This is a genomic window from Staphylococcus sp. EG-SA-10, from assembly GCF_017151945.1.
Classification (GTDB): domain Bacteria; phylum Bacillota; class Bacilli; order Staphylococcales; family Staphylococcaceae; genus Staphylococcus; species Staphylococcus aureus.
Window position 1 is genome coordinate 1 of the sequence record NZ_JACVZJ010000019.1, and the last position, 41,245, is coordinate 41,245.

The window sequence follows — 41,245 nt, forward strand, 5'->3', positions numbered from 1 at the left end:
CCTTTTTCATATTCTTGAAACATATATAGCAGTACATCTATGTCTACTTTAGGTTTTATTGACATAAATAAAGCTCCCTTCAAAGTTTTCATTTTTTCAATGTCTACTTTGAAGGGAGCATTTCAATATGCTTAAGTCCGAACTCATTGTTTATACTTATAAATTTTACGGGTTTAATATAATACTTATTTACCTGTAATATATGATAATTCTTCAGCGGCAGATGCGTTGATAGTTCTATGAGAAATGATACCTAATCCTTTAACATTGGATTCTGAAATAACGATAGAACCATCACTGTTAACTTTTTCAACAAATGCTACATGACCGTAATGTTGATCTGCACCAAATTGTCCAGCCTCAAATACAACAGCAGCATGACGTTTTGGTGTATGACTTACTTGATAATCACGGTATTGAGCTCGATTATTCCAATTATGTGCATCACCTAAATCACCTGAGATAGATGTACCAAATTGTTTCATACGGTTATATACGTACCAAGTACATTGGCCATGTGGATATGGCATACTATCAGATACCTCGCGGAAAGGTTTGAATTCATCTGATGAATCATCATAATCCTTGATAGAACGTTCATATTTATCTAAATCTGGCATGCGTTCATCGTCAAACTGAGTTAATTGATAGTGTTTAATAATACTGTTTAATTTCTTAGCATAGTTTGGATCTGTAGCATATGTTTTAGATAAGTGTGATGTTGCATCTTTATAAGAATCGGCTTCCGATTTCCATGTTGGTTTATAAATTGTTCGATTGCCATCAATACCATTTTTAATAAGGTCAGAGTAATCTTTTAGTGATTCTTTCGTGCTTGGATATTTTCGGAATCCAGCATTAATACTATACAATTGATTACCATCAGCTTCTAATGTGTTAAAAGGAACAGAATTCCCTTCAAAAGCACCTTTGATACCGAATAAATTATGGTTTGGTGACTTAGCTAAAGCACTACGACCTGAGTCAGATTCTAAGATTGCTTGGGCAATCATGACAGACGCATAAATATCGTTATCTTGACCAATGCGATGTGCATCTTTAGCAATTGATTTTACAAATTGACGTGTATCTTTTGAGTCAACAACGTTAAATTGTCCACTATCATCATTGTTAGATATACTAGGATCTGTTTCGAATAATGATGTTGCACGTGTATCCTTTTGATTAACATCGTTATTGAATGATTGAGCAGGTTTAGATTTATGTTTCAATTCATCTTGTGTTGGTAACTGTGGATTCTTTGTATTAGATTTTTCATTTTTGTCTTTTTTAGATTGAGATGCGTAATCTTTTTGTGTTTTCTTTGCATCTTCACTGTATTGATCCAAAATAGAGTCTAAAGCCGAATCTGACATTGATTGATTATCTTTCGATGAAGATTTTTGATTTGCTTTATCGTCACTTGCTGGTTGACTATTTGATTGATTTGGTTGTGTTGGCTTTGGCGAATTTGGTTGCTTGTTAGATGTACTTGGTTTTGAATTGTTTGATTTAGGTGCTTTTTGATTGTCTGCTTTATCTTGTTTAGATGATTGCGTATCAGTGTCATTTTTGATGCTATTGTCACTGTTTTTATTCGAATCATTTGTTGACTTTTCACCATTACGAGGTTGTTCGTAATCAGAAATATCCGAATTTAAATTGAATAAGTTTTGGATTAAAGTTGTTAATGAGTAATTATCATCGTATTTATTTTTGGTTAGCAATTGGTTTATATTGGTTTGTGGTAAATTCTTATAAATAAAATCAATGATATTGTTAGAGTCTGAAGTGCTGTCGTCTATAGTTTTAAATTTTTTGTCGTTATTGTCTTGGTTACTTGTATTATTGTTGTCTGCTTTATCAATATCTTTACTTGTAGTATCCTTAGAAGTTTCATCGTCATTAGATTTTTTTGAATCATGAGATGTTGTCTTAGCTGTAGTATCTTTTTGAGGTGTATCAGCATAAGCGGTAGGTGAAACTAAAGTAGGTAATACGAGCGTAGTTGATAGCAAATAAATTAAAATTTTATTTTTAGGCATATTTCGTATTCTCCCTTGAAAAATATAATAATTAAGTGTGATAATAAACTATGATTTGTTATAATTTATCGTATGCTGAAAATAGTTGATAGGTATCAATCGACTAAATATCTTCCAGTAAATTGATTATACTAATTCACAACGCAAAAATAAATTAATTTACAAAAAATATATAAAAAATATGAATAATTCCTACATAGGAGTGTGACAATGAAGAACGCATTTAAATTATTTAAAATGGATCTGAAGAAAGTAGCTAAGACGCCAGCTGTGTGGATTATCTTAGCAGGCTTAGCTATTTTACCATCGTTCTACGCTTGGTTTAACTTATGGGCAATGTGGGATCCATATGGCAACACGGGACACATCAAGGTCGCAGTCGTTAATGAAGATAAAGGCGACACAATCAGAGGGAAAAAAGTTAATGTCGGTAATACGATGGTTAATACACTCAAGAAAAATAAAAGCTTTGATTGGCAGTTTGTAAGTAGAGAGAAAGCTGATCATGAGATAAAAATGGGTAAATATTTTGCAGGTATTTACATCCCATCTAAGTTTACACATGAAATTACTGGAACACTACGTAAGCAGCCTCAAAAAGCAGATGTAGAATTTAAGGTGAATCAGAAGATTAACGCTGTTGCGTCTAAGCTAACAGATACTGGTTCGTCAGTTGTCGTTGAAAAAGCGAATGAACAATTTAATAAAACAGTAACTCGAGCATTATTAGAAGAAGCTAACAAAGCAGGTTTAACTATTGAAGAAAATGTGCCGACAATTAACAAGATAAAAAATGCGGTATATTCAGCAGATAAAGCTTTACCTAAGATTAATGACTTTGCGAATAAAATTGTATATTTGAATAACCACCAAGCGGATTTAGATAAATATGCGAATGATTTTAGAAAACTAGGAAATTATAAAGGTGATATTTTAGATGCTCAGAAAAAATTAAACGAAGTCAATGGTGCTATTCCGCAACTTAATGAAAAGGCTAAGTTGATATTAGCTTTAAATAATTATATGCCGAAAATTGAAAAAGCGTTAAATTTTGCAGCTGATGACGTGCCAGCGCAGTTCCCTAAAATTAATCAAGGACTTAACATTGCGAGTCAAGGTATTGATCAAGCTAATGGACAGTTAAATGATGCCAAAGGCTTCGTCACACAAGTTAGAAGTAGAGTCGGTGATTATCAAGATGCAATTCGACGCGCGCAAGATTTAAATCGAAGAAATCAGCAACAGATTCCTCAAAATAGCGCGGCGAACAACGAAACATCAAATAGTGCACCTGCAGCTGGTAATGGTGTAGCACCAACGCCACCAAGTGCACCAAGTGGCGATACCGCACCAAATAATAATGTTACGCAAAATACCGCACCAAATAGTAATAATGCGCCTGTATCGACTACACCACAAAGTACAAGCGGGAAAAAAGATGGGCAAAGTTTTGCAGATATAACAACAACACAAGTCAGCACAGCTAACGAGAACACACAAAACATTACAGATAAAGATGTTAAATCAATGGAAGCGGCATTAACGGGCTCTTTATTATCATTATCAAATAATTTAGATACCCAAGCGAAAGCCGCACAAAAAGATAGTCAGGCATTACGTAATATTTCGTATGGCATTTTAGCATCGGACAAGCCTTCTGATTTTAGAGAGTCTTTAGATAATGTTAAGTCCGGTTTAGAATACACAACTCAATATAATCAACAATTTATCGATACATTAAAAGAGATTGAGAAGAATGAAAATGTTGATTTATCAAAAGAAATTGATAAGGTAAAGGCAGCTAATAATAGAATTAATGAATCACTAAGGTTAGTTAATCAATTAAGCAATGCATTAAAGAATGGTAGTTCAGGAACTGCTGAAGCTACTAAATTACTAGATCAACTGTCAAAACTAGATTCATCATTATCATCATTTAGAGATTATGTTAAAAAAGATATTAACAGCTCTTTAGTATCAATATCACAACGTATTATGGATGAATTGAATAAAGGGCAAACGGCATTGTCTAATGTTCAGTCTAAGCTAAATACAATTGATCAAGTCATTAACAGTGGACAAGCTATTTTAAAAAATGGTAAAACACGTATCGATCGTTTACAAACAGTATTACCAAGTATTGAACAACAATACATTAGTGCTGTTAAAAATGCTCAAGCAAACTTCCCTAAAGTGAAAAGTGATGTAGCGAAAGCAGCTAACTTTGTACGTAACGATTTACCACAGTTGGAGCAACGTTTAACCAATGCGACAGCAAGTGTGAATAAAAATTTACCAACGTTATTAAATGGTTATGATCAAGCGGTAGGATTACTAAATAAAAATCAGCCACAAGCGAAAAAGGCTTTATCAGATTTAGCTGATTTTTCTCAAAATAAATTGCCTGATGTTGAAAAAGATTTGAAAAAAGCGAATAAAATTTTCAAGAAATTAGACAAAGATGATGCAGTCGATAAATTAATCGACACGCTTAAGAATGATTTGAAAAAGCAAGCGGGTATTATTGCAAATCCTATTAATAAGAAGACTGTTGATGTTTTCCCAGTTAAGGATTATGGTTCAGGTATGACACCATTCTATACTGCACTGTCAGTATGGGTAGGTGCACTCTTGATGGTAAGTTTATTAACGGTTGATAATAAACATAAGAGTCTAGAGTCAGTGTTAACGACACGACAAGTGTTCTTAGGTAAGGCAGGATTCTTTATAATGCTTGGTATGTTGCAAGCACTCATTGTATCGGTTGGAGATTTGTTAATCCTAAAAGCAGGGGTTGAGTCACCTGTATTATTCGTACTTATAACGATTTTCTGTTCGATTATTTTCAACTCAATCGTATACACGTGCGTTTCATTACTTGGTAACCCAGGTAAAGCCATTGCAATCGTATTGCTTGTATTACAAATTGCAGGTGGTGGAGGAACATTCCCAATTCAAACTACGCCACAATTTTTCCAAAACATTTCGCCATACTTACCATTTACGTATGCAATTGATTCATTACGTGAAACAGTAGGCGGTATTGTTCCGGAAATCTTAATTACAAAATTAATTATATTAACGTTATTTGGCATAGGATTCTTCGTTGTAGGTTTAATTTTAAAACCTGTAACAGATCCATTGATGAAGCGCGTATCTGAAAAAGTTGACCAAAGTAACGTTACAGAATAAAAATTAAATCCACACATTAGGGTTATAGCTCCTTAATGTGTGGATTTTTATGTTTTTAGACAGAAGAGATAGTAATTTCTGTCTTTTATGGGACGGGTGTTATCATTGCTATTATCCAGGATGACTTACTATAGCACTAATATTACCGACAAAGTGAATATCTTCGTCTTCCGTAGTTAAAATAAAGCTAGAACCTTTTTGGATGTCATAGTGCTTATCGTTTACTGCTAAAGTGCCAGTACCATCGATAATTGTAACTAAGCAATAAGCATGTGGTTTATTGAATTTTAAATCTCCATGAATATCCCATTTATATACTGCAAAATACTGATTATCTACAAATTGAGTTACAGTGTGTGTGTCGATGTGAGTTGTTATAGGAGTAGTATTTGGTTCATGATTGCCTAATTCAATCACATCTTTACTTTGCTCTAAGTGCAAATCACGCAATTGACCATTTTGATCTCGTCTATCATAGTCATAAATACGGTATGTCGTATCGGATGATTGTTGTGTCTCTAAAATTAAAATACCCGAACCAATGGCATGGACAGTGCCAGCAGGAACATAATAAAAATCACCGGGCTTAACAGGTATACGTTTGAAAAGACTGTCAAATTCATGATTATCAATCATGTCGATTAACGTCTGTTTATTATGTGCATGTACGCCATATATAATTTCAGCACCTGGGGCTGCATCTAAAATATACCAACATTCTGTTTTACCTAGTTCGCCTTCGTGTTTTAAAGCGTAATCATCATCCGGATGAACTTGAACAGATAATTTATCATTGGCATCTAATACTTTAGTTAGCAGAGGGAAACTATCTCGTGAATCATTATCGAATAATTCACGATGTTGTGACCAAAGTTGATCTAGGGTCATATCCTTGTATGGACCATTGATAATTGTATTAGGACCATTTGGATGTGCAGAAATTGCCCAGCATTCACCAGTTGTTTTATTAGGGATATCATAGTTAAATGCTTTTAATGCATGACCGCCCCAAATTCTGTCTTTAAAAACGGGTTGTAAAAATAATGCCATAGTTAAAACTCCTCTATATTTTCATTAATAAGTTGTAAATTTCTGTAGTACTGTTTGCATTAATTAGTGATTGGCGTGTCTCATCATTCATTAACGCTTTAGATAAGCGCTGAAGTATTTTTAAATGTGTATCCTGACTGTTGTTTGGTACGGCAATTAAGAATATCAATTGAGGTAGACTACCATCTAGGCTCTCCCATTTAACTCCATGATTATTTTTCATAACAGCTACAATCGGTTGTTTTACAACATCAGACTTTGCATGTGGAATGGCCACGTTCATGCCAATAGCTGTCGTAGACTCCATTTCACGTTCTAGGATTGCATTTTTTAAATGCGATGTGTGCTCAACATAACGGCAAATTTTAAGTTTATGAATCAACATATCAATTGCTTCGTTTCGAGACATGTCGTGATCAGTAATTACCATAGTTTGTTGATCAAAAACATGAGAAGGTTTATTGAGATGTGAATGTTTCGCGGTGTTATCTACATTGTCAACCTCTGTATCATGTTGTGTTATATCTGTATCATGAAGTTGCGTGTGTTGCGCTGGTGCATCTACTGCTATAACTGGTGTATTGCGTTTTAATAATAGTACAGTAATCATTGTGACAAGACTACCTACTATCACTGCAAAGGTAAACCATAATATATGATCAATACCACCTAATACAGCCACAATTGGACCTCCATGTGCGACTCTATCGCCGACACCACCAATGGCTGCAATGACTGATGCAATCATTGCACCAATGATGTTTGCAGGTATAATGCGCAATGGATCTTGCGCTGCGAAAGGAATAGCACCTTCAGTAATACCAAATAGTCCCATAGTGAAGGAAGCCTTACCCATTTCTCTTTCGGAATGATTGAATTTATACTTTTGAACAAACGTTGCTAAACCTAAACCGATTGGTGGTGTACATACAGCAACTGCGACCATACCCATAACGGCGTAATTACCTTCAGCAATAAGTGCTGAGCCAAATAAAAATGCTACTTTGTTTACTGGACCGCCCATATCGAAGGCGATCATCGCACCTATAATCATCGCAAGTATAATAATATTAGCACCTTGCATACTTTTTAACCAGGTTGTTAATGCCTCAAAAATATTAGAAATTGGTGCACCGATTAAAAATATAAATATCAATCCTACAACGACCGATGAAATAATGGGAATAATAATGATAGGCATAATTGGTGCCATTGCTTTTGGAACTTTAATATCTTTAATCCACTTTGCGATATAACCTGCTAAGAAACCAGCAACAATACCACCTAAAAATCCTGCGCCTGCATCACTGCCATAAAAACTACCGTCAGCAGCGATAGCGCCGCCAATCATACCAGGAACGAGACCGGGCTTGTCAGCGATACTAACAGCGATATATCCAGCTAGTATTGGGACCATAAATTTAAAGGCTAAACTACCAATGTTTTCAATGGATTTCCAAAATGAATCATCTGGGATGACTAATCCTTTTGATGTCGTTTCACCGCCTAGAGTCAGCGCGATGGCGATAAGGAGTCCACCAACTACGATAAAAGGAACCATAAACGATACACCGTTCATTAAATGTTGATACACCATTTGAATACCACTTTTAGACTTATCGCGATCTTTCGAATGATAATTTGTTTCAGATTGATAAATAGGCGCATCTTGATTAATGATACGTTGAATTAGATCTCTCGGATTATGAATCCCTTCGCGAACATTTTCATTAATCAACCGTTTACCAACAAATCGGGACAGATCAACTTGTTTATCAGCTGCAATTATGACACCGTCAGCTTCTTCGATGTCTTGCGTAGTTAAAACATTTTCAGCACCAACACCGCCCTGTGTCTCTACTTTAATATCCACACCCATTTCTTTTGCTACCTGCTCAAGTTTTTCTTGAGCCATATATGTATGTGCAATGCCATTTGGGCATGAGGTAATAGCTACAATTTTCATAAAATCATCTCCTTTTCTATATTGTAAGCGCATTCTCGATACTAAAAAAAAGAATAATTACCGTTACTAGTGGCAATTATTCTTGTAAGTATTCAAATAACTGTTGCTTTAAACTATGATCATCTAAACTACATAAATGGTTCACTGAATCATCATCCAAGTTAGCAATTAATTGCATCATTTGTTTTGTAAAAGCTTTGTCTTTATGCGAAATCGCTAAGAAAAAGACAAGTTTGACATCGTGTTGTCGCCAAGGAAAAACATCTTTTGTACGAAAAATAAGCACATGTGATTGTAAAACTTTTTCAGGATCTCCATGAGGAATCGCCATAAAATTACCTATGTATGTAGAAGATGATTTCTCACGCTCTAAAGCTGATTCGATATATCCTTCTACAATCGCATGATGTGCTTGTAATATTTTTTGAGCTTCTTCAAAAATTTGCACAGTATGTCGTGGTTTTTGTTCAGTATTTACGACAAGGAAATTGACAGTGTCCATATGATGATGTGCTTGAACCGGATTTTGCTTTTGCTTCACAACGTGTCTGATTTTGTGACGGTCATCTTCAGAAAATAATGGTGCAACCTTGATAATCGTTAGGTGCTTAGGAAGTATGTTTAGCGTTTGTTTTGGAATATCATGGGTCGTTATTAATAAATCTACATTGTCAAAGTGATAGTGTGTTATATTTTCTAGTTTAATCGTATTTATCACTGACAACTCTTCGGATAAGTTATTTATTTTAGTTTCTAAAAAATTCGACACACCTAGACCATAATAACAAGCGATGACTACATTTAATTGTGTTTTGGTACGACGCTCGATGGCAGCTTGAAAATGAATGGTTAAAAAGGCAATTTCATCTTCGCTCATCTCTATATCAGTATCAATTGCTAATTTATCAATCGCTTCAAAAAGTGTGTTAAACACAAAGGGATAGAGTTTTTTAATCTCTATAACTAAAGGATTGTTTAAATAAATGTTTTGAGTGATACGTAAATATGCTTTACTAAAATGATTATATAAATTTTGTTGTAAAATCGAATCTTCATTGAAAGGTACATGAATATGTTGCTGCATCAATTCGATTAAGCGATCAATATAACTTTGTATAAATATACGTTCTATGCCAATATCGAGTTTATTAAAATGATAACCAATAAAGAATGAAAACATATTGATTACTTTTTCGTTCAAGTCATAACCTAATCTTTCGTTGATTTGCTTAATGCAAGATTGAGATATCAATTTTGCATCGTGGTTTAACGTGTCTAGCTCACTTAAAGATTGCTTACGTTTAATGATTAAAATGAGATGAATTAAAAGCTGTTGTATTTGAATATCAGTTGTTTCAATACTATGTTGTTGAAGTGTCTCTTGTATAATATGCGAAATCATCCTTTGGTGTGAATCAGGTAATTCATTTAAAATTAGGTCTTCAACATGTACATGCCCTGATGATAATTGATTTAAATGGATGATGGCATTAGTGATATCATTATCTGTTCCATCGACCACAATACCTTGTTTTTTCTTGATTGTTAAAGCGATATTAAATTTTTGACACCATTGTTGAATTCGAACGAAATAGTCGTTGAGCACAGTTTTAGATAATAGATAATCTTGCTCTAGTTGTTGCAATGTCTGCGATTTATTGTGCATTAGCAGTTGATACGCCATAGATAATAATAGTTTTTCTTTATATGATTGAATATGCGTGTAACGTTCAGTTATCGTTTCTAAGGTATACTGCGATGTATTTAATTGATATCCTTTAGATTTAATACTTACGATGATATCATCCATAAAATTGCTATTGATAACATGGATATCATTGCGAACTGTGCGGTTTGAAACATTGACATGTTCAGCAATTTCATTAGAACTAATGTGCTTTGATGGATTTTTAATAAAAAACTGGAGTAGTTTTAAGTGTCTATCAAGCATTTAACATGTACCTCCTTTCTAAATTTTCCGTGTAAGCGTTTTTAAAGGTGTATTAATATTATTAAACATGAGAGCTTATACATACGTCAATGACATTAAAGCGAACTTTTATATGAATTTAACAGAGTGCGAATTATGCAAATAAAGAACAGCAGTAAGATATTTCAAATAGAAAAATATCATACTGCTGTTTTTCTGGATTTATGTACCTGATACTTGTGGACGTATCAGGTAAATGATTAATTTTTAGGTGATTGTGCTTGAGGTGTTTGTTTAGAAGGCGTATTGGTATTATTTGATTTATTAGCAGGTGGTGTGTTCTGTTGTTGATTATTTTGGTTGTTTGTTGACGATTGACTGCCACCACCGTGAGTATTATTTTTATTTGAATTTGAGTCTTTTGGCTGAGCTGGTTGCGTATTCGAAGGTGCTGTTGAATGGTTGTTAGGAACATTTGACGGTAAAGATGGTTGATTGTCATTAGTAACGTTATTGCCATTATTTTGATTTTTATCTGCTTTGTCTGCACTATCATCTTGTTGATCATTTTCTTCGGTGTCTGTCTTTTTATGCGTAGCTTTATTTTCTTGTTCTTGGTTATTACTTGATGATGTAGAATGATTTATTGCAGCATAAATTGCGAACCCAAGTGCTCCGATTAATACGATAATTACGATGGTAATAAGAAGTTTTTTCAAATATAACGCCTCCATGTTAATGAAAAGTAGTCGATACGTGAAGCTAAATAATTTATTTCAATATTGCCATAATCATTTTAAAAAATAAATATTAGAAAATTAGACGATATTAATATTTTCATTGTTTTTTGTGTACTTCAATTAGTATAACAAAACTGTTATGTATTTATAAATATAATCATTAGTATTTTTATGGCTGGAAAAGTTATAATAAAAGTGTAAGGAATAAAATATTTGTATGGAAAAGAGAGATAATTATGAATAAAACCAGTAAAGTTTGTGTAGCAGCAACATTAGCATTGGGCACACTGATTGGAGTAACAGTTGTTGAAAATTCGGCGCCAACAAGTAATCAGGCACAGGCAGCAATAACCCCATATTATACTTACAATGGTTATATTGGTAATAATGCTAATTTTATTCTGGATAAGAATTTTATTAACGCGATTAAGTATGATAACGTGAAATTCAATGGTATTAAATTAGCTAAAACGAATACGATAAAAAAAGTAGAGAAATATGATCAAACTTTTAAAGGTGTTTCTGCAAAAGGAAACGAAGCAAGTCAATTGCAATTTGTAGTTAAAAATAATATTTCATTAAAAGATATCCAAAAAGCTTATGGCAAGGACTTGAAAAAAGAAAATGGTAAAACAAAGGAAGCTGATAGCGGTATTTTTTACTATCAAAATGCTAAAAAGACATTAGGCATCTGGTTTGTCGTTGATCATAATAGAGTTGTCGAAGTAACAGTTGGACATACACCATACAAAACAAGTAAATAAAACAATAGCATATTAAGGCTAGAGTGTGAGGAGTGATACCGCATTCTAGTCTTTTTTATTAAATAATAACGATTATTGCATCTTACATAGTTGTTTGAAATTGATAAAAATGTTTATTTGATCATGCTTATTTAAATAGTTATCTCACATATTTCAAGCATTGATTAAGTATATAGAGCACTATTTTGTATTTGTTAATATTTTCACAAAAATAAAGCCTTGATAAATTTTAAAATATAATTAAGCTAAATTTTTAAAATTTTATTTAGCTACAGATAACATTTTTAAAAAAGAAAAGAATCAATAAATAAAATCAACGAACAAAAAGTATCGAAATAAATAGAAATAATCATTTACTTTTCTGAAAAATTAAATTAATATTTTATTTATAAGCTGTTTTTAAGATTTCAGGAGGAATGAAATGTGAGGAAATTTTCAAGATATGCATTTACAAGTATGGCAGCAGTAACCTTGTTGAGCACTTTATCACCAGCAGCATTAGCGATTGATTCAAACAATAAACCAGCTAATTCTGATATTAAATTTGAGGTGACTCAAAAGAGTGATGCGGTCAAAGCATTAAAAGAATTGCCTAAATCCGAAAATGTAAAAAATATTTATCAAGATTACGCTGTTACTGATGTAAAAACTGATAAAAAAGGATTTACGCATTACACATTGCAACCGAGTGTTGATGGTGTTCATGCACCTGACAAAGAAGTGAAAGTACACGCAGACAAATCAGGAAAAGTCGTTTTAATCAATGGGGATACTGATGCGAAGAAAGTAAAGCCAACGAATAAAGTGACATTAAGTAAAGATGACGCAGCCGACAAAGCATTTAAAGCAGTTAAGATTGATAAGAATAAAGCGAAAAATCTTAAAGATAAAGTCATTAAAGAAAACAAAGTTGAAATCGATGGTGACAGTAATAAATACGTTTATAATGTTGAGTTAATTACAGTGACACCAGAAATTTCACATTGGAAAGTTAAAATTGATGCTCAAACTGGCGAAATTTTAGAAAAAATAAACTTAGTTAAAGAAGCTGCAGAAACTGGTAAAGGAAAAGGTGTACTTGGCGATACAAAAGATATTAATATCAATAGTATTGACGGTGGATTTAGCCTAGAAGATTTAACGCATCAAGGTAAATTATCAGCATTTAGCTTTAATGATCAAACAGGTCAAGCAACATTGATTACTAATGAAGATGAAAACTTCGTAAAAGATGAGCAACGTGCTGGCGTAGATGCAAATTATTACGCTAAACAAACATATGATTATTACAAAGACACATTTGGTCGTGAATCATATGACAACCAAGGTAGTCCAATTGTTTCATTAACGCATGTTAATAACTACGGTGGTCAAGATAACAGAAATAATGCCGCATGGATTGGTGACAAAATGATCTATGGTGATGGTGATGGTCGCACATTCACAAGTTTATCGGGTGCAAATGACGTAGTAGCACACGAATTAACACACGGTGTGACACAAGAGACTGCGAACTTAGAATATAAGGACCAGTCAGGCGCTCTAAATGAAAGCTTTTCAGATGTTTTTGGATACTTTGTAGATGACGAGGATTTCTTAATGGGTGAAGATGTCTACACACCTGGAAAAGAGGGAGACGCTTTACGCAGCATGTCAAACCCAGAACAATTTGGTCAACCAGCTCATATGAAAGACTATGTATTCACTGAAAAAGATAATGGTGGCGTACATACGAATTCTGGAATTCCAAATAAAGCAGCTTATAACGTGATTCAAGCAATAGGGAAATCTAAATCAGAACAAATTTACTACCGAGCATTAACGGAATACTTAACAAGTAATTCAAACTTCAAAGATTGTAAAGATGCATTATACCAAGCGGCTAAAGATTTATATGACGAGCAAACAGCTGAACAGGTGTATGAAGCATGGAATGAAGTAGGCGTGGAGTAAAAATATATAAACAAGAAGAAGTAATGTTAAACACTTATAAATAATTAAATTTTAAATACAGCTTATATATAGGGTATACCTACATTGATAATTGACTTTGTAGGTGTACCCTCTTTTTGTAATTAGATGAGAGGAGTGTGAGGGTTGTCTGCCGAAAGACTACTCGGCAGCCTAAAATCATTACTAGTAGCAAATATGTGATAATTAAATGCTGACTTAGAATACAAAATTCATTTTAAAAGTTGTCACAAAAAATTTACATGTATTTTTATTATCTTTTGCAAAACAAAGTGTTAAATTATAAATGAAACATGCATGAATTTATTTTTTAATACAAGAAACGTAACTACCAAAGGAGTTTACAATATGAAGAAAAGTAAACGATTAGAAATTGTTTCTACAATAGTTAAAAAGCATAAGATTTATAAAAAAGAACAAATCATTTCATATATTGAAGAATATTTTGGTGTAAGATATAGTGCAACAACAATTGCTAAAGACTTGAAAGAACTTAATATATATCGTGTCCCTATCGATTGTGAAACATGGATTTATAAAGCTATTAATAATCAAACAGAACAAGAGATGAGAGAAAAGTTTAGACACTATTGTGAACATGAAGTTCTAAGTTCAATCATCAATGGTTCATACATTATCGTCAAAACCTCACCTGGTTTCGCCCAAGGCATAAACTATTTTATCGATCAGCTAAATATAGAAGAGATATTAGGTACGGTGAGTGGAAATGACACTACATTAATCTTAACTGCCTCAAATGATATGGCAGAATACGTATACGCAAAATTATTTAAATAGATATGTATCAAATGAATAATAAAAATTTGTTTCGTATCACGTGTACTCAAGTTAGTTTCCGAATATTAACTTGTGTACGCGTTTTTTTATGGAAAGAAAGAATTCATAGTCATTCATTTGACTGTATAAAAAACTTTATACAACATGTTTTTGCGGGTATTTTTGAATAAAAAATGTATATTTTGACTCAAAACACCTTTATTTATGTATAAAAATCCATTATTATGTATTGTATAACAAAAAGATATGAAATTTTCGACTTTCTTTATGTGAATATAATCACATGTAAGCGTTTGAAGATTGTCTATACTCTAAATGAATTCAAAGATAAAAGGAGGAAATAGACATGACAGATGGTCCAATTAAAGTAAATAGCGAAATTGGAGCTTTAAAAACTGTGTTACTTAAGCGTCCTGGAAAAGAATTAGAAAATTTAGTACCTGATTATTTAGATGGATTACTATTTGATGATATTCCATATTTAGAAGTAGCTCAAAAAGAGCATGACCATTTTGCACAGGTGCTAAGAGAAGAGGGTGTTGAAGTACTTTACCTTGAGAAGTTAGCAGCTGAAAGTATTGAAAATCCTCAAGTAAGAAGTGAATTTATTGATGATGTATTAGCAGAGTCTAAAAAAACAATATTAGGTCATGAAGAAGAAATTAAGGCATTATTTGCGACACTTTCTAATCAAGAACTTGTAGATAAAATAATGTCAGGGGTACGTAAGGAAGAAATTAATCCGAAATGTACACATCTAGTAGAGTATATGGATGATAAGTATCCATTCTATTTAGATCCAATGCCAAACCTTTATTTTACTAGAGATCCACAAGCCTCAATAGGACACGGTATAACAATCAATCGGATGTTCTGGAGAGCACGACGACGAGAATCAATATTTATTCAATATATTGTAAAGCATCATCCTAGATTTAAAGATGCGAATATTCCAATCTGGTTAGATCGAGATTGCCCATTCAATATTGAAGGCGGCGATGAACTTGTTTTATCTAAAGATGTCTTGGCTATAGGCGTTTCAGAACGTACATCTGCACAAGCTATTGAAAAGTTAGCGCGACGTATTTTTGAAAATCCGCAGGCGACGTTTAAAAAAGTAGTAGCAATTGAAATTCCAACTAGTCGAACATTTATGCACTTAGATACAGTATTTACAATGATAGATTATGACAAATTTACAATGCATTCAGCCATTTTAAAGGCAGAAGGCAATATGAATATATTTATTATTGAATATGATGACGTAAATAAAGATATTGCCATCAAACAATCTAATCATTTAAAAGATACTTTAGAAGACGTACTAGGTATAGATGATATCCAATTCATTCCAACAGGAAATGGTGATGTCATTGATGGTGCTAGAGAGCAATGGAATGATGGCTCAAATACATTATGTATAAGACCAGGTGTTGTAGTGACTTACGATAGAAACTATGTATCGAATGATTTATTGAGACAAAAAGGCATTAAAGTCATTGAAATATCTGGTAGCGAGTTGGTACGTGGACGTGGGGGTCCTAGATGTATGAGTCAACCACTATTCAGAGAAGACATTTAACGTAATAAATTATAGAAACGAGGGTGAAAATAATGACAGAAATTCAAAAACCGTATGATTTAAAAGGCAGATCATTATTAAAAGAAAGTGATTTTACCAAAGCAGAATTCGAAGGACTTATTGATTTTGCAATTACATTAAAAGAGTATAAGAAAAACGGTATTAAGCATCACTACTTATCTGGAAAAAATATTGCACTACTATTCGAAAAGAATTCGACGAGAACGCGTGCAGCGTTTACAGTTGCGTCTATTGATTTAGGTGCGCATCCAGAATTTTTAGGGAAAAATGATATTCAATTAGGCAAAAAAGAATCTGTAGAGGATACTGCGAAAGTATTAGGTAGAATGTTCGATGGTATTGAATTCCGTGGTTTTTCACAACAAGCTGTTGAAGATTTAGCGAAGTTCTCTGGTGTACCGGTGTGGAATGGATTAACAGATGATTGGCATCCTACACAAATGTTAGCTGATTTTATGACAATAAAAGAGAATTTTGGATATCTAGAAGGAATAAACTTAACTTACGTTGGAGATGGACGTAATAATATTGCGCATTCATTAATGGTAGCAGGTGCTATGTTAGGTGTTAATGTAAGAATTTGTACACCTAAATCATTAAATCCAAAAGAGGCATATGTTGATATTGCAAAAGAAAAAGCGAGTCAATATGGTGGTTCAGTCATGATTACGGATAATATTGCAGAAGCAGTTGAAAATACAGATGCTATATATACAGATGTTTGGGTATCGATGGGTGAAGAAAGTGAATTTGAACAACGTATTAATTTATTAAAAGACTATCAAGTGAATCAACAGATGTTTGATTTAACAGGTAAAGATTCAACGATATTCTTACATTGTTTACCAGCATTCCATGATACAAATACACTTTATGGACAAGAAATTTATGAAAAATATGGATTAGCTGAAATGGAAGTTACAGACCAAATCTTTAGAAGTGAACATTCAAAAGTGTTTAATCAAGCTGAAAATAGAATGCATACAATTAAGGCAGTAATGGCAGCAACATTGGGGAGTTAATCACTAAATGGAACGATATGAATATGATGTGTCTGATGATATAAGTGTCATGTACAGACACCTCATATTGGTATTAAAGGAGAAATGAATATGAACGAATCAGGAGATAACAAACTCAGTAAATCTTCTTTAATTGGACTAGTTATAGGATCCATGATTGGTGGCGGTGCGTTCAATATAATGTCTGATATGGGCGGTAAAGCCGGTGGATTAGCCATTATTATTGGTTGGATTATTACAGCTATAGGAATGATTTCATTAGCGTTCGTATTTCAAAATTTAACCAATGAACGGCCGGAGCTAGACGGTGGTATTTATAGTTATGCTCAAGCAGGATTTGGCGATTTTGTAGGCTTTATCAGTGCTTGGGGATATTGGTTCTCAGCGTTTTTAGGCAATGTTGCCTATGCAACACTATTGATGTCAGCAGTAGGTAACTTTTTCCCGATTTTTAAAGGAGGCAACACATTACCAAGTATTATTGTCGCCTCGTTACTACTCTGGGGTGTCCATTTCTTGATTTTAAAAGGCGTTGAAACAGCAGCATTTATCAATAGTATTGTTACTGTTGCAAAGTTAATACCGATTTTACTTGTAATCATATGCATGATAATTGCATTCAATTTTGACACTTTTAAAACAGGCTTTTTCGGTATGACGTCAGAGGGTGTATTGCCATTTAGTTGGGCGAGCACAATGAGCCAAGTTAAAAGTACGATGCTAGTGACAGTATGGGTGTTTATCGGTATCGAAGGTGCAGTAATTTTTTCTAGTAGAGCTAAAAATAAAAAAGATGTAGGTAGTGCCACGGTTATAGGACTTATATCAGTTTTAATTATCTATTTCTTATTAACTGTATTAGCTCAAGGCGTGATTTTGCAAAATCATATTTCTCAATTAGATTCGCCAAGTATGGCACAGGTGCTTGCAACTATTGTAGGTGGTTGGGGATCTACACTTGTAAATATTGGTTTAATTATTTCGGTACTAGGTGCATGGTTAGGATGGACACTGCTTGCTGGTGAATTACCTTTCATTGTTGCAAAAGATGGATTATTTCCAAAATGGTTTGCTAAAGAAAATAAAAATGGAGCACCTGTAAATGCACTGCTTATTACCAATATATTAGTACAATTATTTTTAATAAGTATGCTATTTACACAGAGTGCGTATCAATTTGCATTTTCACTAGCATCAAGTGCTATTTTATACCCTTATATGTTCAGTGCATTTTACCAAGTTAAATACACTTTAGAGCATAGACAGCAAGCAACTACTAAACAATGGACGATTGGTATCATAGCCTCAATTTATGCTATATGGCTTATATATGCAGCAGGTATCAATTACTTATTATTGACGATGTTACTTTATATTCCAGCTCTTCTTGTTTATTCAATCGTTCAAAAGAATAATCAGACACGTTTGATTAAATCAGACTATATTCTTTTTATGATTATTATCGTACTTGCAGTTATCGGGTTAATTAAGTTATTGATGGGAACGATAAATGTTTTTTAAAAGGAGCGACAAAAATATGAAAGAGAAAATTGTCATTGCATTAGGCGGTAATGCGATACAGACAAAAGAAGCAACAGCTGAAGCACAACAAACAGCTATTAGACGTGCGATGCAAAACCTTAAACCTTTATTTGATTCACCAGCGCGTATTGTCATTTCACATGGTAATGGCCCACAAATTGGAAGTTTATTAATCCAACAAGCTAAATCGAACAGTGACACAACGCCGGCAATGCCATTGGATACTTGTGGTGCAATGTCACAGGGTATGATAGGCTATTGGTTGGAAACTGAAATCAATCGCATTTTAACTGAAATGAATAGTGATAGAACTGTAGGCACAATCGTTACACGTGTGGAAGTAGATAAAAATGATCCACGATTTGATAACCCAACTAAACCAATTGGTCCTTTTTATACGAAAGAAGAAGTTGAAGAATTACAAAAAGAACAGCCAGACTCAGTCTTTAAAGAAGATGCAGGACGTGGTTATAGAAAAGTAGTTGCGTCACCACTACCTCAATCTATACTAGAACACCAGTTAATTCGAACTTTAGCAGACGGTAAAAATATTGTCATTGCATGCGGTGGTGGCGGTATTCCAGTTATAAAAAAAGAAAATACCTATGAAGGTGTTGAAGCGGTTATAGATAAAGATTTTGCTAGTGAGAAATTAGCAACGCTGATTGAAGCAGATACCTTAATGATTCTTACGAATGTAGAAAATGTATTTATTAACTTTAATGAACCTAATCAACAACAAATCGATGATATTGATGTAGCAACACTGAAAAAATACGCAGCACAAGGTAAGTTTGCGGAAGGATCGATGTTGCCAAAAATAGAAGCTGCGATACGATTTGTTGAAAGTGGGGAAAACAAAAAAGTTATCATTACCAATTTAGAGCAGGCATACGAAGCTTTGATTGGTAATAAAGGTACACACATTCACATGTAGCACTTTATCACGCGACAAAACATTAAATATGTTTCTCCGTTGATTCAAATGAAAAAGTTGTCTGCTGACACTTTGCAAGGTTTGAAGGAGTTTAACTTATGACAGAAAACTTTATTTTGGGTAGAAATAATAAATTAGAACATGAACTAAAGGCATTAGCAGATTACATTAATATCCCATATAGTATATTACAACCATATCAAAGTGAATGTTTTGTCAGACATTATACGAAAGGCCAAGTTATTTATTTTTCGCCACAAGAAAGTAGCAATATTTACTTTTTAATTGAAGGTAACATTATTAGAGAACATTACAATCAAAATGGAGATGTATATCGTTATTTTAATAAAGAGCAAGTATTATTTCCAATCGTTAACTTATTTCATCCGAAAGAAGTTAACGAATTGTGTACAGCATTAACCGATTGTACAGTTCTTGGATTGCCTAGAGAATTGATGGCCTTTTTGTGCAAAGCTAATGATGATATATTTTTGACACTTTTTGCATTAATAAATGATAATGAGCAGCAACACATGAACTATAATATGGCATTAACAAGTAAATTTGCTAAAGATCGAATTATCAAATTGTTATGCCATCTATGTCAGACAGTAGGATACGATCAAGATGAATTTTATGAAATCAAACAGTTTTTAACTATTCAACTCATGAGTGATATGGCTGGGATTTCCCGGGAAACAGCTGGTCATATTATTCATGAACTTAAAGATGAAAAACTTGTTGTTAAAGATCATAAAAATTGGTTAGTAAGCAAACATTTATTCAATGATGTATGTGTTTAATATACAATGTAAAATGAATAAGTTGAACATGAGGTCTAACGTACATTTATACGTTAGGCCTTTTTGTTAGCATGATGAATAATTTAAAATGTTAGTTAAATTTGATTGTTGAAATTACAGTAAAATTTAAGGTGATGAAAAATTTAGAACTTCTAAGTTTTTAAAAAGTAAAACATTTGCAATAGTGTAAAAATAGTATATTGATTTTTGCTAGTTAACAGAAAATTTTAAGTTATATAAATAGGAAGAAAACAAATTTTACGTAATTTTTTTCGAAAAGCAATTGATATAATTCTTATTTCATTATACAATTTAGACTAATCTAGAAATTGAAATGGAGTAATATTTTTGAAAAAAAGAATTGATTATTTGTCGAATAAGCAGAATAAGTATTCGATTAGACGTTTTACAGTAGGTACCACATCAGTAATAGTAGGGGCAACTATACTATTTGGGATAGGCAATCATCAAGCACAAGCTTCAGAACAATCGAACGATACAACGCAATCTTCGAAAAATAATGCAAGTGCAGATTCCGAAAAAAACAATACGATAGAAACACCTCAATTAAATACAACGGCTAATGATACATCTGATATTAGTGCAAACACAAACAGTGCGAATGTAGATAGCACAGCAAAACCAATGTCTACACAAACGAGCAATACCACTACAACAGAGCCAGCTTCAACAAATGAAACACCTCAACCGACGGCAATTAAAGATCAAGCAACTGCTGCAAAAATGCAAGATCGAACTGTTCCTCAAGAAGCAAATTCTCAAGTAGATAATAAAACAACGAATGATGCTAATAGCATAACAACAAACAGTGAGCTTAAAAATCCTCAAACATTAGATTTACCACAATCATCACCACAAACGATTTCCAATGCGCAAGGAACTAGTAAACCAAGTGTTAGAACGAGAGCTGTACGTAGTCTTGCAGTTGCTGAACCTGTAGTAAATGCTGCTGATGCTAAAGGCACAAATGTAAATGATAAAGTTACGGCAAAAGATTTTCAATTAGAAAAGACTACATTTGACCCTAACCAAAGTGGTAATACTTTTATGGCGGCAAACTTTACAGTGACTGGACAAGTGAAATCAGGGGATTATTTTACAGCGAAGTTACCAGAAAGTTTAACTGGTAATGGAGACGTGGATTACTCTAACTCGAATAATACGATGCCAATTGCAGATATTAAAAGTACGAATGGCAATGTTGTAGCTAAAGCAACATATGATATCTTGACTAAGACGTATACATTTGTCTTTACAGATTATGTAAATGATAAAGAAAATATTAACGGACAATTTTCATTACCTTTATTTACAGACCGAGCAAAGGCACCTAAATCAGGAACATATGATGCAAATATTAATATTGCGGATGAAATGTTTAACAATAAAATTACTTATAACTATAGTTCACCAATTGCAGGAATTGATAAGCCAAATGGCGCGAACATTTCTTCTCAAATTATTGGTGTAGATACAGCTTCAGGTCAAAACACATACAAGCAAACGGTATTTGTTAACCCTAAGCAACGAGTTTTAGGTAATACGTGGGTGTATATTAAAGGTTACCAAGATAAAATCGAAGAAAGTAGCGGTAAAGTAAGTGCTACAGATACAAAACTGAGAATTTTTGAAGTGAATGATACATCTAAATTATCAGATAGCTACTATGCGGACCCAAATGACTCTAATCTTAAAGAAGTAACTGATCAATTTAAGGATAAAATCACTTATAAATACCAAAATGTAGCAAGTATTAATTTTGGTGATATTACTAAAACGTATGTTGTATTAGTGGAAGGTCACTATGATAATACTGGTAAAAACTTGAAAACACAGGTTATTCAAGAAAATATTGACCCAGCGACAGGTAAAGACTACAGTATTTTCGGATGGAATAATGAGAATGTTGTACGTTATGGTGGTGGAAGTGCTGATGGTGATTCAGCAGTAAATCCGAAAGATCCAACTCCAGGGCCACCGGTTGACCCAGAGCCAGAACCGGAGCCAACGCCGGATCCAGAACCAAGTCCAGACCCGGATCCGGAACCAACGCCAGATCCAGAGCCAAGCCCAGAACCAGATCCGGATTCGGATTCGGACAGTGACTCAGGCTCAGACAGCGACTCAGGTTCAGACAGTGACTCGGACTCAGACAGTGAGTCAGATTCAGACAGCGATTCAGACTCAGACAGTGAGTCAGACTCAGATAGTGACTCAGATTCAGACAGCGATTCGGATTCAGACAGTGAGTCAGATTCAGACAGCGATTCAGACTCAGACAGTGAGTCAGACTCAGATAGTGACTCAGATTCAGACAGCGATTCTGATTCAGACAGCGATTCAGACTCAGACAGTGAGTCAGACTCAGATAGTGACTCAGATTCATACAGCGATTCTGATTCAGACAGCGACTCGGATTCAGACAGTGAGTCAGATTCAGATAGTGATTCGGATTCAGACAGCGACTCAGATTCAGATAGCGATTCGGATTCAGACAGCGACTCAGACTCAGATAGTGACTCAGACTCAGACAGTGACTCCGATTCAGATAGCGATTCGGACTCAGACAGTGAGTCAGATTCAGATAGTGATTCGGATTCAGACAGCGACTCAGATTCAGATAGCGATTCGGATTCAGACAGCGACTCAGACTCAGATAGTGACTCAGACTCAGACAGTGACTCAGACTCAGACAGTGAGTCAGATTCAGATAGCGATTCGGATTCAGATAGCGACTCCGATTCAGATAGTGATTCGGATTCAGACAGCGACTCAGATTCAGACAGCGATTCGGATTCAGACAGCGATTCAGACTCAGACAGTGACTCCGATTCAGATAGTGATTCGGATTCAGACTCAGACAGTGACTCCGATTCAGATAGCGATTCGGACTCAGATAGCGACTCCGATTCAAGAGTTACACCACCAAATAATGAACAGAAAGCACCATCAAATCCTAAAGGTGAAGTAAACCATTCTAATAAGGCATCAAAACAACACAAAACTGATGCTTTACCAGAAACAGGAGATAAGAGCGAAAACACAAATGCAACTTTATTTGGTGCAATGATGGCATTATTAGGATCATTACTATTGTTTAGAAAACGCAAGCAAGATTATAAAGAAAAAGCGTAAATACTTTTTAGGCCGAATACATTTGTATTCGGTTTTTTTTGTTGAAAATGATTTTAAAGTGAATTGTTTAAGCGTAAAATGTTGATAAAGTAGAATTAGAAAGGGGTCATGACGTATGGCTTATATTTCATTAAACTATCATTCACCAACAATTGGTATGCATCAAAATTTGACAGTCATTTTACCGGAAGATCAAAGCTTCTTTAATAACGATACAACTGCTAAACCATTAAAAACTTTAATGTTGTTACATGGATTATCAAGTGATGAAACGACATATATGAGATATACAAGCATAGAAAGGTATGCGAATGAACACAAATTAGCTGTGATTATGCCCAATGTGGATCATAGCGCATATGCTAACATGGCATATGGTCATAGCTATTATGATTATATTTTGGAAGTATATGATTATGTTCATCAAATATTTCCACTTTCCAAAAAGCGTGATGACAATTTTATAGCAGGTCACTCTATGGGAGGATATGGCACAATTAAATTTGCATTAACACAAGGGGATAAATTTGCCAAAGCTGTACCATTATCTGCTGTGTTTGAAGCGCAAAATTTAATGAATCTAGAGTGGAATGATTTTTCAAAAGAGGCCATAATTGGCAATCTTTCAAGTGTTAAAGGAACTGAACATGATCCGTATTACTTGCTAGACAAAGCTGTAGCTGAAGATAAACAAATTCCAAAATTGCTCATTATGTGTGGTAAACAAGACTTTTTATATCAAGACAACTTAGATTTTATCGATTATTTATCACGCAAAAATGTTCCTTATCAATTTGAAGATGGACCAGGAGATCATGATTATGCATATTGGGACCAAGCGATTAAGCGTGCTATAACATGGATGGTGAATGATTAATTATTTCTTGGAAAATATGTGGCTGCATTAAATACGCAGAGTGAGTGATACAAACTATTTACTCACGACTAACATTTCTGAGTGTTTAAATTAATTTTGTATTAATATGATTGGCGCAATTTGCTGATACACAAAAATGTTTCTCGTGAAACTTAGATTTAGCTTATAGTTTTATCATCATTTGTATGACTTACATTATAAATTTTATTATAATGAGGTTAACGCTTTGAAAGGAGTCATCATCATGTCGACCAATAAAAACGATTATGAGCATATGTTGTTTTATTTTGCATATAAAACGTTTATTACTACCGCTGATGAAATTATAGAGAAGTATGGTATGAGCCGTCAGCATCATCGTTTTTTGTTTTTTATCAATAAATTACCTGGTATTACTATTAAATCATTACTAGAAATATTAGAAATTTCTAAACAAGGATCACATGCAACACTTCAAAAATTAAAAGAGCAAGGTCTCATTATTGAAAAAGTTTTAGAGACTGATCGACGTGTCAAAAAATTATATTCGACGGATAAAGGCGATCAACTCATTGCTGAATTGAACAAGGCGCAAGATGAATTATTGCAAAATATATATCAACAAGTCGGTTCGGATTGGTATGATGTGATGGAAGCATTGGCTAAAGGGCGACCTGGCTTTGATTTTATTAAGCATTTGAAAGATGAAAAAGAAAGCTAGCATCAGAAATGTTAAAAATCTTCGCATTCTTAAATTTAAAAAATATGTCAAAAAGTGTATAATAAAAACATATAATTTAATTGAACTCAGTTTCAACACATCTTAGAAAGGAGTTTGAATGATGAAAAAATTAGCAGTTATTTTAACATTAGTTGGCGGTTTATACTTCGCATTTAAAAAATACCAAGAACGTGTTAACCAAGCACCTAACATTGAGTACTAAATTAAACCATAAAAAATTCCCGAACACCTTGTTGTAGTGCTCGGGAATTTTTTTATGCTTTACTTGAATATATCAAATATTATTTTTGCGCTTTCTGTATTTTCGATATTACCACTAAATGATTCTGATCTAGGTCCATAAGCGTAGGTATTAACATCCTCGCCTGTATGTCCATCGGAAGTCCACCCTGTATAAGATTTATCATTTACTGGCTTCTGAATTGCGTGTTGTAAGGCTTTTGTTTGTTTTTCTACATCTGCGGATTTTTCGTCTTTTTCTTTTTTAAGTAGTCTTTTTAGCTTTTTATTCTCTTTTTTAACCTTTTTCATATCATCTTGTGAAAATTCAAAGCCATAACCTTCATTAATAACTTTTTCAGGGTCTTCACCTTTAGCCATTTTTTCTGTCATATATGATCCAGAGTGTTTCATCGATTTAATCGGTTGAGGATTCCATTCGTATCCTTTATCTTTACCAATTGTTAGACCACCAGTAGAGTGATCTGCTGTTGCAACGACAAGTGTATCTTTATGTTTCTTAGCATATTGAATGGCGTCATCGAACGCTTTTTCAAAACCTTCCATTTCAGACATAACACCTGTAATATCGTTAGAATGCGCTGATTTATCTATAGAAGCACCTTCGACCATTAAAAAGAACCCTTTTTTATTACGCTCAAGCTTACTAAGTGCACTTTGTTGCATATCAGCTAATGATGGTTCGTCTTTAGAAGCATCTATTGCAAGTGGCATATTTTTATCTGCAAACAAACCAAGAACTTTATCTTTATCAGATTTTGATAACTCCTTACTGTTCGTGGCAAGATCGTAACCATCTTTTTTGAATTTTTTATCTAAATTGCCATTACTTTTACCGAAATATTTAGCGCCACCGCCTAATAAAACATCAACTTTATGCTTTCCGTTGATTTTATCTTTATAAAATTGTTTAGCGATTTCGTTTTTATCATCTCTAGAAGTCACGTGTGCAGCATATGCTGCTGGTGTTGCATCTGTTAATTCAGCTGTTGAAACAAGACCAGTCGACTTACCTTTTTCTTTTGCACGTTCAAGCACCGTCTTTACTTTCTGCTTGTTACTGTCAACACCGATGGCACCATTATATGTTTTATGACCAGAACTAAAGGCTGTTCCGCCAGCTGCAGAATCAGTAATATTCTGTTTTGGGTCATTTGAATATGTACGATTTGTGCCTTTTAAATATGAATCAAAAGCAGTAGGGGTCATTTCTTTAGCATGCGGATCATTTTTATAATAACGATAAGCTGTGTTAAATGATGGGCCCATGCCATCGCCAACTAAAAAGATAACATTTTTTGGATTTTTAGTATTACCAACCGCGAAACTTTCATCTTTAGTACTTTTATCGGATTGCGCAATTGCAGGTGTGACAGAACTAAAAACTGTTGACACGATAATAAGGTTAGCAACTGCAAATTTTGTGGCTTTTTTAATTGATAACATAAGACATCCTCCTGAGTATATGACTATGTCTTCAGTGTAAAAGAGGAATTTTGAGCAATTATGTAGTTTTAGTTAAAAATATGTAAACAGAGTGATTTAGAATAACAAAAAATGAATATATATGACAATTTGTTATAGAAAGCGTTAGAATAGAAGCGTGTGAAAATATAGAATTAAATATAATTTGAGGTGGAAAAATGATACTAGTAATGTTATCTCCATTATTAATCATATTCTTTATAGTGTTGTCTATTTTAGAAGAGCGTAAACGTACGAAGAAAAAGCAACTCGAGAAAGAAAAAGCAAATACACTAAATCAAAATACAAATGACACGGAAAGTTCAAATCAAGAGCCGTCATTGCAGCAGGCTAAAGAACAAAAAGATGACAAAGGATAATTCAATTGAAGGAAGAAGATTATAGATGAAAATATTAATTGTTGAAGATGATTTTGTTATAGCAGAAAGTTTAGCATCTGAACTTAAAAAATGGAATTACGGTGTTATTGTCGTTGAACAATTTGATGATATACTGTCTATCTTTAACCAACATCAACCTCAGCTTGTATTGCTAGATATTAATTTGCCAACGTTAAATGGTTTTCATTGGTGTCAAGAAATCCGAAAAACATCTAATGTGCCAATTATATTTATTAGTTCCCGTATTGATAATATGGACCAAATTATGGCAATACAAATGGGGGGAGATGATTTTATCGAAAAACCATTTAACTTGTCATTAACGATTGCCAAAATTCAAGCATTATTGAGACGAACTTATGACTTGTCAGTAGCTAATGATTCATTGACGGTTAAAGGTTGTACATTAATATTAGATGAAGCAAAAGTCGTGTATCAAGAACAAAACATACAGCTATCTTTGACTGAATTACAAATATTAAAGTTATTATTTCAAAATGAAGATAAATATGTAAGTAGAACTGCTTTAATTGAAAAATGTTGGGAATCAGAAAACTTCATAGATGATAACACATTAGCTGTTAACATGACGCGCCTGCGTAAAAAATTAAATACTATTGGCGTTAATGATTTTATCATTACAAAGAAAAATGTCGGATATAAAGTATAGGGTGAATGCAATGACCTTTCTTAAAAGTATTACTCAGGAAATAGCAATAGTCATAGTTATTTTTGCTTTATTTGGCTTAATGTTTTACCTGTATCATTTGCCATTAGAAGCATATTTACTAGCACTTGGCGTTATTTTATTATTATTACTCATATTTATAGGTATTAAATATTTAAGTTTTGTAAAAACTATAAGCCAACAACAACAAATTGAAAACTTAGAAAATGCGTTGTATCAGCTTAAAAATGAACAAATTGAATATAAAAATGATGTAGAGAGCTACTTTTTAACATGGGTACATCAAATGAAAACACCCATTACTGCAGCACAACTGTTACTTGAAAGAGATGAGCCTAATGTTGTGAATCGTGTTCGTCAAGAGGTTATTCAAATTGATAACTATACAAGTTTAGCACTTAGTTATTTAAAGTTATTAAATGAAACTTCTGATATTTCTGTCACTAAAATTTCGATTAACAATATCATTCGCCCAATTATTATGAAATATTCAATACAGTTTATTGATCAAAAAACAAAAATCCATTATGAACCTTGTCATCACGAAGTATTAACTGACGTTAGATGGACCTCTTTAATGATAGAACAATTAATAAATAATGCACTTAAGTATGCGAGAGGTAAAGATATATGGATTGAATTTGATGAGCAATCCAATCAATTATACGTAAAAGATAATGGTATCGGTATTAGTGAAGCGGACTTGCCTAAAATATTTGATAAGGGCTATTCAGGTTATAATGGCCAGCGGCAAAGTAACTCAAGTGGGATTGGTTTATTTATCGTAAAACAAATTTCAACTCACACAAACCATCCTGTTTCAGTCGTATCTAAACAAAATGAGGGTACAACATTTACGATTCAATTTCCAGATGAATAAAAACTTTCAATATTGTAAGCATACTAGTAACATTTTTTCACTAATTTAAATGTTATTAGTATTTTTTTGTTTTAATATAGAACTAACAAAGAAATGAGGTGCATGCCATGTTGCTAGAAGTGAAACATGTAAAAAAGGTTTATGGTAAAGGTTTGAATGCTACGACAGCACTTAATCAAATGAATTTATCAGTTGGAGCTGGTGAATTTGTTGCAATTATGGGTGAGTCTGGGTCAGGGAAGTCTACACTACTAAATTTAATTGCTTCTTTTGATGGACTAACTGAAGGTGACATTATTGTGGATGGCGCACATTTAAATAATATGAAAAATAAAAGTAAAGCATTGTATCGTCAACAAATGGTAGGTTTTGTTTTTCAAGATTTTAATCTTTTACCAACAATGACGAATAAAGAAAATATAATGATGCCATTAATTTTAGCTGGTGCTAAACGAAAAGATATAGAACAAAGGGTCCATCAGCTGACAGTACAATTACATTTAGAGGGATTTTTAAACAAATATCCTTCTGAAATCTCAGGGGGTCAGAAGCAACGCATTGCCATTGCACGTGCATTAGTTACTAAACCGACGATTTTACTAGCCGATGAACCTACAGGTGCACTTGATTCAAAAACATCAAAGGCATTGATGATGTTATTTCAAGAGATTCATCAATTGGAACAGACAATTTTAATGGTAACTCATTCAAATATCGATGCGTCTTATGCAGAGCGTGTCATTTTTATTAAAGATGGGCGTCTATATCATGAAATATATCGTGGTGAAGAAAGTCAATTAGCTTTTCAACAACGAATAACAGATAGCTTAGCACTTGTGAATGGAGGAAGTGTCAATATATGAAGTTAAGATTGTTATGGCACATAATGCGACGTCAATTTATCACGCAGCGACTTGTAATCATTCCATTCATTTTAGCGGTAAGTGTACTATTCATGATTGAATATACGCTTGTGTCAATTGGATTAAATAGCTACATAAAACAGAAGAATGACTTCCTAGTACCATTTATTATCATAGCTAATTTTTTTATGGCGCTTTTAACTTTTATTTTTATTTTCTATGCAAATCACTTTATGATGTCACAAAGACGAAAAGAGTTTAGCATTTTTATGACATTGGGCATGACCAAGAAAAGTATGCGTTTAATTGTAGTGATGGAAACTATCTTACAATTTATAATAATTTCAGTCATTAGTATTGCCGGCGGATACTTACTTGGTGCGATATTTTTTTTGTTTATACAGAAAATAATGGGCAGTGAAGTTGCGACTTTAAGGTATTATCCATTTGACTCTGTAGCGATGTTTATTACTTTGATTATCATTGCTGTATTAATGGGCATGCTACTTATATTCAACTTGTTCAGTATTAATTTTCAACGACCGATAACTTATCAACATCGTTCTGATTCCAGTGTCATATCACGATGGTTGCGTTACGTTTTAATTGTTATAGGAAGCGCAGCACTATATTTAGGCTACTTTATTGCATTACAACAAGATACGACGTTTGGTGCCTTTTTTAAAATATGGATTGTCATAGGATTAGTTATTATCGGTACTTATGCATTTTTTGTAGGTATAAGTGAAATAATTATTAGTATATTGCAGCAGGTATCAAAAGTTTACTATCATCCACGGTATTTTTTTGTGGTAGTCGGGATGCGTGTACGTCTTAAAATGAATGCAGTCAGTCTTGCAACAATCACTTTGCTGTGTACATTTTTGATTGTAACGCTCACAATGACATTAACAACCTATCGCGATATGAATCATACCATTACGAAGTTGATTACGAATGATTATGATTTGTCATTTAGCGACAATTCTAAGTCACAAATAGAACGTCAACAAACGATTGAGAATATTAAACGTGATATACAGGGTTCGGTTAATGCAAAAGACTTCAAAGTATATGAAACGACATTATTTAGAGCTTCTTTAGAAAAGAATCGTGCTTATTACAAGTTAAAACAGGCTAGTGATGATATTCCAATAGACTTCATTGGTAATGAAGGCTCGATATTTTCTAAGCAATCAGTAATGATCACAGCACTTACTGTGCAAGATTATAATCGATATCACCAAAACAAATTACACTTAGACAATCAAAGTATAGGTATGATTACGAATGTACCTATTTTTAAAAAGCAGTCTAAGGTCGGTCTTAATAATGAAGTCTTTAAAGTGAAACAACTTGACGCACATGCGTTAAATTTGATGATGATTCAAGATAGTATGGTTTTAATTGTTAAAGATAACAATCAATTACAAAAAGTAAAAGGATTTTATGCACATGAACAAAAGAAGTCGACAATATCGATAAACTTTAATGTATCTGGAAAGACGAAATTAACAACATCACAAATACAAAAGCTATCGAAAAAATACGATGCGTCAATAAATTCTAAATCAGAAATGCTAATGGTTTGGGATCGTCTGACAGGTGGACTAATATTTGTAGGTGGCGTAGTATCAATTGTACTTGTCATTGGAATATTTCTAATGATGTACTATAAACAAGTTTCAGAAGCCTATGCAAATCAGCACAATTATGACATTATGAAAAAACTTGGTTTAGATAATGGAAGAATAGCAAAGATAACACGAAATCAAATGACTTTCTTGTTCGCAATACCAATAACAGTAGCACTGATTCATACATTAATTTCTAGTAACATTGTATATACGTTACTAAATATGTTAGGTATTAATAATCATCATATATTTTTAACAAGTTACGTATTAGCTGTCATTATAATTTCGTTTCTATATATGGCGATGTACAAAATAACTTCCTATATTTATGCTAAAGTTATTCATCAACAACGTAATTAACCATGTTTCAGTGAAATCACAATCAATCATGTGTTTTCACTGAAATATATTATTTGAAAAAGAAAACCTAAAAACATTACAAATAACAATAACAAATTTCAACCGATAAGACACAATATCTTGTCGGTTTTTTTACTTTTATGACAAGTTATATTTTTGAAATATCAAAAATATATAGCTTGTTTATATAAAATGATTTAAAATGTTTTATAACAACATATTTTATGCAACACATAAAATGGGTAACTAACATCACGAAATCATTGTATTTGTTGTTACACTGATGAAGCGATGTCACAAAGAAATGTCGTTATCAAACGAAGCCCGAAATACATACTGATACTCGAAGTAATGTAACGATAAATAACAATGATAACGATTGATTACTACGCAAAAATATATGTAAATTGACGATTTAAATGCAATTCGTATATTTTGCCAATGATTTACACATTAAAATGTTTGAAAATTGTCACAATTCAGTCTAATTTAAAAGTAAATTAATTACAAAATTCAAAAATCATGTATCGTGTCATTTAGATATTGAAAAAGATGAGTCAAATTTGTTTCATATATTTTCCAATAACAAATGATTATATCTAAATATACAATCAGAAATATATGAATAGAAATATCAATATGAAAAATAATATGATTAAAAATGATGAATGGCATACTTATAAAGTGTCTAAATATTGGGGGTCAATATTACTTACAATCACGAATGTTAAGTAATGAAGACAATGCTGAAAAAACAATAAGTGGAAACTCTATATAGAATGTTCGTTTTTATTTTTAATAATTGAATAATCATTATTGATGATTTAATATGTATTCGGTCGCACACGATACAAAGTGACTTGTTTTAATGATATGCAATAATATGACGTTTATCGTCGCGTGTAACAATGTATGAGTGTGTCAGTTTAATTTTAAAAGGGCTATAAGGATATTTAATAAGATAAAGGAGGGCTTAATAAACAATCACATGTGAAGTTTTTAAGGATTATATGAGTTGGGCAGCTCTTTAATCCATAGTTATAACGAATTTTAAATTGTTAGATTTAACGTATGGTATCAGTATGTATGAGTTTAACTTAAGTATTAATCTATAGTTTAAAGAGCGGTCTAATTGTCTTTTTAAAAATAGAAAATAAGGATGATTATAATGAGGGGTTATAACGAAAGATATTGTAGCTGGACTAATACAGCTATACAATGTGATTATTTTAATAAAGTAAGACAGGTGAAAAAAGACAGTAAATCGGATAGGTTAAGCAACAACATAAACTCGAACATTATTTATCGTGTGCTCGAAAAATGTATCACGCTATATAATGTGTGTTCGCGGTATAAACGCGCACTTATTTTATCAGAACATTCTAAAAAGAACATATTCAATATAAAAAAGGCTGTGTAGGGGTGTCTTATGAATAATAGAAATGTGTATGATATCGAAGTAAGTGATTATAAAGGCTTAACTTATAAATTAGAAGCATTTAGAGGTAAAGTGATTTTAGTTGTTAATACTGCAACAGAATGTATATATAGCGAACAATTGAAAAAACTAGAGACTTTGTTTCAAAAATATAAGGATCGTGGGTTTGTAGTGTTGAGTTTTCCGAATAATAATTTTGACAATCGACAACCAGGTTCTAATGAAGAAATCTTGAAAATTAGTCGTGAGAAATTTGGTGTTACATTTCCAGTGCTAGCTAAAATATCTGTGAACGGGAACGATGAACATCCGTTATTTACGCATTTAAAGAATGAACAACCAGGAATCTTTGGGTCCCCAATAAAATGGAATTTCACAAAATTTATAATCGATCGACAAGGCAATGTTGTAAATCGATTCTTGCCAATGGAAGATCCATTGGATATATCGGCAAATATAGAAATATTATTGCAAGAATCTTCATCTTAAATTTAAAATTGAGCGCTTAGTATGAAAAAAACACAAGAGCCTCTTAATGATGTACTAATAGTATGTCATTAAGAGGCATTTTATATTTAGAAAATCAGTAATTTGACCTATTTTACTGAAAGGCTGATTTGGTACATAATAAATAGTAAATAAATAAAAAATAACAACGATGCATTACTGTATGCATTAATGACTGACACGACATAATCAAAGTTTTGTCTGAATTACTGATAATGTCATTCAAGCAACATGAAGGTTGTAAATATTTGTAAGTATAACTATCAGACACAACTCAAGTTTGTTTTAATTTATACCATACATATTAAAAAATTGACTGAACTATCGATAAAAATGAGTCAATCATCTATTTCAAGTTTATTGAGGTGAAAATATTTGAAATTAAATACATCTAATAGTCCATTTACAGAAAAACAAGTCACAGAGATTAACAATCTGCTGCAAACATTAACAGAGAGCCAACAACAGTGGCTTAGTGGTTTTTTACTAGCTAATAGTAACGATACGACAAGTGATAGTAATCAACAACAATTAGAGACAGAAGTGTGGCAACAATCACAAATATCAGAAGAACAAGCAACTTCAACAACGTATATGTTACAAAATAAAGAGCCACATATCGAAGCTAATCAGCGGCATGTCACATTGTTATATGGTTCTGAATCAGGTAATGCCATGCGTTTAGCTGAAATTTTTTCAGAACGTTTAAGTGATATCGGACATCAAGTTGTTTTGATGTCAATGGATGAATATGATACGACAAACATCGCACAGTTAGAAGATTTATTTATTATTACGTCTACTCATGGTGAAGGAGAACCGCCTGATAATGCATGGGATTTCTTTGAATTTTTAGAAGACGATAACGCACCTAATTTAAATCATGTGAGATATTCAGTACTAGCTTTAGGTGATCAAACATATGAATTTTTCTGTCAAGCAGGTAAAGATGTAGATGCTTTACTAGAAAATCTAGGCGCTGAGCGTATATGTAAGCGTGTAGATTGTGATATTGATTATGAAGAAGACGCAGAAAAGTGGATGGCAGACATCATTAATATTATTGATACCACATCAGAAGGTATTCAAAGTGAATCGGTGATAAGTGAATCAATTAAGTCTGCCAAAGAAAAGAAATATTCTAAATCAAATCCATACCAAGCAGAAGTATTAGCGAATATCAATTTAAATGGTACCGATTCAAATAAAGAAACACGACATATAGAATTTTTACTTGATGATTTTAGTGAATCATATGAACCAGGAGATTGTATAGTAGCATTACCGCAAAACGACCCTGAATTAGTTGAAAAACTAATATCCATGTTAGGTTGGGATCCGCAATCTCCGGTGCCAATTAATGATCATGGTGATACAGTTCCTATTGTTGAAGCACTAACATCACATTTTGAATTTACTAAATTAACATTGCCATTATTGAAAAATGCAGATATCTATTTTGACAATGAAGAATTATCTGAACGTATTCAAGATGAGTCATGGGCGCGTGAATATGTTATAAATCGGGACTTTATAGATTTAATAACAGATTTTCCAACTATAGAATTACAACCTGAGAATATGTATCAAATCCTTAGAAAATTACCACCAAGAGAGTATTCGATTTCTAGTAGTTTTATGGCAACGCCAGATGAAGTGCATATTACCGTTGGTACGGTTCGTTATCAAGCACATGGACGTGAGAGAAAAGGTGTATGCTCGGTTCATTTTGCTGAGCGTATTAAACCAGGCGATATAGTACCAATTTATTTGAAGAAAAATCCGAACTTCAAATTTCCGATGAAGCAAGATATACCGGTTATTATGATTGGACCAGGTACTGGAATTGCTCCTTTTAGAGCATATTTACAAGAACGTGAAGAACTTGGTATGACTGGAAAAACATGGTTGTTCTTTGGTGATCAACACCGTAGTTCTGACTTTTTATATGAAGAAGAAATAGAAGAATGGCTTGAAAATGGAAACTTAACACGCGTAGATTTAGCATTTTCAAGAGACCAAGAACACAAAGAATATGTACAGCATCGTATAATGGAAGAAAGTGAACGTTTCAATGAATGGATTGAGCAAGGCGCAGCAATCTATATTTGTGGCGATGAAAAATGTATGGCGAAAGATGTCCATCAAGCCATTAAAGATGTATTGGTAAAAGAACGTCATATTTCTCAAGAAGAAGCAGAGTTATTATTGCGACAAATGAAACAACAACAACGCTATCAACGTGATGTTTATTAGCGATTGGTGTTAAATATTTTAAGGTGTAATGATGTAAAATTATATAAAGGATGTTGCTCAACATGAATATGCCATTAATGATAGATTTAACAAATAAAAATGTCGTCATAGTTGGTGGAGGCGTCGTTGCAAGTCGTCGGGCACAAACATTAAGTCAATATATTGAACATATAATGGTTATCAGTCCTGAAATCACTGAAAAACTTCAAAATATGGTAGATAAAGGTGTCGTTATATGGAAAGAAAAAGAATTTGAACCAAGCGATATTGTAGATGCGTATCTAGTCATTGCAGCAACCAATGAGCCACGTGTCAATGAAGCGGTAAAACAAGCCTTACCTGAGCATGCCCTTTTTAATAATGTTGGAGATGCATCAAATGGCAATGTTGTATTTCCAAGTGCACTACACCGCGACAAGCTAACTATCAGTGTATCAACTGATGGTGCGAGTCCTAAGTTGACAAAATCAATTATGGCAGAGCTTGATGCGTTATATCCACCATCATACAGTTCGTATATCGACTTTTTATATACTTGCCGGCAGAAAATAAAAGTACTTGATATGAATCACAGCGAAAAGCAGCAATTGTTATCACAAATAGTGACGAAAGAATTTTTAAACGGTACTAAACAAGCTCAATTTTTGGCATGGTTAGATAAAAAATAATAACTGTGTGCCGTCTAAAGGCAGTCTTGAAGTAATAACATGTCTGTTTGTAAATGAAGATGGGATGCATACTAATAATTTCTAAGCGAAGATGATAAATATATGTAAGATAATTTCTAACATAGAGAAATAGACGATTTGAAAAATCTTAATAAATATATAGGTTATTAGAAAAACTGGTTGAAGTTGCTATGAATAATAGCTAATTTTAGCCAGTTTTTTTGTGTAATAGAACCGAGAATTCAACTATTGCTATTAAAAATGATACTTATGAAAAGATTCAAATTAATCAATTGGATTCAAATAGTCATTAGAGATACTGCATAAAAATTAGATATCCGAATTAACTATTACGCAAAAAAGATTTTTTTGATAAAATGAGATAACTTAAATATAAAAAATTATATTAATTATAATATTTAAGTTAAAGAGGGGGATTATGTGAATTTTATATTTAATGGAGGGAGAAAATAATATGAGTAGTGATAATTTGTGGTTAACAGTAATGGGGCTCATTATTATTATTTCAATAGTAGGTTTACTCATTGCCAAAAAAATAAATCCTGTTGTAGGGATGACGATAATACCTTGTATAGGGGCAATGATTTTAGGATATAGTGTGACGGATTTGGTTGATTTTTTTTCTAAAGGATTAAATCAAGTCATTAATGTGGTTATCATGTTTATATTTGCCATTATTTTCTTTGGCATCATGAACGATAGTGGTTTGTTCAAGCCGCTTGTCAAACGCTTAATATTAATGACACGAGGCAATGTCGTCATTGTCTGTGCAATGACAGCTTTAATTGGCACAATAGCCCAATTAGATGGTGCAGGTGCTGTAACATTTTTACTTTCTATACCTGCGTTATTACCATTATATAAAGCGTTAAACATGAATAAATATTTATTGATTTTACTATTAGCATTAAGTGCTGCAATTATGAACATGGTACCTTGGGGAGGTCCAATGGCACGTGTAGCTGCAGTGTTAAAAGCCAAAAGTGTCAATGAATTATGGTATGGATTAATTCCTATTCAAATAATAGGATTCATTCTTGTTATGTTGTTTACGGTATATCTTGGATTTAAAGAACAAAAACGTATCAAAAAAGCAATAGAGAGAAATGAATTACCGCAAACACAAGATATAGATGTACATAAATTAGTTGAAGTATATGAACGAGATCAAGATGTAAGGTTTCCTGTAAAAGGACGTGCACGAACAAAACCATGGATAAAATGGGTGAATACAGCTTTAACTTTAGCTGTTATTCTAGCGATGTTAATGAATATTGCGCCACCTGAATTTGCATTCATGATAGGTGTCTCATTGGCGCTTGTTATTAATTTTAAATCAGTGGATGAACAAATGGAGCGATTAAGAGCTCATGCGCCGAATGCATTAATGATGGCTGCAGTGATTATTGCAGCAGGTATGTTTTTAGGTGTACTAAATGAAACCGGTATGCTTAAAGCGATTGCGACGAATTTAATCAAAGTGATTCCTGCAGAAGTAGGACCATACTTGCATATTATTGTAGGGTTACTTGGCGTACCATTAGATTTACTAACTAGCACAGACGCTTATTATTTTGCTGTGTTACCGATCGTCGAACAAACAGCAGGGCAATTTGGTGTACCGTCTGTATCAACAGCTTATTCAATGGTCATAGGGAATATTATAGGTACATTTGTCAGCCCATTTTCACCAGCCTTATGGTTGGCAATTGGTTTAGCAGAGGCAAACATGGGCACGTATATTAAGTATGCATTCTTTTGGATTTGGGGATTCGCCATCGTTATGTTAGTAATTGCAATGTTGATGGGCATTGTGACGATTTAAGTATGAAAAAATAGAAACTATGGTCCCGTTACAAAATGAAATAATAGTTGCATAAACATGTCGAAATGACGGACGAATCTTTAAACAATTTTAAAAATTAATGAAATAATTGTGTGGAAATATGAATTTCACTAAATGTTAATAACTTTGTGACGTTTTAGTTAACAGACTAATAAAAATTTGAAAATACTATATATAGTGGTATAACGTAATGGGTAGACACAATATATAGGAAGAAGGGGTAAAATGAATCAAATCGAAGAAGCATTAACGGGTTTGATTTCTAAAGATCCTGCTATTGTTAACGAAAATGCCAACAAAGATAGTGATACATTTTCAACAATGAGAGATTTAACAGCAGGTATCGTTTCTAAATCTTACGCATTAAATCATTTATTACCAAAAAACGTTGCAGATGCACATCAAAGAGGGGACATACATTTTCACGACTTAGATTATCATCCATTCCAACCGTTAACAAACTGTTGTTTAATAGATGCTAAAAATATGCTACATAATGGATTTGAAATAGGCAACGCGAATGTAACTTCACCAAAATCAATACAAACTGCATCAGCGCAGCTTGTACAAATTATAGCCAATGTTTCTAGCAGTCAATATGGTGGCTGTACGGTTGACCGCGTTGACGAATTACTTAGTACATATGCACGACATAATGAAGAACAACATAGAAATATCGCAAAGCAATTTGTCAAAGAATCTGAAATTGATCGTTATGTTGATCAACAAGTCACTAAAGACATCAATGATGCGATTGAAAGTTTAGAATATGAAATTAATACCTTATATACATCTAATGGACAGACACCTTTTGTAACATTAGGATTCGGCTTAGGCACAGATCATTTAAGTCGCAAAATTCAACAAGCTATATTAAATACTCGTATCAAAGGCTTAGGAAAAGACCGCACGACAGCGATTTTCCCAAAACTTGTATTTTCAATTAAAAAAGGAACCAACTTTAGTCCGCAAGATCCGAACTATGACATTAAACAACTAGCATTAAAGTGTTCAACGAAACGTATGTATCCAGATATTTTAAATTATGACAAACTCGTAGAAATATTAGGTGATTTCAAAGCACCAATGGGTTGTCGTTCATTTTTACCAAGTTGGAAAGATGCGGAAGGTCATTTTGAAAATAATGGTCGTTGTAATCTTGGTGTTGTTACACTTAATTTACCTAGAATGGCATTAGAATCTGCCGGTAATATGACGAAATTCTGGGAAATCTTTTATGAACGTATCGATGTGTTACATGATGCATTACTTTATCGTATAAATCGTTTGAAAGATGCTGTACCGAATAACGCACCAATTTTATATAAAAGTGGCGCTTTTAACTATAAATTAAAAGAAACAGATGATGTTGCTGAGTTATTTAAAAATAAGCGTGCAACGATTTCAATGGGCTATATTGGGTTATACGAAACAGCTACTGTTTTCTATGGTCCAGACTGGGAAACATCTCAAGAAGCAAAAGCATTTACGCTTGAAATTCTTAAAGAAATGAAACGTTATCAAACGAAATGGACAGAATTATATGACATTTGGTTCAGTATTTACAGTACGCCGAGTGAATCGCTAACGGATCGTTTTTGTCGTTTAGACCAAGAGAGATTTGGAGATATTAAAGACATTACAGATAAAGGATATTATCAAAACTCTTTCCATTATGATGTACGTAAAGATGTTACACCTTTTGAAAAGTTAGATTTTGAAAAAGATTATCCTTATTATGCGAGTGGTGGTTTCATTCACTATTGTGAGTATCCGAAATTGCAACACAATTTGAAAGCACTAGAAGCGGTATGGGACTACTCTTATGACAAAGTTGGTTACTTAGGTACAAATATTCCGATTGATCATTGTTATGAATGTGATTACGATGGAGATTTTGAAGCAACTGAAAAAGGATTTAAATGCCCGAACTGTGGCAATGATAATCCTAAAACAGTTGATGTCGTTAAACGAACATGTGGTTACTTAGGCAATCCAGTTCAACGTCCAGTAATTAAAGGCCGTCATAAAGAAATTTGCGCACGAGTAAAACATATGAAAGCGCCTAAAGAATGACACTTTTAGACATTAAACAAGGACAAGGTTATATTGCTAAAATAGAATCAAATAGCTTTGTTGACGGTGAAGGAGTAAGATGCAGTGTTTATGTATCAGGATGTCCATTTAATTGTGTTGGATGTTACAATAAAGCCTCACAAAAGTTCAGATATGGCGAGAAATACACTGATGAAATATTAGCAGAAATATTAGATGATTGCGATCATGATTATATATCTGGGCTAAGTCTATTAGGTGGCGAACCATTTTGTAATTTGGATATTACATTAAATCTTGTTAAAGCATTTCGAGCACGTTTTGGAAATACAAAGACAATTTGGGTATGGACTGGATTTTTATATGAATATTTAGCAAATGATTGTACAGAACGTCGAGAGTTATTATCATACATTGACGTTTTAGTAGATGGGCTATTTATACAACACTTATTCAAACCTGATTTACCATATAAAGGTTCTTTAAATCAACGCATTATAGATGTACAACAATCACTCTCGCATGCGCGTATGATTGAATATATTGTTAGTTGAAAATGTATTAGAAGTCAAGGTAACATCCGTTGCCTTGGCTTCTTTTTATGTTAGGTACATAATTGAAAGTTAATAAAAGCAATTCTTTAGAAAAATATATTGATAGAATATGACCTAACCATCATTTTGATACCAATACTAAAAATTGCATATCCGTTTTTTAATAAGTTGAAAGAAAAAGTGGTATTTTAGTGGGAAGGAAGTCTAACTTTTTGGTAGCGTTTTACAATAAATAAATATTCATTAATAA

General features: G+C 33.1%; 34 protein-coding genes and 1 pseudogene. 28 read left to right on the forward strand and 7 right to left on the reverse strand.

Annotation, left to right across the window (positions count from 1 at the left end):
- Window positions 1-185: 185 nt before the first annotated feature.
- Window positions 186-2,045 (reverse strand): amidase domain-containing protein, encoded by a 1,860-nt coding sequence (locus tag IDG45_RS10885; RefSeq protein WP_042908057.1) that lies wholly within the window; start codon window positions 2,043-2,045, stop codon window positions 186-188.
- Between the two features lie 210 nt (window positions 2,046-2,255).
- On the opposite strand from IDG45_RS10885, the gene IDG45_RS10890 reads away from it, so the two are divergent.
- A complete protein-coding gene (locus IDG45_RS10890; protein WP_000785097.1) occupies window positions 2,256-5,237 on the forward strand; it encodes a YhgE/Pip domain-containing protein in 2,982 nt (993 codons plus the stop codon).
- 111 nt (window positions 5,238-5,348) lie between these two features.
- Here IDG45_RS10890 and manA read toward each other — a convergent pair whose 3' ends face one another.
- From manA to IDG45_RS10910, 4 genes are all read right to left on the reverse strand, one after another.
- Window positions 5,349-6,287, reverse strand: a complete 939-nt coding sequence (gene manA / locus IDG45_RS10895) for a mannose-6-phosphate isomerase, class I (RefSeq protein WP_001173206.1) — start codon at window positions 6,285-6,287, stop codon at window positions 5,349-5,351.
- Window positions 6,288-6,300: 13 nt separating this feature from the next.
- Window positions 6,301-8,253, reverse strand: a complete 1,953-nt coding sequence (locus IDG45_RS10900; RefSeq protein WP_000706098.1) for a PTS fructose transporter subunit IIABC — start codon at window positions 8,251-8,253, stop codon at window positions 6,301-6,303.
- Between the two features lie 76 nt (window positions 8,254-8,329).
- The gene (locus tag IDG45_RS10905) at window positions 8,330-10,204 is read right to left on the reverse strand and encodes a BglG family transcription antiterminator (protein ID WP_000887010.1); all 1,875 of its coding nucleotides are present in this window, start codon (window positions 10,202-10,204) and stop codon (window positions 8,330-8,332) included.
- A 239-nt stretch (window positions 10,205-10,443) separates the two neighbouring features.
- Window positions 10,444-10,902 carry a hypothetical protein gene (locus IDG45_RS10910; RefSeq protein ID WP_000734788.1) on the reverse strand — a complete coding sequence of 153 codons (459 nt, stop codon included), beginning with the start codon at window positions 10,900-10,902 and terminating at the stop codon, window positions 10,444-10,446.
- Window positions 10,903-11,159: 257 nt separating this feature from the next.
- Here IDG45_RS10910 and isaB point away from each other — a divergent pair, with 257 nt between their 5' ends.
- The 13 genes from isaB to IDG45_RS14020 all read left to right on the forward strand — a co-directional run bounded on the left by isaB (window position 11,160) and on the right by IDG45_RS14020 (window position 25,319).
- Window positions 11,160-11,687, forward strand: a complete 528-nt coding sequence (gene isaB, locus IDG45_RS10915) for an immunodominant staphylococcal antigen IsaB (protein ID WP_001044566.1) — start codon at window positions 11,160-11,162, stop codon at window positions 11,685-11,687.
- Between the two features lie 423 nt (window positions 11,688-12,110).
- Window positions 12,111-13,640 (forward strand): zinc metalloproteinase aureolysin, encoded by a 1,530-nt coding sequence (gene aur, locus IDG45_RS10920; RefSeq protein WP_001225029.1) that lies wholly within the window; start codon window positions 12,111-12,113, stop codon window positions 13,638-13,640.
- A 366-nt stretch (window positions 13,641-14,006) separates the two neighbouring features.
- Complete coding sequence (locus IDG45_RS10925) at window positions 14,007-14,456, forward strand: arginine repressor (protein ID WP_000748760.1); 450 nt, start codon at window positions 14,007-14,009, stop codon at window positions 14,454-14,456.
- Window positions 14,457-14,458: 2 nt separating this feature from the next.
- Window positions 14,459-14,626: a hypothetical protein gene (locus tag IDG45_RS10930; RefSeq protein WP_206171624.1), complete on the forward strand. Its 168-nt coding sequence runs from the start codon at window positions 14,459-14,461 to the stop codon at window positions 14,624-14,626.
- A gap of 176 nt (window positions 14,627-14,802) precedes the next feature.
- A complete protein-coding gene (gene arcA, locus IDG45_RS10935) occupies window positions 14,803-16,038 on the forward strand; it encodes an arginine deiminase (RefSeq protein ID WP_000129409.1) in 1,236 nt (411 codons plus the stop codon).
- A gap of 32 nt (window positions 16,039-16,070) precedes the next feature.
- Window positions 16,071-17,081 (forward strand): ornithine carbamoyltransferase, encoded by a 1,011-nt coding sequence (gene argF, locus IDG45_RS10940; RefSeq protein WP_000136167.1) that lies wholly within the window; start codon window positions 16,071-16,073, stop codon window positions 17,079-17,081.
- A gap of 90 nt (window positions 17,082-17,171) precedes the next feature.
- The gene (gene arcD, locus IDG45_RS10945; protein WP_001005835.1) at window positions 17,172-18,602 is read left to right on the forward strand and encodes an arginine-ornithine antiporter; all 1,431 of its coding nucleotides are present in this window, start codon (window positions 17,172-17,174) and stop codon (window positions 18,600-18,602) included.
- 16 nt (window positions 18,603-18,618) lie between these two features.
- Window positions 18,619-19,560, forward strand: a complete 942-nt coding sequence (gene arcC / locus IDG45_RS10950) for a carbamate kinase (RefSeq protein ID WP_000660032.1) — start codon at window positions 18,619-18,621, stop codon at window positions 19,558-19,560.
- A gap of 98 nt (window positions 19,561-19,658) precedes the next feature.
- Window positions 19,659-20,363 carry a Crp/Fnr family transcriptional regulator gene (locus IDG45_RS10955; RefSeq protein ID WP_000138224.1) on the forward strand — a complete coding sequence of 235 codons (705 nt, stop codon included), beginning with the start codon at window positions 19,659-19,661 and terminating at the stop codon, window positions 20,361-20,363.
- 348 nt (window positions 20,364-20,711) lie between these two features.
- Window positions 20,712-23,519 (forward strand): MSCRAMM family adhesin clumping factor ClfB, encoded by a 2,808-nt coding sequence (clfB, locus tag IDG45_RS10960; protein ID WP_206171626.1) that lies wholly within the window; start codon window positions 20,712-20,714, stop codon window positions 23,517-23,519.
- 115 nt (window positions 23,520-23,634) lie between these two features.
- Window positions 23,635-24,396, forward strand: coding sequence for an alpha/beta hydrolase (locus tag IDG45_RS10965; protein WP_111063717.1), 762 nt, complete (start codon window positions 23,635-23,637; stop codon window positions 24,394-24,396).
- 244 nt (window positions 24,397-24,640) lie between these two features.
- On the forward strand, window positions 24,641-25,096 hold the full coding sequence (locus IDG45_RS10970) for a MarR family winged helix-turn-helix transcriptional regulator (RefSeq protein WP_000106185.1): 456 nt from the start codon (window positions 24,641-24,643) through the stop codon (window positions 25,094-25,096).
- 121 nt (window positions 25,097-25,217) lie between these two features.
- Window positions 25,218-25,319 carry an SE2200 family small protein gene (locus IDG45_RS14020; protein ID WP_000731972.1) on the forward strand — a complete coding sequence of 34 codons (102 nt, stop codon included), beginning with the start codon at window positions 25,218-25,220 and terminating at the stop codon, window positions 25,317-25,319.
- A gap of 59 nt (window positions 25,320-25,378) precedes the next feature.
- On the opposite strand, the gene IDG45_RS10980 is transcribed toward IDG45_RS14020, so the two are convergent.
- Complete coding sequence (locus IDG45_RS10980; protein ID WP_000948997.1) at window positions 25,379-26,803, reverse strand: alkaline phosphatase; 1,425 nt, start codon at window positions 26,801-26,803, stop codon at window positions 25,379-25,381.
- 197 nt (window positions 26,804-27,000) lie between these two features.
- Between IDG45_RS10980 and IDG45_RS10985 the strand changes: the two genes are divergently transcribed.
- The 8 genes from IDG45_RS10985 to IDG45_RS11020 all read left to right on the forward strand — a co-directional run bounded on the left by IDG45_RS10985 (window position 27,001) and on the right by IDG45_RS11020 (window position 33,577).
- Window positions 27,001-27,201 (forward strand): hypothetical protein, encoded by a 201-nt coding sequence (locus tag IDG45_RS10985; RefSeq protein ID WP_000604725.1) that lies wholly within the window; start codon window positions 27,001-27,003, stop codon window positions 27,199-27,201.
- 25 nt (window positions 27,202-27,226) lie between these two features.
- On the forward strand, window positions 27,227-27,892 hold the full coding sequence (gene nsaR / locus IDG45_RS10990) for a nisin susceptibility-associated two-component system response regulator NsaR (protein ID WP_000697877.1): 666 nt from the start codon (window positions 27,227-27,229) through the stop codon (window positions 27,890-27,892).
- A 10-nt stretch (window positions 27,893-27,902) separates the two neighbouring features.
- Window positions 27,903-28,790 (forward strand): nisin susceptibility-associated two-component system sensor histidine kinase NsaS, encoded by an 888-nt coding sequence (gene nsaS, locus IDG45_RS10995; protein ID WP_000143420.1) that lies wholly within the window; start codon window positions 27,903-27,905, stop codon window positions 28,788-28,790.
- Between the two features lie 107 nt (window positions 28,791-28,897).
- Window positions 28,898-29,653, forward strand: a complete 756-nt coding sequence (locus tag IDG45_RS11000) for an ABC transporter ATP-binding protein (protein WP_000923768.1) — start codon at window positions 28,898-28,900, stop codon at window positions 29,651-29,653.
- Complete coding sequence (locus IDG45_RS11005) at window positions 29,650-31,650, forward strand: FtsX-like permease family protein (RefSeq protein ID WP_042907889.1); 2,001 nt, start codon at window positions 29,650-29,652, stop codon at window positions 31,648-31,650. Before IDG45_RS11000 ends, IDG45_RS11005 begins: the two co-directional genes overlap by 4 nt.
- 664 nt (window positions 31,651-32,314) lie before the next feature.
- The gene (locus IDG45_RS11010) at window positions 32,315-32,428 is read left to right on the forward strand and encodes a hypothetical protein (protein ID WP_072357681.1); all 114 of its coding nucleotides are present in this window, start codon (window positions 32,315-32,317) and stop codon (window positions 32,426-32,428) included.
- Between the two features lie 381 nt (window positions 32,429-32,809).
- Window positions 32,810-33,070, forward strand: a complete 261-nt coding sequence (locus IDG45_RS11015; protein WP_014532715.1) for a hypothetical protein — start codon at window positions 32,810-32,812, stop codon at window positions 33,068-33,070.
- A gap of 9 nt (window positions 33,071-33,079) precedes the next feature.
- Window positions 33,080-33,577 (forward strand): glutathione peroxidase, encoded by a 498-nt coding sequence (locus IDG45_RS11020; protein WP_001065267.1) that lies wholly within the window; start codon window positions 33,080-33,082, stop codon window positions 33,575-33,577.
- A 107-nt stretch (window positions 33,578-33,684) separates the two neighbouring features.
- On the opposite strand, the gene IDG45_RS11025 is transcribed toward IDG45_RS11020, so the two are convergent.
- Window positions 33,685-33,777: a hypothetical protein gene (locus IDG45_RS11025; RefSeq protein WP_010956583.1), complete on the reverse strand. Its 93-nt coding sequence runs from the start codon at window positions 33,775-33,777 to the stop codon at window positions 33,685-33,687.
- 193 nt (window positions 33,778-33,970) lie between these two features.
- On the opposite strand from IDG45_RS11025, the gene IDG45_RS11030 reads away from it, so the two are divergent.
- From IDG45_RS11030 to IDG45_RS11055, 6 genes and pseudogenes are all read left to right on the forward strand, one after another.
- A complete protein-coding gene (locus tag IDG45_RS11030) occupies window positions 33,971-35,851 on the forward strand; it encodes an assimilatory sulfite reductase (NADPH) flavoprotein subunit (RefSeq protein WP_000775143.1) in 1,881 nt (626 codons plus the stop codon).
- Between the two features lie 62 nt (window positions 35,852-35,913).
- Window positions 35,914-36,519 carry an NAD(P)-binding protein gene (locus IDG45_RS11035; RefSeq protein WP_001057056.1) on the forward strand — a complete coding sequence of 202 codons (606 nt, stop codon included), beginning with the start codon at window positions 35,914-35,916 and terminating at the stop codon, window positions 36,517-36,519.
- Window positions 36,520-36,994: 475 nt separating this feature from the next.
- Window positions 36,995-38,365, forward strand: a complete 1,371-nt coding sequence (locus tag IDG45_RS11040; RefSeq protein ID WP_000093366.1) for a CitMHS family transporter — start codon at window positions 36,995-36,997, stop codon at window positions 38,363-38,365.
- 246 nt (window positions 38,366-38,611) lie between these two features.
- Complete coding sequence (nrdD, locus tag IDG45_RS11045) at window positions 38,612-40,462, forward strand: anaerobic ribonucleoside-triphosphate reductase (RefSeq protein ID WP_001071726.1); 1,851 nt, start codon at window positions 38,612-38,614, stop codon at window positions 40,460-40,462.
- Complete coding sequence (gene nrdG, locus IDG45_RS11050; protein ID WP_000173331.1) at window positions 40,459-40,995, forward strand: anaerobic ribonucleoside-triphosphate reductase activating protein; 537 nt, start codon at window positions 40,459-40,461, stop codon at window positions 40,993-40,995. The genes nrdD and nrdG overlap by 4 nt, the downstream gene beginning before the upstream one ends.
- A 99-nt stretch (window positions 40,996-41,094) precedes the next feature.
- Window positions 41,095-41,203 (forward strand): annotated as a pseudogene (locus tag IDG45_RS11055) (hypothetical protein).
- The last annotated feature ends 42 nt before the right edge of the window (window positions 41,204-41,245 follow it).

Coding starts and splice junctions, on each gene's coding strand:
- IDG45_RS11040 (WP_000093366.1), top strand. CDS start 36,995: ATGAGTAGTGATAATTTGTGGTTAACAGTAATGGGGCTCATTATTATT.
- IDG45_RS11000 (WP_000923768.1), top strand. CDS start 28,898: ATGTTGCTAGAAGTGAAACATGTAAAAAAGGTTTATGGTAAAGGTTTG.
- arcC (WP_000660032.1), top strand. CDS start 18,619: ATGAAAGAGAAAATTGTCATTGCATTAGGCGGTAATGCGATACAGACA.
- IDG45_RS11010 (WP_072357681.1), top strand. CDS start 32,315: ATGAATGGCATACTTATAAAGTGTCTAAATATTGGGGGTCAATATTAC.
- nrdD (WP_001071726.1), top strand. CDS start 38,612: ATGAATCAAATCGAAGAAGCATTAACGGGTTTGATTTCTAAAGATCCT.
- IDG45_RS10970 (WP_000106185.1), top strand. CDS start 24,641: ATGTCGACCAATAAAAACGATTATGAGCATATGTTGTTTTATTTTGCA.
- IDG45_RS11020 (WP_001065267.1), top strand. CDS start 33,080: ATGAATAATAGAAATGTGTATGATATCGAAGTAAGTGATTATAAAGGC.
- nrdG (WP_000173331.1), top strand. CDS start 40,459: ATGACACTTTTAGACATTAAACAAGGACAAGGTTATATTGCTAAAATA.
- nsaR (WP_000697877.1), top strand. CDS start 27,227: ATGAAAATATTAATTGTTGAAGATGATTTTGTTATAGCAGAAAGTTTA.
- arcD (WP_001005835.1), top strand. CDS start 17,172: ATGAACGAATCAGGAGATAACAAACTCAGTAAATCTTCTTTAATTGGA.
- nsaS (WP_000143420.1), top strand. CDS start 27,903: ATGACCTTTCTTAAAAGTATTACTCAGGAAATAGCAATAGTCATAGTT.
- IDG45_RS10965 (WP_111063717.1), top strand. CDS start 23,635: ATGGCTTATATTTCATTAAACTATCATTCACCAACAATTGGTATGCAT.
- IDG45_RS10980 (WP_000948997.1), bottom strand. CDS start 26,803: ATGTTATCAATTAAAAAAGCCACAAAATTTGCAGTTGCTAACCTTATT.
- IDG45_RS10890 (WP_000785097.1), top strand. CDS start 2,256: ATGAAGAACGCATTTAAATTATTTAAAATGGATCTGAAGAAAGTAGCT.
- IDG45_RS10885 (WP_042908057.1), bottom strand. CDS start 2,045: ATGCCTAAAAATAAAATTTTAATTTATTTGCTATCAACTACGCTCGTA.
- IDG45_RS11015 (WP_014532715.1), top strand. CDS start 32,810: ATGATTATAATGAGGGGTTATAACGAAAGATATTGTAGCTGGACTAAT.
- arcA (WP_000129409.1), top strand. CDS start 14,803: ATGACAGATGGTCCAATTAAAGTAAATAGCGAAATTGGAGCTTTAAAA.
- manA (WP_001173206.1), bottom strand. CDS start 6,287: ATGGCATTATTTTTACAACCCGTTTTTAAAGACAGAATTTGGGGCGGT.
- IDG45_RS10925 (WP_000748760.1), top strand. CDS start 14,007: ATGAAGAAAAGTAAACGATTAGAAATTGTTTCTACAATAGTTAAAAAG.
- IDG45_RS10955 (WP_000138224.1), top strand. CDS start 19,659: ATGACAGAAAACTTTATTTTGGGTAGAAATAATAAATTAGAACATGAA.
- isaB (WP_001044566.1), top strand. CDS start 11,160: ATGAATAAAACCAGTAAAGTTTGTGTAGCAGCAACATTAGCATTGGGC.
- IDG45_RS10930 (WP_206171624.1), top strand. CDS start 14,459: ATGTATCAAATGAATAATAAAAATTTGTTTCGTATCACGTGTACTCAA.
- IDG45_RS10985 (WP_000604725.1), top strand. CDS start 27,001: ATGATACTAGTAATGTTATCTCCATTATTAATCATATTCTTTATAGTG.
- argF (WP_000136167.1), top strand. CDS start 16,071: ATGACAGAAATTCAAAAACCGTATGATTTAAAAGGCAGATCATTATTA.
- IDG45_RS10905 (WP_000887010.1), bottom strand. CDS start 10,204: ATGCTTGATAGACACTTAAAACTACTCCAGTTTTTTATTAAAAATCCA.
- IDG45_RS11005 (WP_042907889.1), top strand. CDS start 29,650: ATGAAGTTAAGATTGTTATGGCACATAATGCGACGTCAATTTATCACG.
- IDG45_RS10900 (WP_000706098.1), bottom strand. CDS start 8,253: ATGAAAATTGTAGCTATTACCTCATGCCCAAATGGCATTGCACATACA.
- IDG45_RS11035 (WP_001057056.1), top strand. CDS start 35,914: ATGAATATGCCATTAATGATAGATTTAACAAATAAAAATGTCGTCATA.
- IDG45_RS14020 (WP_000731972.1), top strand. CDS start 25,218: ATGAAAAAATTAGCAGTTATTTTAACATTAGTTGGCGGTTTATACTTC.